General features: G+C 56.1%; 56 protein-coding genes and 2 tRNA genes (1 of these 58 cut by a window edge). 30 read left to right on the forward strand and 28 right to left on the reverse strand.

What is annotated here, in order from left to right; genetic code table 11:
• From AXE65_RS13700 to AXE65_RS01120, 6 genes are all read left to right on the forward strand, one after another.
• A partial coding sequence (locus AXE65_RS13700) for a type 1 periplasmic-binding domain-containing protein (RefSeq protein ID WP_160330575.1) occupies positions 1-324 on the forward strand: 324 nt, incomplete at its 5' end.
• Between the two features lie 60 nt (positions 325-384).
• Positions 385-1,248, forward strand: coding sequence for a branched-chain amino acid ABC transporter permease (locus tag AXE65_RS01100; protein ID WP_068386817.1), 864 nt, complete (start codon positions 385-387; stop codon positions 1,246-1,248).
• Between the two features lie 5 nt (positions 1,249-1,253).
• Positions 1,254-2,237: a branched-chain amino acid ABC transporter permease gene (locus tag AXE65_RS01105; protein WP_068386821.1), complete on the forward strand. Its 984-nt coding sequence runs from the start codon at positions 1,254-1,256 to the stop codon at positions 2,235-2,237.
• Complete coding sequence (locus AXE65_RS01110) at positions 2,234-3,022, forward strand: ABC transporter ATP-binding protein (RefSeq protein ID WP_068386824.1); 789 nt, start codon at positions 2,234-2,236, stop codon at positions 3,020-3,022. Before AXE65_RS01105 ends, AXE65_RS01110 begins: the two co-directional genes overlap by 4 nt.
• Entirely contained in the window at positions 3,012-3,719 is a 708-nt protein-coding gene (locus AXE65_RS01115; protein WP_204376491.1) for an ABC transporter ATP-binding protein, read from the forward strand. The genes AXE65_RS01110 and AXE65_RS01115 overlap by 11 nt, the downstream gene beginning before the upstream one ends.
• 78 nt (positions 3,720-3,797) lie before the next feature.
• Positions 3,798-5,111, forward strand: coding sequence for a glutamine synthetase family protein (locus tag AXE65_RS01120; protein WP_068386827.1), 1,314 nt, complete (start codon positions 3,798-3,800; stop codon positions 5,109-5,111).
• Between the two features lie 23 nt (positions 5,112-5,134).
• Here the strand turns inward: AXE65_RS01120 and AXE65_RS01125 are convergent, their stop codons facing one another.
• The gene (locus AXE65_RS01125) at positions 5,135-6,100 is read right to left on the reverse strand and encodes a helix-turn-helix domain-containing protein (protein ID WP_068386830.1); all 966 of its coding nucleotides are present in this window, start codon (positions 6,098-6,100) and stop codon (positions 5,135-5,137) included.
• A 144-nt stretch (positions 6,101-6,244) separates the two neighbouring features.
• On the opposite strand from AXE65_RS01125, the gene AXE65_RS01130 reads away from it, so the two are divergent.
• The 3 genes from AXE65_RS01130 to AXE65_RS01140 all read left to right on the forward strand — a co-directional run bounded on the left by AXE65_RS01130 (position 6,245) and on the right by AXE65_RS01140 (position 7,094).
• Entirely contained in the window at positions 6,245-6,829 is a 585-nt protein-coding gene (locus AXE65_RS01130; protein ID WP_068386833.1) for a cache domain-containing protein, read from the forward strand.
• A 108-nt stretch (positions 6,830-6,937) separates the two neighbouring features.
• Positions 6,938-7,013 (forward strand) — tRNA-Glu (locus tag AXE65_RS01135).
• Positions 7,014-7,018: 5 nt separating this feature from the next.
• Positions 7,019-7,094 (forward strand) — tRNA-Gly (locus tag AXE65_RS01140).
• A 449-nt stretch (positions 7,095-7,543) separates the two neighbouring features.
• Here AXE65_RS01140 and AXE65_RS01145 read toward each other — a convergent pair.
• The 3 genes from AXE65_RS01145 to AXE65_RS01155 all read right to left on the reverse strand — a co-directional run bounded on the left by AXE65_RS01145 (position 7,544) and on the right by AXE65_RS01155 (position 9,595).
• Complete coding sequence (locus tag AXE65_RS01145; protein WP_068386836.1) at positions 7,544-7,942, reverse strand: hypothetical protein; 399 nt, start codon at positions 7,940-7,942, stop codon at positions 7,544-7,546.
• A gap of 26 nt (positions 7,943-7,968) precedes the next feature.
• Positions 7,969-8,187: a hypothetical protein gene (locus AXE65_RS01150; RefSeq protein WP_153015353.1), complete on the reverse strand. Its 219-nt coding sequence runs from the start codon at positions 8,185-8,187 to the stop codon at positions 7,969-7,971.
• Positions 8,188-8,401: 214 nt separating this feature from the next.
• Complete coding sequence (locus AXE65_RS01155) at positions 8,402-9,595, reverse strand: MFS transporter (protein ID WP_068386842.1); 1,194 nt, start codon at positions 9,593-9,595, stop codon at positions 8,402-8,404.
• Between the two features lie 111 nt (positions 9,596-9,706).
• Between AXE65_RS01155 and AXE65_RS01160 the strand changes: the two genes are divergently transcribed.
• Positions 9,707-10,099 carry a winged helix-turn-helix transcriptional regulator gene (locus AXE65_RS01160; RefSeq protein WP_068386845.1) on the forward strand — a complete coding sequence of 131 codons (393 nt, stop codon included), beginning with the start codon at positions 9,707-9,709 and terminating at the stop codon, positions 10,097-10,099.
• Positions 10,100-10,175: 76 nt separating this feature from the next.
• On the opposite strand, the gene AXE65_RS01165 is transcribed toward AXE65_RS01160, so the two are convergent.
• The 4 genes from AXE65_RS01165 to AXE65_RS01180 all read right to left on the reverse strand — a co-directional run bounded on the left by AXE65_RS01165 (position 10,176) and on the right by AXE65_RS01180 (position 15,612).
• Positions 10,176-10,679 (reverse strand): GDYXXLXY domain-containing protein, encoded by a 504-nt coding sequence (locus AXE65_RS01165; RefSeq protein ID WP_204376492.1) that lies wholly within the window; start codon positions 10,677-10,679, stop codon positions 10,176-10,178.
• Positions 10,676-12,781: a DUF2157 domain-containing protein gene (locus AXE65_RS01170; RefSeq protein ID WP_068386848.1), complete on the reverse strand. Its 2,106-nt coding sequence runs from the start codon at positions 12,779-12,781 to the stop codon at positions 10,676-10,678. The genes AXE65_RS01165 and AXE65_RS01170 overlap by 4 nt, the downstream gene beginning before the upstream one ends.
• Before the next feature lie 83 nt (positions 12,782-12,864).
• A complete protein-coding gene (cueR, locus tag AXE65_RS01175) occupies positions 12,865-13,293 on the reverse strand; it encodes a Cu(I)-responsive transcriptional regulator (protein ID WP_068386851.1) in 429 nt (142 codons plus the stop codon).
• A gap of 18 nt (positions 13,294-13,311) precedes the next feature.
• Positions 13,312-15,612 (reverse strand): heavy metal translocating P-type ATPase, encoded by a 2,301-nt coding sequence (locus tag AXE65_RS01180; RefSeq protein WP_068386855.1) that lies wholly within the window; start codon positions 15,610-15,612, stop codon positions 13,312-13,314.
• 264 nt (positions 15,613-15,876) lie between these two features.
• On the opposite strand from AXE65_RS01180, the gene coxB reads away from it, so the two are divergent.
• The 4 genes from coxB to AXE65_RS01200 are packed head-to-tail and all read left to right on the forward strand — an operon-like array spanning position 15,877 to position 20,084.
• The gene (gene coxB, locus AXE65_RS01185; protein WP_239685014.1) at positions 15,877-17,004 is read left to right on the forward strand and encodes a cytochrome c oxidase subunit II; all 1,128 of its coding nucleotides are present in this window, start codon (positions 15,877-15,879) and stop codon (positions 17,002-17,004) included.
• A 23-nt stretch (positions 17,005-17,027) separates the two neighbouring features.
• A complete protein-coding gene (ctaD, locus tag AXE65_RS01190; RefSeq protein ID WP_068386862.1) occupies positions 17,028-18,611 on the forward strand; it encodes a cytochrome c oxidase subunit I in 1,584 nt (527 codons plus the stop codon).
• 7 nt (positions 18,612-18,618) lie between these two features.
• Complete coding sequence (locus tag AXE65_RS01195; protein WP_068386866.1) at positions 18,619-19,161, forward strand: cytochrome c oxidase assembly protein; 543 nt, start codon at positions 18,619-18,621, stop codon at positions 19,159-19,161.
• Positions 19,162-19,184: 23 nt separating this feature from the next.
• Positions 19,185-20,084, forward strand: coding sequence for a cytochrome c oxidase subunit 3 (locus AXE65_RS01200; RefSeq protein ID WP_068386869.1), 900 nt, complete (start codon positions 19,185-19,187; stop codon positions 20,082-20,084).
• 30 nt (positions 20,085-20,114) lie between these two features.
• Here AXE65_RS01200 and AXE65_RS01205 read toward each other — a convergent pair whose 3' ends face one another.
• Complete coding sequence (locus AXE65_RS01205; RefSeq protein WP_068387028.1) at positions 20,115-20,318, reverse strand: twin transmembrane helix small protein; 204 nt, start codon at positions 20,316-20,318, stop codon at positions 20,115-20,117.
• A gap of 17 nt (positions 20,319-20,335) precedes the next feature.
• Here AXE65_RS01205 and AXE65_RS01210 point away from each other — a divergent pair, with 17 nt between their 5' ends.
• The 3 genes from AXE65_RS01210 (at position 20,336) to AXE65_RS01220 (ending at position 23,131) form a co-directional block, all read left to right on the forward strand.
• On the forward strand, positions 20,336-21,067 hold the full coding sequence (locus tag AXE65_RS01210) for an SURF1 family protein (RefSeq protein WP_068386872.1): 732 nt from the start codon (positions 20,336-20,338) through the stop codon (positions 21,065-21,067).
• Positions 21,042-21,623, forward strand: a complete 582-nt coding sequence (locus AXE65_RS01215; protein WP_068386876.1) for a PA_0111/PP_0108 family redox-active disulfide protein — start codon at positions 21,042-21,044, stop codon at positions 21,621-21,623. Before AXE65_RS01210 ends, AXE65_RS01215 begins: the two co-directional genes overlap by 26 nt.
• A gap of 377 nt (positions 21,624-22,000) precedes the next feature.
• On the forward strand, positions 22,001-23,131 hold the full coding sequence (locus AXE65_RS01220; RefSeq protein ID WP_068386879.1) for an extracellular solute-binding protein: 1,131 nt from the start codon (positions 22,001-22,003) through the stop codon (positions 23,129-23,131).
• A gap of 373 nt (positions 23,132-23,504) precedes the next feature.
• Here AXE65_RS01220 and AXE65_RS01225 read toward each other — a convergent pair whose 3' ends face one another.
• Positions 23,505-24,905, reverse strand: a complete 1,401-nt coding sequence (locus AXE65_RS01225; protein ID WP_068386882.1) for a sodium:proton antiporter — start codon at positions 24,903-24,905, stop codon at positions 23,505-23,507.
• Positions 24,906-25,229: 324 nt separating this feature from the next.
• Here AXE65_RS01225 and AXE65_RS01230 point away from each other — a divergent pair, with 324 nt between their 5' ends.
• A complete protein-coding gene (locus tag AXE65_RS01230) occupies positions 25,230-27,548 on the forward strand; it encodes a TonB-dependent receptor (RefSeq protein ID WP_068386883.1) in 2,319 nt (772 codons plus the stop codon).
• Positions 27,549-27,600: 52 nt separating this feature from the next.
• Positions 27,601-28,350, forward strand: coding sequence for a tetratricopeptide repeat protein (locus AXE65_RS01235; RefSeq protein ID WP_079213985.1), 750 nt, complete (start codon positions 27,601-27,603; stop codon positions 28,348-28,350).
• A 39-nt stretch (positions 28,351-28,389) separates the two neighbouring features.
• On the opposite strand, the gene tenA is transcribed toward AXE65_RS01235, so the two are convergent.
• The 6 genes from tenA to AXE65_RS01265 form a co-directional block, all read right to left on the reverse strand.
• A complete protein-coding gene (gene tenA, locus AXE65_RS01240) occupies positions 28,390-29,052 on the reverse strand; it encodes a thiaminase II (protein ID WP_068386886.1) in 663 nt (220 codons plus the stop codon).
• Positions 29,053-29,210: 158 nt separating this feature from the next.
• Positions 29,211-29,660, reverse strand: coding sequence for an azurin (gene azu / locus AXE65_RS01245; RefSeq protein WP_068386889.1), 450 nt, complete (start codon positions 29,658-29,660; stop codon positions 29,211-29,213).
• A gap of 124 nt (positions 29,661-29,784) precedes the next feature.
• On the reverse strand, positions 29,785-30,720 hold the full coding sequence (locus AXE65_RS01250) for an aq_1923 C-terminal domain (protein WP_068386892.1): 936 nt from the start codon (positions 30,718-30,720) through the stop codon (positions 29,785-29,787).
• The gene (locus AXE65_RS01255) at positions 30,717-31,901 is read right to left on the reverse strand and encodes a patatin-like phospholipase family protein (RefSeq protein ID WP_068386895.1); all 1,185 of its coding nucleotides are present in this window, start codon (positions 31,899-31,901) and stop codon (positions 30,717-30,719) included. The genes AXE65_RS01250 and AXE65_RS01255 overlap by 4 nt, the downstream gene beginning before the upstream one ends.
• 33 nt (positions 31,902-31,934) lie before the next feature.
• Positions 31,935-32,639 (reverse strand): 4'-phosphopantetheinyl transferase family protein, encoded by a 705-nt coding sequence (locus AXE65_RS01260; RefSeq protein WP_079213986.1) that lies wholly within the window; start codon positions 32,637-32,639, stop codon positions 31,935-31,937.
• Between the two features lie 5 nt (positions 32,640-32,644).
• Positions 32,645-33,124, reverse strand: coding sequence for an STAS domain-containing protein (locus AXE65_RS01265; protein ID WP_068386901.1), 480 nt, complete (start codon positions 33,122-33,124; stop codon positions 32,645-32,647).
• A 439-nt stretch (positions 33,125-33,563) separates the two neighbouring features.
• Between AXE65_RS01265 and AXE65_RS01270 the strand changes: the two genes are divergently transcribed.
• Positions 33,564-34,505 (forward strand): hypothetical protein, encoded by a 942-nt coding sequence (locus AXE65_RS01270; protein ID WP_068386904.1) that lies wholly within the window; start codon positions 33,564-33,566, stop codon positions 34,503-34,505.
• Positions 34,506-35,026: 521 nt separating this feature from the next.
• On the opposite strand, the gene AXE65_RS01275 is transcribed toward AXE65_RS01270, so the two are convergent.
• From AXE65_RS01275 to AXE65_RS01300, 6 genes are all read right to left on the reverse strand, one after another.
• Positions 35,027-36,478, reverse strand: a complete 1,452-nt coding sequence (locus AXE65_RS01275) for an NAD(P)(+) transhydrogenase (Re/Si-specific) subunit beta (RefSeq protein WP_068386907.1) — start codon at positions 36,476-36,478, stop codon at positions 35,027-35,029.
• Positions 36,475-36,801, reverse strand: a complete 327-nt coding sequence (locus tag AXE65_RS01280; RefSeq protein ID WP_068386910.1) for an NAD(P) transhydrogenase subunit alpha part 2 — start codon at positions 36,799-36,801, stop codon at positions 36,475-36,477. The genes AXE65_RS01275 and AXE65_RS01280 overlap by 4 nt, the downstream gene beginning before the upstream one ends.
• Before the next feature lie 20 nt (positions 36,802-36,821).
• Positions 36,822-37,937 (reverse strand): Re/Si-specific NAD(P)(+) transhydrogenase subunit alpha, encoded by a 1,116-nt coding sequence (locus tag AXE65_RS01285; RefSeq protein ID WP_068386912.1) that lies wholly within the window; start codon positions 37,935-37,937, stop codon positions 36,822-36,824.
• Between the two features lie 143 nt (positions 37,938-38,080).
• The gene (rsmD, locus tag AXE65_RS01290; protein ID WP_068386915.1) at positions 38,081-38,659 is read right to left on the reverse strand and encodes a 16S rRNA (guanine(966)-N(2))-methyltransferase RsmD; all 579 of its coding nucleotides are present in this window, start codon (positions 38,657-38,659) and stop codon (positions 38,081-38,083) included.
• Between the two features lie 50 nt (positions 38,660-38,709).
• A complete protein-coding gene (locus tag AXE65_RS01295; protein WP_079213987.1) occupies positions 38,710-40,179 on the reverse strand; it encodes a M16 family metallopeptidase in 1,470 nt (489 codons plus the stop codon).
• Positions 40,172-41,548, reverse strand: coding sequence for a M16 family metallopeptidase (locus AXE65_RS01300; protein ID WP_068386918.1), 1,377 nt, complete (start codon positions 41,546-41,548; stop codon positions 40,172-40,174). The genes AXE65_RS01295 and AXE65_RS01300 overlap by 8 nt, the downstream gene beginning before the upstream one ends.
• A gap of 110 nt (positions 41,549-41,658) precedes the next feature.
• Between AXE65_RS01300 and ftsY the strand changes: the two genes are divergently transcribed.
• The 4 genes from ftsY to rpoH all read left to right on the forward strand — a co-directional run bounded on the left by ftsY (position 41,659) and on the right by rpoH (position 45,297).
• Positions 41,659-42,714, forward strand: coding sequence for a signal recognition particle-docking protein FtsY (ftsY, locus tag AXE65_RS01305; RefSeq protein WP_079213988.1), 1,056 nt, complete (start codon positions 41,659-41,661; stop codon positions 42,712-42,714).
• On the forward strand, positions 42,701-43,372 hold the full coding sequence (gene ftsE, locus AXE65_RS01310) for a cell division ATP-binding protein FtsE (protein ID WP_068386921.1): 672 nt from the start codon (positions 42,701-42,703) through the stop codon (positions 43,370-43,372). The genes ftsY and ftsE overlap by 14 nt, the downstream gene beginning before the upstream one ends.
• Complete coding sequence (ftsX, locus tag AXE65_RS01315; RefSeq protein WP_068386924.1) at positions 43,369-44,361, forward strand: permease-like cell division protein FtsX; 993 nt, start codon at positions 43,369-43,371, stop codon at positions 44,359-44,361. The genes ftsE and ftsX overlap by 4 nt, the downstream gene beginning before the upstream one ends.
• Positions 44,362-44,442: 81 nt before the next feature.
• Complete coding sequence (gene rpoH, locus AXE65_RS01320) at positions 44,443-45,297, forward strand: RNA polymerase sigma factor RpoH (RefSeq protein WP_068386927.1); 855 nt, start codon at positions 44,443-44,445, stop codon at positions 45,295-45,297.
• 199 nt (positions 45,298-45,496) lie between these two features.
• Here rpoH and AXE65_RS01325 read toward each other — a convergent pair whose 3' ends face one another.
• From AXE65_RS01325 to AXE65_RS01340, 4 genes are all read right to left on the reverse strand, one after another.
• Positions 45,497-46,072, reverse strand: coding sequence for a TerD family protein (locus AXE65_RS01325; protein WP_068386930.1), 576 nt, complete (start codon positions 46,070-46,072; stop codon positions 45,497-45,499).
• Positions 46,073-46,109: 37 nt separating this feature from the next.
• Positions 46,110-47,150, reverse strand: a complete 1,041-nt coding sequence (locus AXE65_RS01330; RefSeq protein WP_068386933.1) for a TerC/Alx family metal homeostasis membrane protein — start codon at positions 47,148-47,150, stop codon at positions 46,110-46,112.
• Between the two features lie 42 nt (positions 47,151-47,192).
• A complete protein-coding gene (locus AXE65_RS01335) occupies positions 47,193-48,374 on the reverse strand; it encodes a TerD family protein (RefSeq protein ID WP_068386935.1) in 1,182 nt (393 codons plus the stop codon).
• Positions 48,375-48,474: 100 nt separating this feature from the next.
• Complete coding sequence (locus tag AXE65_RS01340) at positions 48,475-49,089, reverse strand: HAD-IB family hydrolase (RefSeq protein WP_068386938.1); 615 nt, start codon at positions 49,087-49,089, stop codon at positions 48,475-48,477.
• Between the two features lie 334 nt (positions 49,090-49,423).
• Between AXE65_RS01340 and AXE65_RS01345 the strand changes: the two genes are divergently transcribed.
• The 6 genes from AXE65_RS01345 to AXE65_RS01370 all read left to right on the forward strand — a co-directional run bounded on the left by AXE65_RS01345 (position 49,424) and on the right by AXE65_RS01370 (position 54,618).
• Positions 49,424-50,437, forward strand: coding sequence for a M23 family metallopeptidase (locus AXE65_RS01345; protein WP_068386941.1), 1,014 nt, complete (start codon positions 49,424-49,426; stop codon positions 50,435-50,437).
• A gap of 22 nt (positions 50,438-50,459) precedes the next feature.
• Entirely contained in the window at positions 50,460-50,888 is a 429-nt protein-coding gene (locus AXE65_RS01350; protein ID WP_068386944.1) for a hypothetical protein, read from the forward strand.
• An 85-nt stretch (positions 50,889-50,973) separates the two neighbouring features.
• Complete coding sequence (locus tag AXE65_RS01355; protein ID WP_079213989.1) at positions 50,974-51,453, forward strand: bactofilin family protein; 480 nt, start codon at positions 50,974-50,976, stop codon at positions 51,451-51,453.
• Positions 51,454-51,613: 160 nt separating this feature from the next.
• Positions 51,614-52,738, forward strand: a complete 1,125-nt coding sequence (locus AXE65_RS01360) for a trypsin-like peptidase domain-containing protein (RefSeq protein ID WP_068386947.1) — start codon at positions 51,614-51,616, stop codon at positions 52,736-52,738.
• A gap of 2 nt (positions 52,739-52,740) precedes the next feature.
• The gene (locus tag AXE65_RS01365) at positions 52,741-54,147 is read left to right on the forward strand and encodes an adenosylmethionine--8-amino-7-oxononanoate transaminase (RefSeq protein ID WP_068386950.1); all 1,407 of its coding nucleotides are present in this window, start codon (positions 52,741-52,743) and stop codon (positions 54,145-54,147) included.
• 60 nt (positions 54,148-54,207) lie between these two features.
• Positions 54,208-54,618 carry an acyl-CoA thioesterase gene (locus AXE65_RS01370; protein ID WP_068386953.1) on the forward strand — a complete coding sequence of 137 codons (411 nt, stop codon included), beginning with the start codon at positions 54,208-54,210 and terminating at the stop codon, positions 54,616-54,618.
• On the opposite strand, the gene tadA is transcribed toward AXE65_RS01370, so the two are convergent.
• Together tadA and AXE65_RS01380 are read right to left on the reverse strand one after the other, a co-directional pair.
• Entirely contained in the window at positions 54,615-55,121 is a 507-nt protein-coding gene (tadA, locus tag AXE65_RS01375; RefSeq protein ID WP_275574849.1) for a tRNA adenosine(34) deaminase TadA, read from the reverse strand. The genes AXE65_RS01370 and tadA overlap by 4 nt on opposite strands.
• Before the next feature lie 3 nt (positions 55,122-55,124).
• Positions 55,125-55,606: the 3' end of a multicopper oxidase family protein gene (locus AXE65_RS01380; RefSeq protein WP_068386959.1), read on the reverse strand. It continues 886 nt past the right edge of the window; 482 of the gene's 1,368 nt are visible here — the last part of the coding sequence; the start codon falls outside the window, past its right edge; its stop codon occupies positions 55,125-55,127.

The raw sequence follows: 55,606 nt of genomic DNA on the forward strand, positions 1-55,606 counted from the left end.
ACGCCCATGCAAAAGGTTATAGAGCAGCGCTTTACCACGCGCTTTGGCAGCTTTAATGCGCTGGCGGGCAATTATTCTTGGTGGTTCTGGGCGCTCAAAGCCGCTTGGGAGATGGCCGGTACCGCCACCGATACGCGCGCGGTCGCCGAAGCCTTGGGGCAGGTGGAACTTGCCGACAGCTACGTAGGCCGCGCCCGTTTTGCCGGAGAAAAATCCTTCGGCGTAGCGCGGCAAGGCGTGTACGACTGCTTTACCACCACCATCGACAAGGGTGTTGCCAAAGTCGAAGACGTGCGCTTTCCGGCGTTGCCGGATAACTACTAAAGCTTCCCTTGCCGGCAAGCGGGCGAGGGCTGGGAGAGAGTAGGCGGGGGAGTAAAACGCATGAGTGAATGGCTGCAAATGGGCGTTACCGGCTTAAGTCTTGGCTTGATGTACGCCTTGATTGCCATTGGCCTTACGCTGATTTTTGGCGTGATGCGCATTGTCCAGTACGCCCACGGCGAGATGTATATGCTCGGTGCGTTTGGCTTGTATTACTGGCATGGCGCATTGGGTTTGCCGTATTGGCCGGGCGTTATGGTCAGTGCCGTGGCCATTTTTATCCTTGGCATGCTGCTGCAAGCCACGTTGTTTCGCCCACTGGCCGGTAAAAACCTGCTCTATTCGCTCGCCGTCTCTTTAGGTTTGGTGCTGATTTTTGCCAGCGGCGGACAACTGATATTCGGCACAACCACCAAAGGCATTCCATCGGCGGTGACTGGCGGCACGCTGATTGGCGGCGCTTATATCTCTTACGAGCGCCTGCTGATTTGCGCCGTTTCCTTGCTATTGATTGGCGCACTCTGGCTGTTTCTGCGCTTTTCGCGCCAAGGGCTGGCGCTGCGAGCCGTGGCAGAAGATGCACAAACCGCCGCACTTTACGGCGTAAAAACACAACGCATGCACCGGCTGGCTTTTGGGCTGGGTTCGATGCTTGCCGCGATTGCCGGTGGCCTGATGGGCAGCATGCTGTCGATTGTGCCAAATATGGGTTTTTTGGCGACCATCAAGGCGTTCATGATTGTGATTATGGGCGGCCTGGGGTCGATACCCGGTGCGCTGATTGGCGCGTTGCTGCTGGGAATGATTGATAGCGTAGTGACCACCAAAATCAGCGGCGATGTCGCGCTGATTGCCTGTTTTGTGGTGATTTTCCTGGTGCTGGTGCTGCGCCCGTCCGGCCTGTTTGGCCAGCATTGGGATTAACGCCGATGAACACATCCCCCCTTAGCGCACAAACCCGAAGCAGCAAACTCGCTTGGCTGGCCTTGCTGCTGGCCGCGCTGATTGCGCCGCTGGTCGTAGGCTTTGACCGCTACCTGCTGCATGTGGGCATCACTATCTGCTTTAACGTCGCGCTGGTAGCGAGCCTCTGGCTGATTTGGACGCTGGGTGTGATTTCCTTCGCCCATGCCGGTTTTATGGGTATTGGCGCTTATTGCTCGGCGCTGCTTTTAACCAAAACGGGGCTTTCGCTCTGGTACGGCATCTGGCTTTCGGTACTGATTTGCGGCCTGTTTGCGGTGCTGATAGGCGTGCCTTTAATGCGCACCCGCGCCGTGTACTTTTTTATGGCGAGCTGGGCGGTTGGTGAAGTGATTAAACGCACCTTTGCTTACTTTCAGGACTTTTTCGGCGGCTGGAACGGCCTGTTTGACATCAAAGCACCGGTTTTGGATTTGGGCTTTTGGCAGATCGACTTTGCCAGCCGTACCGCTTACTACTATCTGGCGCTGCTCGCCGTGACGCTCTGCCTGTGGATTATTTACCGCCTTAACCACTCGCGTACCGGCTTGATTTATTGGGCGATTCACGAGAACGAACTACTCGCCGCCCATGTAGGCATTAACGTAGCGCGGCATAAAGTCATCTGCTTTGCCATTGCCTGCGCCTTGGTCGGCATGATTGGCGCACTCTACGCGCACTACGAAACCTATATCAGCCCGAAAAACTTCGACATCTGGAAATCCGAATTTGCCTTGGTGCATTTGATTGTCGGCGGATTGTCCACCTTGGGCGGGCCGGTCGCTGGCGCGATAGTGCTGACCATTGCCGATGAACTGTTACGCGCAACCGGCTATCTGCGCACGCTGATTTTTGGCGTTGTGCTGATTGCCTCTGTGTTGCTGCTGCCGGGCGGTCTGGAAAGCCTGCCCGGCAGGCTGCGCAAACTGTTTAAGGGAAAAGGCGTATGAGTGATTGCCTGCTTCAAGCCAAAGGGCTTTGCATGCGCTTTGGCGGCGTTATTGCCATTGACGGCCTCAATTTATCGGTGAAATCCGGTGAAATCCACGGGTTGATAGGCCCTAACGGCGCGGGCAAAACCAGCTTTTTTAACGCTTGTTCCGGTCGTTATCCGCTTTGTGGCGGGGAAATTTTACTGCAAGGGCAGCCAATCAGCGGGCTAAAACCGCACCAAATCGCAGCCAAGGGGCTGGTTCGTACCTTTCAGCACGTCACCTTGTTTAAGGGGTTTTCGGTACTGGGCAACCTGATGGTGGGGCTTCACCTATCCGCCGGACACCGCTATTTGGCGAGCCTCTGGCGTGGCAAAAAACAAAGCGAGCGCGAAGCGGCCAATCGGGATAAAGCGCTGGAGATTCTGGAGTTTATCGGTCTTTCCCAAATCGCCGAACAAAGCGCACAAACCCTGCCACACGGCCATCAGAAAATGCTTGGCATTGGTATCGCGCTTGCAGCAGCCCCGCGCCTTTTATTGCTCGATGAGCCTTGTGCCGGAATGAACAGCGCTGAAGCGCGGCAAATGATTGATTTAGTTCGTCGTATTCGCCAAAGCGGGATTACGCTGATGCTGATTGAACACAATATGCAAGTGGTGATGGACTTGTGCGAGCGCATTACCGTTTTAAGTTTCGGCCAGTGTATCGCCCAAGGCACGCCGCAAGACGTCCGCGCCAATGCCCAGGTGCGCCGCGCCTATCTGGGTTCTGCCGGACAGGAGGCCAGCGATGCTGCTTGAACTGCAAAACCTGTCCGTGCACTACGACAAGGTCGAGGCAGTGCGCGGGGTTTCCCTGCACGTTGGGCAAGGGCAAACGGTCTGCCTGATTGGTGCCAACGGCGCGGGCAAAAGCAGCATTTTGCGCAGCATCTGCGGGCTGCAAAAACCCAGCGGCGGGCAAATCCATTATCAAGGGCTGCGTATCGACGGCAAAACGCCGCAGCACATCGTAAAGCTCGGCATTGTCCAGGTGCCGGAGGGTCGCCGTTTATTCAAACTAATGACCGTGCGCGAAAACCTTGGCCTGGGCGCTTACCTACAGCCGCGTGCGCAAATCCAGCAAGACATGGAAGCGGTGTTTGAGCGCTTTCCCATCCTGCGCGAAAAACAACATCAGGCAGCGGGCAAGCTCTCCGGCGGACAGCAGCAAATGGTCGCCATTGGCCGCGCACTGATGGCGCGACCCAAACTCTTGCTGCTCGATGAACCGTCCTTAGGTCTATCGCCCAAGTTAATGGATGAAATCGCCGAATTGATAGGCCAGCTTAAAGCGAGCGGCCTTGCCATCTTGCTGATTGAGCAAAACGCCCATATGGCGTTGGCGCTCGCCGATTACGGCTACGTGCTGGCAGTCGGCCAATGTGTTTTACAGGATACCGGCAGCGAACTGAAACAAAACCCCGAAGTCGCCCGAGCGTATTTAGGCGGCGCATAAATTAACCGAAGGCCCCCTTTCACTCCCCTCGCCGCTTGCGCGAGAGGGCTGCGCGAGAAGAAAAACAGGAGAACATTGATGGCGCAAGAAAACGACGACTTTATCCTGCTCGGCTACGTCGATTTGGACGGCCTGCTGCGCGGCAAATATGTAAGCCGCGAAAAATTCCAAAGCTGGCAAAAAAGCACTGGCACGTTCTGCTCTGCCGTGCTGGGCTGGGATATGCGCGATGAACTCTACGACAACGCCCACAGCGGCTGGTTTAACGGCTTCCCCGATGACCCGCTGCGCATTGCTGAGGGGGATGGCACCCGCCTGGCCAACGGGCGGCGCTTTTATCTGATGGAATACGCAGACGGTAAAGGCGCAGCACTTTGCCCAAGACGACTGGCCGCACGGGTGCTCGCTCGTGGTGAAGCAATGGGCTTTCAGCTAAAAGCCGGTTTTGAGTACGAGTTCTATGTCTTTCGAGAAACCCCCGAAAGTGCCAAAGCCAAAGGCTTTCGCAATCTCACGCCGTTTTCGCCGTCCGGCAGTTGCTACTCGATTTTGCGCACCGCCACCCATGAGAATTTTTTCAGCGGTATGCTTTTGCTGGCCGAACAATTGGGCACACCGCTGGAAGCACTGCACCCGGAAGCCTTCCCCGGCGCAATGGAATTTGCGCTAACCCCGGCAGCAGGCTTGCAGGCCGCCGACCGCGCGGTTATCTACAAAACCTTCGCCAAGGCTTGGGGACAGCAGCAGGGCTTAAGCCTTTGTTTTATGGCCAAACCCATTAGCGGCATGTCCGGCTGCGGCGGGCATACCCATATTTCGCTGTGGCAGGGCGAGCACTGCGCCTTTTTTGATAAAAGTGCACAAGACGGCCTAACGCAAACCGCCCGCCACTATATCGGCGGATTGCTGCGCTATATGCCGGAACTGATGGCGCTCTATGCGCCGACTATCAATTCATTTACTCGCCTTGCCCCGGGTTTTTGGGCACCGACCGGCGCCAATTGGGGTATCGACAACCGCACCTGCGCACTGCGTGTGCTGGGCGATAGCGGCAAATCCAAACGGGTGGAAGTGCGCCCGCCCGCCGCCGATGCCAACCCTTATCTGGTGCTGGCCGCCGCGCATGCCGCCGGTCTTGCCGGTATCGAAGAGCAGATCGAACCGCCCGAACCACTCGCGGGTAACGGCTATGCCGATACTTTGCAGGCAGAGCGGTTATTCCCGCGCTCGCTGGAAGAGGCGGCAGCACGACTACGCGGCTCAGAGATGGCGCGACGCTGGCTGGGCGATGCCTTTGTCGAACACTTTGCCAAAAGCCGCGAGGCGGAAGTCGCCGCGCACCGCGCCGCCGTGTCGGATTGGGAGCTGGAGCGCTACTTCGAGATCATTTAGGACTCTTTATGTCGCGCCGCACATTACTGGGGGAAGGTCGATCTGTTTGCCTTAACCCGCGCCAAAGTGGCTGACGGCAACTCGCCAAACAACGCACAGTAATCGCGGGCAAACCAGGACAAATGCCAAAAGCCCAAACGGGTCGCCGCCTCCGTCACCGGACAGGCGGCCGAAAGCAGCAGGCGGCGAACTTGACCCAAGCGCAGACAGCGCAGGTATTGCAGCGGCGAAAGTCCGGTTATCTCCTTACAGGCCGTTTGCAGCGTACGCCTCGATACGCCAAGGCGTAGCGAAAGTTCAGCGACCGACAGTGGGCAGTCAAACGCTTCATCACCACTCGCAGCATGACAAATCCACCGGCGAATAGCCGAAACCGCCTGCCAATAAGCACGCTTGGCCGATTTATCTTCCGTCTGCTCGGTATTGCCCAGCATATCCAGCAACTGCCCCAGCATCACGCGGCTGTTGGCGGCGCTTTTTTCAACCGCCGACACTGCCAAAGCCAAACGCAGCCACTGGCTTAACCGGCTAAAAGCCGCAGGCGATAAGCCGATTACCCGCTTGCCACGGGCGTGATGGTGCAACGACTGCTGCAAAGTATCCGCGAGCCGCGCGGCGCGGCTATCGCTAAGTGCCGTACAGTCAATCTCCACCCCATAAAACTCAAAGTCATCCGGCGAGAGAAACTCAAAGCCCATCGAGCCGGAAAACAGCAGCAAATCATGCCCGGCCGTCTCGCCACAAAGCAGGCTGCGCCCGCGCCCTTTGAGCGGCACGCCAAACGCGAGCTTAGATGAAGGCAGCGCACCGGCCTGAAACACGGCGCGGCTCATGCTTTCACGAAACAGTTTCAACCCCGGCAGCGTCAAACTGCTGACCGAACCGGCAAAGCATCCGCCGGAAAGCTGGCTATATTGCTGCTGCCAAGCACGCAGCAGTTTTTCCTGCTGCTGCACATCACAACTGATTTCAGTCACCGGAAAAGGCATGGCGGTCTCGGCGCAGATGGGCTTGTCGGCTGTTGATGGATTTGTGGCAATACGAGCGGTTTGCAGTATAAGCCCATTGCTTTCTTCGGGCTGGTGGCTAGAGTGTGTGTTTGTCTTTCAACCCAAACAAAAAAGGTACCTCCCATGAACCCGCTCAAGCAAATCCTGCTGGGACTGACACTGCTCGCCGCCAGCCTGTTCTCCGCCGCCAGCGAACCCCCGCCCGCCGTACAGGCGGTCAAGCAAAAAGTCACCGATATGGCCGCACACTACGCAAAGCAACTGGACGGCTTTTTTGGCGACCGCCACACCGAGCTGATGGCCTCCGGCGAAGGCAGCGATTCGCCGCTCTACCAACAACTAAAACTCGTGCTGGACGGTTTTCGTGAAGAATCCGGCGCTTACTACGTCTATTGCCTGATTGACCAAGATCCGGGCGACGACCACTTTGAAATCACCGTAGACGGCTCAGTCGAACCCGATGACTGGCTTAATCCCTACGAAACCGAAAGCCAATTTATCGCCGCACTGGCCGGCACACCCACGCCCGCGCCTTCCGCCTGGAATGACGATGAAGCAGGGCTTAAGCCGGTCTGGTCTGCCTTTGCCCCCATCCATAACAGTGAAGGCAAGATAGTCGCCATTTTGGGCCTGGACTACCCCGCGCCACAAATTCTGGAGTTTCCGCAGTGGAACAGAGACAGCGATGAATTTAGCAAACAGCCATAAATATTAGGCGACAAGGCTTGACGCAGTTATTCGGCTTCCCTAGAATACGCACCACTTCGCAGCCAGCCAACAGGTTGAGCCGCAAAGGCTGTTAAGTTCCAAGGCTGCGTCCCCTTCGTCTAGTGGCCTAGGACACCGCCCTTTCACGGCGGTAACAGGGGTTCGAGTCCCCTAGGGGACGCCATATAAGCGGAAATAGCTCAGTTGGTAGAGCGCAACCTTGCCAAGGTTGAGGTCGCGAGTTCGAGCCTCGTTTTCCGCTCCAATTGATGATCTAAAGACTTATATTGACGATATAAGTCGTTGAAAAGAGCCGAAAGGCTCTTTTTTCATTTCAGCGACATCCACTAAAAATCCACCTGTATCCGCGACTTTTTAGCCCATAAATACGGCTGTGCGTGGTTCCACATGAACGGTGTTGAACCGAAAGCCAGCATCCCGAAGCGCCAGAGAGATTCCCGGCGTGACGGTGCGCTACGCGCAACGATGCGTTGGGTGATCCGGTGAATTTCGGGATGCAAGCTCATTGGCAATAAGGCTATGAGTGAAAAGATAGGAAACAAGCGGCTCAAACTATCTGCACAAGGCAAGCCAGTGCAATGCGATATGTTCAAGCGCAGGCATTATGGGCTGCTAAGTACAGCCTTGTCACACCGCTTTAGTGATGATGAATACAGGCCTTTCTATTGGCACTAAAAAACCCAGATGACCCCATCAGGATAAATCCCAGACATCAATGGTTAGCATTTGTTCACTATTACAGGCAGCGATACGATCTGGGTATTGCGTTATCTCATCGAACCAATGCACGCGCTTGGGTCGTACATATTCTTCACCCTCATCCATACTCGATATTGGCGGTTCCGGGTTACTGTATTCTACATAAAGCTTCCCTTTTTCAAGCAAAGGCAAAATGACTTCAGCGCGCGCCTGCCAACGACTGGGATAGCCGTCTTTTCTTAATTGCTGCGCTTTGCCTTGACGGGTTAACTGGTCCAGCCAATCAATGCCGCCTATACTCACTTCCCAGTGGGCCAAAGTCGCTGTGTTATCCCTCGGGATATCCATTTCTTCTGGACTTAAGGTTGAAATCACAATCCACCAACCAAGCATTATTTTCTCCTTAACGTTAAGTCACGCTAGGCAGCGCAACGGTATTCAATCATTAATTGAACGGCCTGATTGCCGCGCCATTCATCCGGCATCAAGCGATAGGCAATGCGTTCATAATCACAGGTGAGTTGATCTGCGCCGTCAAATAACGGCTCGGCAAAGCCTTGCCCCCACGGTTCAGCATCACGTAATAAACAGGCATTGTGGTAATTAAACTCGTTAACTTGCAATGGGCCATCGCTCAAAATGTGTGCTTGTAACATTTCAGGCGTAATACGCTGAGCTACGGCTTTCCTTAGAACTTGCAAAGGAAGGTCTGCAAAAGAAGGTCTGCAAAATCTCTCTGGTTGCGGTATTTCGCTGAGATCATTGCCGTCACGCTTTGACTTGGCTCAGGCCTACGGCTGATGACCCAACTATCGCTTGGGAAGGTGGCGCAGTTCCATCGCCAAGCCTTGCTCAAGCTGCGCGGCAAATATCCGCCCCGGCGCGTCGGCTTGCCTGCGCCGCCGAGGCCCAGCCAGACAACAGCGCCAATCCCAACGCCAGCGCAGACAATATGCCACCCGCCCAATTCGGTGCGGCGTAGCCAAAGCCTTGTGCAATCACAAAGCCGCCCAGCCAAGCGCCAATCGCATTTCCCAGGTTGAACAGGCCAATATTGAACGAGGCAATCAGGTTGCTGGATGCTCCGGCAGCGCGTGCTTTATCCAGCACCAGCCGCTGAATCGGCGCGACGGTGGCAAAGCCGAAACCGGCCATGAACAGCACGCACAAGGCCGATGCCAGACGGCTTTCCACGACGAAGAAAAATACAAACAATACCAACGCCTGTCCGGCCAAGGTGATGTACAGCAGCGGCATCAAGGCGCGGTCAGCCAGTTTGCCGCCGAGCAAATTGCCGATAAACAGCCCCAGTCCGAATAGCAACAGGATGCCGCTCACGCCGTGATCGGAGTAACCCGCTAGCTCCGTCATCATCGGTGCGATATAGGTAATGGCGGTGAAAAACGCCGCCGGGCCGAAGATGGTAATGCCCATCGCCAACAACACCTGTGCATCGGCAAAGGCCGCCAGTTCCCGGCGCAAATTGGGGACTTCATGCGATTTTCCCTTGGGAACCCACAAGGCCACTGCCGCCAGTGCCAACACGCCGATCACGGTAATGGCAAAAAACGTCGCCCGCCACGACAGCGCCTGCCCCAGCCAGGTGCCGCCGGGAACGCCGAGCAGATTGGCCAGTGTCAGGCCGCTGAACATCAAGGCAATGGCGGTGGTGCGGCGGTTCGGGGCGACCATGTCGGCGGCCAGAATCGAGCCGATGCCGAAAAATGCGCCGTGCGTGAGTGAGGTCAGCACACGCCCAGCCAGCACCCAGGCAAAGCCCGGTGCCAGCGCGGTGAGCAGGTTGCCCGCGATAAAAAAGCCCAGTAGCCCCATCAGCATGGCTTTTTGCGGCAGGCGCAGCCCCAGCACCACCAACAGCGGCGCGCCGACGAACACGCCCAGCGCGTAACTGGTGGCGGTATATCCGGCAGTGGGGATGGAAATGGCGAACTCGGCGGCGATACCAGGCAGTAGGCCGGAAATCACGAACTCGGTCGTCCCGATTCCAAACGCGGCGATGGCAAGTGCCCAAATGGCAGCAGGCATGACAGACCCCTTCATAGGTATAAATATGGATAAAGGGGAATATAGTGGCCTTGATATTATTTGGAAAGTAGTTACCATAAGGTAACATAGGAACCTATAGGGAACCATAAAATGTCGAACAAGCTTGATGAGCGCTTGGTGTTTGAAGCCGACTGCGCCCCGCGTCGGGTGATGGAACTGTTTGCCGTCAAATGGGTCAGCATGGTGCTGCACGCGCTCGACCGCTGGCCGGGTGGACGCTGCCGTACCGGCCAGTTGCAGCGGGCGCTGCCGGGCATTTCCAAAAAAATGCTGGTGCAAACGCTGCGCGATATGGAAATGCGCGGCCTGCTGGCGCGGCACGTCTATACCGTGGTTCCGCCCAAAGTCGAGTACGAACTGACCGCACTGGGGAGAACCTTTGCCGGAGCGGTGGAAATGCTCTACCGCTGGGGGCAGGAACACGCAGAAGCGCTGGATAAACTGGAAGCGAACGGCAAACAGGCTGAATCACTTGGGGTTTAGCGGCGAAGGCTGAGGTTGAGACGCTTATCGCCCCGGATAAACCGCCGTCATCTGCATGTGCTTTGATAGAGACCGCTCACCGGCGCTGCTCGCCCAATAGCTGCAAATTCTCGTCACGCAGTGCCGCCAGCAGCGCCCGGCCGCTATCGTCCACGCGCAACTCGCCCCACCGGGCGCGTGCGTAGACCGCGCCTTGGCCTTCCTGGAAAAAAAATGCGTTGGGGCCGATGCTGATGCGCCTGTCGCGTAGCCGTGTTTTCAGCGCGATTTGCCCGGCGGGCGCGGGCAGCGTGTTGCCCACGGATGCAAAGCTGGCGCGGTTTTCTTCGTCCAGATTTACGTAGGCATAGCTCGGCAGCCGCCCGGCGGCGCCGAGCGGCAAGCGGTCGTCGATGGCAAAACTGAGCGCCATGTAGTCACCCTGCATGAGCGAGCGGGGATCGACCGGGGCCAGTTCCACCAGCACCGGGCGGCCGTCGCGCAAGGTGCGCTCCATGCCTGCAACCGACCACCAGGCCACGCCGATGACCAGCAATAAGGCCAGCAATAACACTGCATTCAAATGACGACGCGTCATCATGCCTGTTCTCCTGATGGTTCCCCTGATGGTTCTCCCAAGCGATACCGAATCAACCAGGCCAGCGCCAGCAGCGCCACACCCGCCGCCGCCAGCGTGGCGGATTTGATCAGCAGCGTCTGCGTCAGGCTGTAATAAAAAAGGCCCAAAAACACCCACGCGCCTGCCACCGACCTCACCAGCCAGTCGCGCTGGCAAGCGTAAAACGTCGCCAGCGTCAGGGTCAGGCACGAGAGCATCGCGGGTGCGCCGTAACCCAACGCGCCCACCACCACGGCAGCCGCCGCCAGCACGATTTGTTCGCGTCTCGGCAGAGCGCGCAGCAACCAGCCTGCGCTCGCCAGCCAGACGAGCGGTGCGGCCCATTGATAAAAGCCGTAATGTGTCAGCTTGCCGTCATAAAAAAGGTCGCCGACGTAATGCTGAGCTAGCAAGAAAATCGCCAAGCCGATGAAGCTTGCACTATGCGCCAGCGCCGCCACATAACCGGCCTGCGGGCATACCACCCAATGCCGACGCGCCAGCCATAGCGCCGTTGCCAGCGCCACAAACACCACGCCCAGCCAGCCCGCCCAATCAAGAAAATAACGATCCGGTACGCTGTACAAGCCGCAACCCACCGCCATCGCCATGCACAGCGACCGGTGCAGCAGGCTCGTGCGCGGTATCGTCAAGGCCAGCGCCAGCACTGCGCTGGCAAAAAGGTGGGCATCGCGCGATTCGTCCGCCCACACGAACGCCAGCAATAGCTGCCCGGCCATCGACAGGCCCAGCGCCAGTTGGTTCATAAAGGCGGAATCCCGCTGCCGCCAAAAAAGCGCCATCCCGACGGCGATAAGGACGACGGCAAAAAAGAGCAACGGCCCATCCAGCACAAAAAACGCGCCTGTCAACAAGAGTGCCGCCAGCCAGGCGGCCAACGCCTGCAAGGCAGTCAGCCAGGCCGCGCCCGGGGCCAGATTGGCCAGCCGCTGGCACTGGGCCTCATCGGCGATATCGTGCGCTCTGAAGGTAGCCAGCAAATGGGGCACGACATTGATGCGGGTAGTGATGCGTGGCACCAGCTTGGCGTCGATGACCTCATCAGCATTGCGCGGGTCAGTCGCTGCCATGTCCCGCTGGTGTTGCTGGCGGATCAGATTTTTGAGCCATACCGCCAGATATCCGGTCGCCCCCAGCACGAACGCCGCCGTCACAAACAGGATAAACGACAAAGCCCTCCAGTCGTCGCCTAGAATGCGCAGCAACACGCTGGTCGCCACGACCACGCTGGCGACGCACAAACTTCCCAGCATCACGATGTCCAGACGCTGGTGGCGGTAATACCAAAACCCCGCGCCCGCCACCGCGATAAAGAGCGGCACGTACACGACAAAATGGGTTTCCCACACGCCGAGCACCGCACCCACTGTCAACGCCGTCAACGCCAGCGCTGCACTGATACGCTCCAGATGGCGACCCGGTGTGCTCGCATTGAGCATCCAGCGCCCGCCGCGCCAGGCCGCCAGCCACCACAGGGTATTGAGCGCGAGCCACAGCGCCAGTTTCACCGCCTCGTCCTGCACGCCGAACTGCCACAGCCCGCCGTCCGGCACCATCATGCGCGTGACACACAGATTGCTCGCGAGCAGACACAAGAGCCAGGTCGGCCAGCTGCGCGCCAGCAGCACAAACGGCAGCATCAGCACCGCCCAGGCGGCAAACAGCTCCCAGATGTCTGCGCCGGTCTGATAGATCTGCCCGATCAGCGCCAGCAACGCTCCCGTGCACAGCGCCGCGCCAAAGAGCGCCGCCTGCCACGCGAGCCCCGCCGGTCGGCTCGCCAGCGCCATCAGCCCGCACGCCGCCAACGCCCCCGTCGCCAGCGCGAGCTTGGCAAAGCGGTGCATGCCGTCCCAGTTGTAGGCAAAAAAGAACACCACGGCGGCGGCCAGCAACAGTGCCCCGGCCAGCGTACAAAACCGCGTGCCCGCCGCCAGCCAAGCCGCCCGCGACGGCTGCAACGGCTCCAGCGCTTCCAGCCGCGCCACCTGCTGCACATTCAATTGGCCGTGCTCGGCCCAATGCAAGATTTGATCGACCTGCGCCAGTCGCCATGTGCTCATTGCCGTATTCCTTGGTGATTTATCGGTGACGGCGGCATTTTAGGTCTTGCGAAGGAAGGTCCGCAAAATCTCTCGGTTCAACGTCATGCCCCTGGCCGTATGTGCGCCATCACCGTGGTGCTTTCAGGGTCTTCCAGGCCAGCCAGAATCGGGCAATCTGGCCGGTCGTCGCCCGCGCAGCAGGTCACCAGCGTTTGCAAGGTGTCGCTCATCTGTTGCAATGCGTCGATACGGCGCTGTAAATCCAGCATGTGCTGCTGCGCTACGCGCTTGACGTCGGCGCTCTTGCGCGAGCGGTCGCGCCACAAGTCGAGCAAGTCGTGGATTTGTGCGAGCGCAAACCCCAGTTCGCGGGCGCGCCGGATGAAGCGCAGTATGTGGATGTCAGGCGCGTCGTAATCCCGGTAACCGGATGGCGTGCGTGTCACCTTGGGCAGCAAGCCAACCGATTCGTAATAGCGAATCATCTTGACTGAAACGCCGGAGGCCTTGGCGGCTTGACCGATATTCATCGTTTGTTTCCTCCCGCGTTACGTGGCCTGTGCCTCAGTTGCCAAGGGCGGCTGAAACCCTCGCAGTCGCAAGGCATTGCCAATGACAAACACGTCGGACAAGGCCATCGCACCTGCCGCCAAGATGGGCGAGAGCAAAATACCCCAGACAGGATAAAGCACACCCGCCGCCACCGGAATCAGCGCCACGTTGTAAGCAAACGCCCAGAACAGGTTTTGGCGAATATTGCCGAGGGTGGCTTTGGATAAGGCGATGGCGCTCGGCACGCCTTGCAAATTACCCGACATCAGCACCACGTCAGCGGCTTCCATCGCCACATCCGTGCCGGTGCCTATTGCCATCCCCACATCGGCTTCGGCCAGTGCCGGGGCATCGTTAATCCCGTCGCCCACAAAGGCCAGGCAGCCGTGTTCGGCCTTGAGCCGCCGGATCGTTTGCATTTTGCCTTCGGGCAGGACTTCGGCCACGACTTCGTCGATGCCCAGCCGCGTGGCGATGGCGCGCGCCGTGCGTGCATTGTCGCCGGTAATCATGGCCACTTTGAGCCCCAGTCCGTGCAGCGCGGCAATGGCAGCGGGTGTCGTGGGCTTGATGGGGTCGGCTACGGCAACAATGGCCGCCAGACGCCCCTCAATGGCGGCGTAAAGCGGTGACTTGCCTTCGCTGCCCAGGCGCTCGGCCGTCTGTGCAAAGATGCCCACGTCCAGACCGAGCGAGCGCATGTAACGGTCTGCGCCGACGTCCACACGCTGCCCGTCCACGACGGCGCGCACGCCCATGCCGGTGATGGATTCAAACCTGGCCGGTTCAGGCAGAACGATGCCTTCCTGCCCGGCGGCGTCAACGATGGCGCGGGCAATCGGATGCTCGGAGCGCGCTTCCACCGCGGCAATCTGCGCCAGTACGTGCGTGCGCTCGAACCCGTCTGCCACGTCCATATCGGTCAATGCCGGGCGTCCCTCGGTCAAGGTGCCGGTCTTGTCCACCGCCACGATCTTGGCATCTTTGAGCAACTGCAAGGCTTCGCCCTTGCGAAACAGGATGCCCAGTTCTGCGCCGCGTCCGGTACCCACCATAATCGCCACAGGCGTTGCCAAGCCCATCGCACACGGGCAGGCAATGATCAGCACCGCCACCGCGTTGACCAAGGCGAAGGTAAGCGCGGGCGCGGGGCCAAACAGCAGCCAGACCAGAACGGTCAGCAGCGCCGCAGCGATGACGGCGGGCACAAACCACCGCGTCACTTTGTCCACCAGGGCCTGGATGGGCAGCTTGGCACCTTGTGCCTGTTCGACCAAGCGGACGATTTGTGCCAGCACGGTCTGGCTGCCGACGGCGGTCGCACGCACGCTCAACGCGCCCGTTTGGTTGACCGTCCCCCCCACCACGGTACTGCCTGCGGATTTTTCCACGGGGACAGGCTCGCCCGTAATCATGGATTCATCGACGTAGCTTTGCCCGTCAAGCACTGCACCGTCCACCGGCAGGCGCTCGCCGGGACGCACCTCGACCACATCGCCCGTCATGACTTCGGCAATTGGAATATCCAGGATGCGTCCCTCGCGCCGCACGTGTGCCACCTTGGCTTGCAGTCCCACCAGACGACCGATGGCCTGCGACGTGCGCCCCTTGGCGCGCGCTTCCAGAAAGTTTCCCAGCAGAATCAGCGCGACAATCATCGCCGCCGTTTCGAAATAGACATTGACCGTGCCAGCGGGCAGCAGGCCGGGCAGGAAGGTTGCGACAACCGAATACGCATAGGCCGACAAGGTCCCGACGGCGACCAGCGAGTTCATGTCCGGAGCCAAACGCAACAAGGCCGGAAACCCTTTGACGTAGAAGCGCCGACCGGGACCGAGCAAGACCAGCGTGGTCAGCGCGAACTGTATCTGCCAACTCGTCTGCGTCCCCAGCGTTTGCACGACCCAGTGGTGCATGGCGGGAATCAGGTGTGCACTCATTTCGAGCACAAACACGGGCAAGGCCAGCACGGCGACCATCATCAGCGCCCGCCGCAGTTCTGCACGCTCCGCCTCTTTTTTCGCCAAGGCGACGTCATCGCCAAGCGCTACAGCGGTTTCAGGGGCGCGCGCCTCGTATCCGGCTTTCTCCACCGCCGCAATCAATGCCTGCACGCCTGCCGTGCCGCGCACGCTCGCACGCTCGGTGGCCAGATTCACCACCGCCTCGGCTACGCCAGGGATGGCTTTCAGGGCACGCTCGACCCGGCCCGCGCAGGAAGCGCAGCTCATGCCCTCAATCGGCAAATCGATCGTCGCCGTGTTTGGCGGGATTTGAACGTTCGTGGCGGTGTGCATGAGAGGCTCCTGGTGCCGCGTGGATGTGTGATTCCCCACAGGTTAAAGCCTCCCATCATGGGAAGGTCAAGCCGGTGCAATCTGCCGCCATAACACCGCCATGACAGCACGCCCGCGAGTTATGGCGCGATTGCCCTGGCTGTTATCTCAGAAACAGTTGCCAGATACCAAGCGCTGTCTATACTGCCATCCTAATTAGCTGATGATGCCTACCGGCTCCGTATGGGCGGTTTGGTGGGGAAGACAACGATAAGAGGAATTGGCATGCGGCATCCAACGCTCTGGATGGGGATGGTTGCGGGATTGATGTTCACGGAAGCGGCGCGAGCTGAGTGGACGGTCAATATGTCACCTGGTGTGACTACGGTCAGCCATACCGTATTCAATCTGCATATGACCATTTTCTGGATTTGCGCGCTGATTGGTCTGTTGGTCTTCGGTGCAATGTTCTGGTCGATGTTGATGCACCGCAAATCCAGTGGGCAAAAAGCGGCGCAGTTTCACGAAAGCACGGCGGTTGAAATTCTGTGGACGCTGATTCCCTTTGTTATTTTGATAGTGATTGCCGTCCCCGCGACCAAGGCGCTGATTGATATTTACGATACCAGTGATTCGGATGTGGATATTCAAATCACCGGCTATCAGTGGAAGTGGCATTACAAATACTTGGGGCAAGATGTTGAATTTTTCAGCAATCTCGCTACGCCTTCGGCACAAATCAAAAATCTTGCGCCAAAAGATGAGCACTATCTGCTGGAGGTGGACAACCCTGTCGTAGTGCCCGCTGGTGCCAAGGTGCGCTTTTTAATTACGGCGGCGGATGTTATTCATTCGTGGTGGGTTCCGGCACTGGCGGTGAAAAAAGACGCCATCCCGGGCTTTGTCAATGAGGCTTGGACACGCATTGAGCAGCCCGGCCTGTATCGCGGCCAGTGCGCGGAACTGTGTGGTAAGGATCACGGCTTTATGCCGGTAGTGGTTGAGGTGAAATCCGCTGAAGACTACGCCGCTTGGCTCGCAGAGCGTAAGGAAGAAACGGCCAAACTTAAAGAATTGACCAGCAAAGACTGGACGCTGGAAGAATTGGTTGAGCGTGGCGACAAGGTCTATCACACCTATTGCACCGCCTGTCACCAGAGTGAAGGCCAGGGGATGCCACCGCTGTTTCCGGCGCTTAAAGGCTCGCCCATTATTAGCGGTTCGCTTGATGCGCACTTTGACGTGGTTTTTCATGGCAAGCCGGGCACGGCAATGGCCGCTTTTGGCAAGCAGCTTTCTGAGGTCGATATTGCCGCCGTGATCACTTACGAGCGCAACGCTTGGGGCAACAAAAGTGGCGATATGTTGACCCCTAAAGAGGTGCTGGAGCGCAAACAGGCTGCTGGGCAGTGACCAGACAACAAGAGGAACAGACCATGAGTGCAGTTCTGCACGGGCATGATGAGCATGCCCACCACGGCCCCGCCAAAGGTTTGATGCGCTGGGTGCTGACGACCAACCACAAGGACATTGGCAGCATGTACCTGTGGTTCAGCTTTGCCATGTTCCTGCTGGGCGGCTCAATGGCGATGGTTATCCGCGCGGAGTTGTTTCAGCCGGGGCTGCAAATCGTTGAGCCGGAATTTTTCAACCAGATGACCACCATGCACGGCTTAATCATGGTGTTCGGCGCGGTGATGCCTGCTTTTGTCGGTCTTGCCAACTGGATGCTGCCGCTGATGATTGGTGCGCCGGACATGGCGCTGCCGCGCATGAACAACTTCAGCTTCTGGCTGCTGCCGTTTGCTTTTACCATGCTGGTCAGCACCTTGTTTACCGAGGCGGGCGGGCCTAATTTTGGCTGGACGTTTTACGCGCCGCTTTCGACGACCTACGCGCCGGAAAGCGTGACCTTTTTTATCTTCGGCGTACACATGATGGGCATCAGCTCCATTATGGGTGCCATCAATGTGATTGCGACCGTGCTTAACCTGCGTGCGCCTGGCATGACCTTGATGAAAATGCCGCTGTTCGCCTGGACTTGGCTGATTACCGCCTTCTTGTTGATTGCGGTGATGCCGGTACTCGCCGGATGCGTCACCATGATGCTGATGGACATCCACTTTGGCACCAGCTTCTTTAATGCCGCCGGTGGCGGCGACCCGGTATTGTTCCAGCACGTGTTCTGGTTCTTCGGTCATCCCGAAGTCTACATTATGATTTTGCCCGCCTTTGGTGCGGTCAGTGCGATTATTCCGGCGTTCTCGCGCAAACCTTTATTTGGTTACACCTCAATGGTTTATGCCACCGGCGCGATTGCCTTTTTGTCCTTTATCGTCTGGGCGCACCATATGTTTATGGTCGGCATTCCTTTGGTTGGCGAACTGTTTTTTATGTACGCGACCATGCTGATTGCCGTGCCGACCGGCGTTAAGGTGTTTAACTGGGTAGCGACCATGTGGCAAGGCTCGCTCACCTTTGAAGCGCCGATGCTGTTTTCCGTGGCCTTTGTCATCTTGTTTACCATCGGCGGCTTTTCCGGCTTGATGCTGGCGTTGGCCGCAACCGATGTGCAGTACCACGATACCTATTTTGTGGTCGCGCATTTCCACTATGTCTTGGTACCTGGCGCGATTTTTGGCATCTTTGCGGCGGCTTATTACTGGCTGCCGAAATGGACTGGCCACATGTATGACGAAACGCTCGCCAAGCTGCATTTTTGGATGAGTTTTGTCGGCATGAACCTTGCGTTTTTCCCCATGCACTTTGTCGGGCTTGCCGGCATGCCGCGGCGTATCCCCGACTACAACCTGCAATTTGCCGACTTTAATATGGTCTCCTCCATTGGTGCTTTTACCTTTGGGGTGACCCAATTTTTGTTCCTGTTTATCGTCATCAAGTGCATTCGTGGCGGCAAACCGGCTCCGGCCAAGCCTTGGGAAGGTGCAGACGGGCTGGAGTGGACGCTGCCATCGCCCGCGCCCTATCACACCTTTAGCACTCCCCCTGCGGTTAAGTGAGACGGCCATGAACCGCACGGACGCCACCAGCCAACTGATCCGGCGATTGTTGATAGTCGTCTGCCTGATGTTTGCCTTCGGTTTTGCGCTGGTGCCGCTGTATGACGTGATGTGTAAAGCACTGGGCATCAACGGCAAAACCGGTGATGCCTATAGCGGGGCGCAGCAGGTGGACGAGTCGCGCAGCGTGCGCGTGCAGTTTTTAACCACTAACGCAGCGGGCATGGTTTGGGAATTTCATCCTGCGGTGGAGGAACTTTCCGTGCATCCGGGTGCCGTTAATGAGGCGCTGTTTATTGCCCGTAACCCGAGCGACAAGCCGATGAGCGCACAGGCCATCCCTAGCGTGGCTCCAGCGCGGGCGGCGGCGTGGTTTCACAAGACCGAATGCTTTTGCTTTACCCAACAGGTATTGATGCCCGGCGAGCGCATTGAAATGCCGCTGCGTTTTATTGTTGACCAAGCGCTGCCTGCCGATGTGGGACAACTCACGCTGGGTTACACCTTATTTGATATTACTGAACGCATGCCGCCAGTGGCAGCGCACTAAGAACACAACAAAGGGGGCTTGATATGTCAAACGCGCACAGCCACGAGAACTACTACGTTCCCGAACAGAGCAAGTGGCCGATTGTTGCCACCATCGGCCTTTCCACCACGCTGTACGGCATGGCCTCTTGGTTTAACGATTTAAAAGCCGCGCGGGACAGCTCAAACGGACCGCTGATTTTCTTTATCGGCGCATTGATTTTGGCCTGGATGTTTTATGGCTGGTTTGGCAATGTCATCAAAGAAAGTCGTAGCGGCCTATACAGTGCGCAGATGGATCGCTCGTTTCGTTGGGGCATGAGTTGGTTTATTTTTTCGGAAGTGATGTTCTTTGCCGCCTTCTTCGGCGCACTGTTTTATATCCGCACCTTTGCCGGACCCTGGTTGGGTGGTGAAGGCGCAAAAGGTGTTACTGGCGAGTTGCTGTGGCCGAACTTTGAATTTACCTGGCCGCTTTTGCAAAACCCGGATGGCAAGCTATTCCCGCCACCTACGGCGGTGATCAGTGCTTGGGGCTTGCCGCTGCTCAATACCATTTTGCTGGTGAGCTCCAGCATTACCGTGACCATTGCTCACCACGCGCTGCGCAAGAATCAACGCAAGCCGCTAAAAATCTGGCTGGCGCTAACCGTTTTATTGGGCGCGGTATTTTTGTTCTTTCAGGCCGAAGAATATATCCATGCGTACCATGAATTAGGATTGACCTTAGGTTCCGGTATTTACGGCGCAACCTTCTTTATGCTCACCGGCTTTCACGGTGCACACGTCACCATTGGCGCACTGATTTTATTCGTCATGCTGATTCGCGTGCTGCGTGGGCATTTCACGGCAGACCAACACTTTGGCTTTGAAGCGGCAAGCTGGTATTGGCACTTTGTTGATGTGGTCTGGATTGGTCTGTTTATCTTTGTTTATGTGCTGTAGCCTTCTCCCACTTGTGGGAGAAGGCAAAAGCTACCAATGGGCATTGCTGGTAAGCTCGCCGGAATAAAATCCCCAAGCAATGAGCGCAAGTGTGACGGTTGCTAAAACGACCCGAACCGTTAAGGCATTAGCCAACCTTGAGCTACGCCCTTCATCTTTAACCAGAAAAAACAGCCCGCTAAATAAACTGACCACAGTCGCTAACAGCAGCAGGACAATCATCCCTTTGAGCATGGCGGTCTCCACGAAAAATGCAGCTCCTTAGTATAGTCCGCCACTTTCGCCCGGGACTGTTGCCTACGCTAGCAGTAGCACTGCTGCTGCCGTTATTGCTCACGCTCGGCTTTTGGCAGTTATCAAGAGCCGAAGAAAAACGTCTGTTGCTTGCCGAGTATGAAGCGATAAGACAAGCGCCGCCGATAACCGCTTCGGAATTGTTTGCGCAAGCCGCGCCAAAAGAGGGGCAAGCCGTTCTATTGCGTGGACAATTTGATGATAAGCGAAGCCTGCTGCTGGATAACCGCACGCGCGCAGGTCGCGTTGGCCTGGAGTTATTGCAGCCGTTCCAAGATAAGGACAGCAGGCTCTGGCTGCTGGTTAATCGCGGCTGGCTGCCTTGGCCGGACAGGCGAAAGCCACCGGTTTTTACCACGCCTGTGGGCGAGCAGCAGCTTATCGCACGCGTTTATCTGCCCAAAAAATCTTGGTTTCAACGGGCTAATACCCGCAGTGATGAGTGGCCGCAGCTAATCATCGAGGTTGAGCCGCAAAATCTCTGGCAAGCGCTTGAACGTGACGGTCTGCCTTGGCAATTACGTTTGCAAGACGGCGCGGCGGCTTATGTCACTGACTGGCAGGTTATCAATATGCCGCCTGCTAAACATACCGGCTATGCCGTGCAATGGTTTGCTTTGGCGGCTACATTGGTAGGTCTTTACCTCTATCTTGGAAGGCACAATGCTGAAAAAAACCGCACTGCCTGAAAACCGCACACAGCAGCGCAAAGGTCGCCTGCAACTGATTGCGCTGATTTTGCTGGCTGTGGTGCCGATACTGCTGGCCTCCAGCATGTACAAATGGCGCTTTTGGGTGCCCGAATCGCGCAATTATCACGGCGAGTTGCTGGGAGATGGGCGCACCTTGGCGGATTTGGGCGTTAGCGGCGATATTCCACAGACTTGGCTGCTGCTCGTCAGTGCGCCGGATGATTGTCTTGAAGACTGCCGCAAGCTGGTTTATCTGGCGCGGCAAATTCACATCGCCCTTGGCCGCGAGGCGGCGCGCGCTCATCACGCACTGGCGACAAGCCAGGCGCTGCCTCTGGATTATGGGCAGCAGCTTGCCCGCGAATACCCACAGCTTGGCCGCTTTAATTTGCAGCCAGAGCGCTACTTAACCATTGCGACTGATAACAAAACCCCACAGCTTTGGATTATTGACCCGCTCGGCAATCTGGTGCTGCGCTATGCGCCGGGCAGCAACGGCAAGCAAATCTTAAAAGACCTGCAATTGCTGCTTAAACTCTCCAAAATCGGCTAGGATCTGTTCCCGTTTCGGGTCAACTTATTGAAAAATAAAGACAAGTCTGCATCATGGGCGTTCCCGCACAGCTTTGAAAACGGACTTGCCATGCCCCGATGGTTACTTAAGTGACGAGCTGGCCTGCGCTGAAGCGGATTTTGCTGCAAAACGCTGTTTATCAAAAACGGGATTTATGCATGGCGGTAGAGAGAATGCTGTATCGAATGCGCACTGTGCAATTTATCCATCTAGCATTTCTGCGCTGATCCTCAAAAAATCATAAACTGGCTCTAAGGCATTACTTGTAAATCAGCAAAAAACATAGGATAATCACCGTTAAATCCATGCAGCCCTATGCAGTTTATAAGGAGATAATAGGTGTATGCTATTTTTAAATGCCCATATTACAATCTTATCAAGCATCAAGCATCAAGCATCAAGCATCAAGCATCAAGCATTGTTTGATATTTTTATGCGGTTGCGTTTTTTCGGTGGCGGTATCGGCTCAAAGTATTATTAAGGTTTATAATTGGGACGATTATATCGATCAAACTGTGCTTGAGGATTTTGAAAAAGAAACGGGCATAAAAATAGACTACCATACCTTTGGCAGTGAACGCGAAATTCGTCAGTTAATTGATAGTAATACGTTGATGGATGTTGCCGTGGTGCCGCATTTTTCACTGCCTCATTTGATGGAAGAGCAACGGCTAAACAAGTTAAATCCAGCCTTGTTGTCAAATCAGGAAAATCTTGATGCTTTTATTTTAAGCAGAATGAGTCTGCTGGGTGCCAATGGTTATGCGATGCCTTACCTTTGGGGCTCTGTGGCGTTTGGTTTTAATCGCCCGTTGACACAAAAAATACTTGGAGCGGATTTTAAGGAAGATTGGAGCCTTTTATTTGACCCGTCCAAAAACGCACAACTTAACTCCTGTGGCATGGCGATGGCGGATGCGCCCTATGAGATTTATGCGGCATTGCTTGATTTTAAAGGTTCTAGCGATTCACTGGATCGAGTGCCGTTAGCTCGTTTTCGCCGTTTTTTCAATAAATCACTTTTGCCTATTCGAAGCAATCTGCGTTATATCGATAGCGCGCGTTATTTTGATGGCCTTGGTAAAGGAGATTTGTGTTTGGTAGCAGGTTGGTCCAGTGGTATTTTACATGCCATGCAGCGTAACCAGGATGTGCAGGCGGTTTTTCCAGAAGATAGCACCTTGACCATTATTATGGAGGCACTGGTTATTCCGCGCACATCACAAAATCCGGCAGCCGCCCATCAATTGATTGATTTTTTATTGCGATTTGACGTCTCTGCCCGTAATGTGGAAAAAACCTTAAGCGGCAGTCCGCTTAAAAATATCGGATCCTTCTTAAAACCGGAATTGCAAAATGCGCCATTTCTATATATTGATGAAAAAATCAAAAGCCACGTGCAACTGCTGGAGTCACCAGGGCAAGCACAGAAAGAAGAAATGGATAAATTATGGGAAGGCTTTTTAAATGCTCGTGATATGCGTTAGCCACTAAATCCACAGTTAATAAAGGTAATCACAAACCGCTCCTGCATGCGACTTCCCATATCAGGGCAATAAACCTTGAGTAACGCAGCAAGGCAGAAATTGCCTACCATTGCAGAGGAAAATCAGCGCGAAATCATTGCTACCAGTATCGGATCGCTTCGCCTTGAAGGGCTGGAAGACGAGCCGTAAGTCATCGCTGACATGGAGCGCATCGGCCGCGGCGAGCTGGCCACAGAGCAAGCCATCAAAAACGCTTTAGACCGGGTGAAAGCTGAGGGAATACAACGCCTACAGCGACCCTAAACCGGCGTCGCTGTGTTGAAAACCGGCTTAAAATTCATCTGCGCTTGTTTTCGCCTTGCATAGCCAGGCGCTAGAAAAACAGCCATGACAACAACCCAAACAGCGGCAGCAAAATCGCGCAAGACCAAGCCATATAGCCGAAAAAACTCGGCATCTTGACCCCACGCTGCTCGGCAATCGCCTTGACCATAAAGTTAGGCGCATTGCCGATATAACTCATCGCCCCCATAAACACCGCGCCGCAGGAAATCGCCAGCAATGTGGCGGGTAGTTTCTGCATCAGTGGCGCGGCTTCCCCGCCGGCCAGATTAAAAAACACCAGATAAGTCGGCGCATTATCCAAAAAGGCAGAGAGTATGCCGGTCAACCAAAAATACAGCGCGTTATGCGGCTCGCCGCCTTGTGAAACCAGCTTGACCAAAGAAGCTAAAGCGCCCGCTTCGCCCGCACGCAAAATGGCAATGGCTGGAGCAATGGCAATAAAAATCCCCAAAAACAACTTGCCGACTTCCAGCATCGGCGACCAGTTAAATTCATTGCCGGCGCGCACTTGTCTAGGCGTTATCCACAGTGACAGCGCCGCCAGCGCGAGCAATAAAAAATCGCGTAGCAGATTTTGCAGTTCAACCTTTGTACCCAGCAGGTCAACAGCTAACCCGGGTTGCCACAGACCGGACAATAAAACCGCCCCTACAACGCCCAAAAGCAGCCAGAAATTGCGCTTGCCGTAGAGTTTGAGCGGACTATCGGGCGTTGGGTCTTTTGGCAGGATTTCATCGCTCTGACGGTAAAAATAGCGATCGAGCAGATAAAACAAAGCCAGCAGCGCAAGGCTTATCAGCAGTACCGGTAAGGCCATGTGCTGTAGCGTCCAGAAAAAATCCACGCCCTGCAAAAAACCCAAAAACAGCGGCGGGTCGCCCAAAGGCGTAAGCCCACCACCGATATTGGCGACCAGAAAAATAAAAAACACCACCACATGCACGCGGTGCTTGCGGTTGTCATTGGCACGCAAAAGTGGGCGGATCAGCAGCATCGCAGCGCCAGTAGTACCCATGATGGAAGCGAGCAATGTGCCGAGTGCCAATAATCCGGTATTTAAGCGTGGCGAGCCGTGCAGATTGCCCCAAACCAAAATGCCGCCGGAAATACTGTAAAGCGCCAGCAGCAGGATAATAAACGGTAGATATTCGGCGAGCAGCGCATGGACTAATAATTCAGCGCTAGGCCGCAGACCAAATTGCAAGGTAAAGGGCAGCAAAAAGGCCAGTGTCCACAGCAAAATAATTTTGCCGAAATGCCCGTGCCACAAGCGCGGAGTTAATAGTGGCAGTAGCGCAATGGACAGCAAAATACCGACAAAAGGCATGCACCACAAAAGGCTTAATGCGGATGCCTGCAAAGAGGCGGCCTGCGCCAGATTGGGCAAGGCGAGCAAAGCGAGCAAGACGGTTTTGCGGGGGAAACGCATGGATACTCCAAAATCCGATTTCGGCGTATTTTACGGCAGCTTCCAGGCTTAAAACGGGAACAGATCCTATAGCTAATCGATATATAGGAAATGTAAAAATAAGAATAAAAACATTTCTATTTACAAATGAGATGCTCTACTATTTTCGCGCTGCGAAGTCGTTCGCTTCTGTTATTACTTGTCTTATTCTTAGGCAATGTCTGAACTGGGAATTTTTCCTTCAAGATGCAGGATTTTTCCCTTCTCGCGAACAGGCGGTGTTTCCATCATCAATACGGCCGGGCAGATAACTGCCTTTTCTAAGACCTTTCTTAGGTAATTCTGATGACTTCCCGCCAAGTTAGCGGTGCCTCGACGCTGGCTCCCATTCCTCCTTTGTCCTTTATTCAGGCCAGCATCGGCTTGAGTCTGGCCTCACTGGTGCTGCCACAGGCGGCCAGTGCGCAAGCGGTTGAGCTGGAGGACGTACAAATCCGCGACAACGCGCTTAATCCGCAAAATCTGTCCTCGCCCAAATACACCCAGCCGCTGCGTGACGTGCCGCAGAGCATCTCGGTGGTGCCGAAGGAGCTTATCCAAAGGCAAAACGCGCAGACGCTGGAAGACGTGCTGCGCAATGTGCCCGGCATTACCTTTAACTCCGGCGAAGGCAATGGCGGGATTGGCGATTCCATCAATATCCGCGGCTTTAACAGCGGTGCTTATGGCGGCTCTAACGTTTACCGCGACGGCGTGCGCGAGTCGGCGTTTTATACCCGTTCGGAAATGTTCAATACCGAACAGGTCGAAGTGGTCAAAGGCTCAAGTTCAGCCACTTGGGGTGCTGGCGTGATTGGCGGCGGGATTAACCTGGTCAGCAAGAGTGCATATCTTGGCGACCTGAATAGCGTCAGCGTTGGTGTAGGCACTGCCGAATACAAACGCTTAACGCTGGACAGCAATCATGTTTTAAATAGCGACCTTGGCATTGCCGCGCGGCTTAACTTGGTCGGCACTGAAACCGGCGTCAACGGGCGTGATTGGATTGCCCGCAACCGTTGGGGCATTGCGCCGTCCATCGCCTTTGGCCTCAATACCGCCACGCGCCTGCACTTGGGCTATGAGCATCTGGATGACCGTGGCAATTACGACTACGGCATTCCGGCTGAGCAAAGCAGCGGCAAGGCGAAAAAATACCCGGGCGTGCGTTGGGATGGCTACTGGGGCTTTCGTAATCTCGACCATGAAAACAACCGCAGCGACCGTTTTCGCTTTAAGGTCGAGCACGACTTTAATGATGCATTGACCTTAACCAACCAACTGACCTATGACCAAGTCAAGCGCGACTATGTCGTCACCACGCCGTCAGGTGCTTTTTTGCAGCCGGGAACGGCCGGTAACCCGCCCCAGCCGCGTCCTATTTCCGGCAGAAGGCTTATCGGCGTCGCGCGGCAGACCGAAAACCAAACCTTAAGCAACCAAACCCATCTGCTATGGAAGGTTCAAACCTTCGGCATTGCGCACAGTTTGGTGGCGGGCATGGAATACAGCCAAGAAAAACTAAACCTTAAAGGCGGCGGCCTGATTAACGGCAACCAAGGCAATGGCGGCATGCAACCATATCCGGGCGGTGTGGGCATGCCAGGGCCGGTTGACCCTGCGCATCCGCCGTCACGCTTTGTCGGCGACAAAAGCATTGGTTACACCTCGGATAACGATTACGAGGGGCAGACCCGCGCCATTTACCTGATTGATACGCTCAAATTTAACCAGCACTGGCAGGCGGATTTCTCCATACGCCGTGACTGGTGGAGTGCCGAAAACAAAAAGCTGCGCAGCCGTGACAATGTGTCCAGTCCTTGGGGCACTCCGGCCAACGCCTACTACGGCGAAATCAAGGAAAAACTGTTCAGCTATCGTACCGCCGTCATCTACAAGCCGGTGCAACAAGCCAGCCTATACGCCGCTTTCGGCAATGCCAAACAGCCTTCCTCCATTGGTATCGCTCGTCAATTTGGCATCACGGCGGCTGATGAAACCTTGTCACCGACCAAAGGCAAAACCTATGAAGTCGGCGGCAAGTGGGATTTGTTTGAAGAAGCACTGGGTCTTTCTGCGGCGCTGTTTCGTACGGAAATGGACGCGCCAAGTAACCAAGGTGGTACGCCGGCCATTCCTGAGATTGTTCGGATGAAACAGTGCGTCGAGGGTTTGGAGCTATCCGCGACTGGGCAGATTTTGCCGAACTGGTCGATATTTGCCGGATACAGCTATCAAAAAAGCAAAATCGTTACCGATGATAGGCAGGCTGCCGTTGCCAGTAGCGAAGGCATTGCCATGACCAACACCCCCAAGCATTCGGCTAGCCTGTGGAACAGTCTGCAACTGGGGCAATTCTCGCTGGATTACGGTGTGCGCTATGTGGGTGAGCGCTACGTAGGGCCAGGACAGGGCGGCACGCTGACCAAGGCCAACCGCGTCGAAGTGCAAGGCTACTGGGTACACGATGCGGCCGTCAGTTGGCAGGCCAATAAAGCAGTAGGCGTTCGGCTGAATATGGTCAACCTGTTTAACCAACACTACTGGCGGCAATACAACGGCCGTGGCTTTGGCGTGCCCGGCGAAGGTCGCGGCGCACAGTTGACGCTCGATTACAGCTTCTAAAACCCGGCAAGCCTCCCTGCTTTATGTAAAAAGGTAGGCTTGCAGACAATCGATGAAAAGCGAACGAAACTGGCTGCACCTTGCCGCCACGGCCCATCCACAGGACGCGGCGCGGCTGATTTTGGCCGCCGCCGCAAATGGGCAAATTCGCGCACAGTGCCAGCTCGGGCAAATTCTGCTGGACGGCTACGGCATTGAGCGCGATCCCAAACTGGCGCGGCACTGGTTCGCACGCGCGGCAAGCCAAGGCGATGCCGAGGGGCAAAACCTGTACGGACGCTGCCTGCAACTGGGCTGGGGCGGGGAAGTGGATTTACCCGCCGCTGCCTTGTACTACCACAAAGCCGCCATGCAAGGGCTGGACTGGGGGCAGTACAACTACGCGCAAATGCTCGCCAAAGGCTGGGGCGTTGCGCTTGATTTAGCCAGGGCGCTCGATTTTTACCGCAAAGCCGCCGCCCAAGGTCACGCCAAAGCCCTTAATCTGGTCGGGCGCTTTTATGAAGAAGGCTGGGTCGTCCCCGCCGACCCGCACATGGCTCTTGACTACTACCGCCGCAGCGCCGAAGGCGGCGACTTTCGCGGCCAATGCAGCTACGCCTCCATGCTGACCGCTCGCGGCCTAATCGATGAAGCCGTCTGCTGGCTGCAACGCGCCATGCAAACGGCCACGCCGGCCTTTTTGCAGAAAATGATCGAAGTGCTACAAAGCTCCATCCATGCCGAACTGCGCCTAGTCGCCGAAGAAATGCGCAAGCACCTGCAAAATACGGTTACGCCTCTCTCCAGCAACAGACACTAACCATCCGCAATCCTTTCACCCTGTAAATACCATTGGCATCTATACCGGCCAATCGCCCAACCGGTACGCGCTGTCCCAGAACATCCATTCCAGCCGCGCGGCGTGGGTATAGGCGGTGTGCATGGCCGCGCGGGTTTCATCGGCGGCTTTGGCGGCGAGCCGGTCCACCGTGGCACAGACTGCACGCACGGCGGCGTGAAATTCCTCGCCCGCATAGGTGTCCACCCAGCTTTGGTAAGGATTGCCGGCGGCGGAACTGGCATGGATCTCGCGCCCGACTTCGGCATAAATCCAAAAGCACGGCAGCAGTGCGGCGAGCGTAACCGGGTAGGGCTCGGCCCAAGCGGTGGCGAGCAGGAAGCTGGTGTAATGGTGGCACGCCGGGGTGAGCGGCGTGGCGGTAAACTGCGCAGGCGCAATCCCGAACTCGCTCATAAATCCGTCATGCAGGCTGCGCTCGACCAGCACCGCCTCCTGCGCGGCGCGGGCAAACTGCACCATGCCTTCAGCGCCATCGGCCTTGGCCGCGGTCACCGCCAGCGCGCGACCATAGGCCAGAAGATAATGCGCATCCTGGATCACATAATGACAAAACCGCTCGCGGCTGAGCGTTCCGGCGGCCAGTTCCTGATTGAACGGCAGTTGCACGGTGTCCTGATACAGCGGCGCATTGGCCTGCCACAGGTGTTGGCTGAATGACATGGGGAGTCCTTGAATCAAAAAGCCGTCATGATAGGCCAGATTTCAATCCGGCCTGTGGTTTCACCGCACTGCTCTGTGCAAATCGTTGCCGCTTGCGCTGACATAAATAGGCCGCTCGCCCACAAGTGGGAGAGCGGCCTAAGAGAGAGGGTAAGCGTTTAATCGACTAGCGTAACCGCGCCGTTCATCAGGGCGGCATGGCCGGGGAAGGTGCAAAAGAAAGAATAAGGCTCGCTCGCCGAGAGTTTGGCGACTTCAAAGGTCACTGAGTCTTGCTCGCCGCCGCCAATCATTTTGGTGTGGGCAACAATGCGCGGGTCATCGGCCTTGAGGTAATCCTTATCCACGCCTTGCGCCAGCGCCTCGGTGGTAATGGGCTGCATATCGGCGGTTTTGGCAATCACCAAATTATGCCCCATGACATTTTTGGCGAGCTGCCCGGTGTGTTTTAGATGGACAGTAAATTTTTCGCAGCTTTTGCTGATTTCAATGGCCTTGCTTTCAAAGGTCATCGCATCGGTGGAATTGATCGTCACTTCACAGGTCGCAGCAAAAGCGCCAGCACTGAGCAGCGTTAGAACTGAGGCCAAAAGGGTTTTACGCAACATAACACACTCCTTCCAAGGGGAAAAATCATTGCTCTGGCATTGTCAACCCAAGTCTTGCCAAGCCTAAGAGGCAAAAGGTCGCAGACTTAGGGAGGATATACACTAAAGTTTGCCTGCTTTTTGACTACTGAATACTGATATTGAGCAATTTAAAGACGGGTTCGGTCCCGCCATTCATTACGCCATTTAACTGTTCCAGCGAAACCGGCTGTGCGGGTTTGGCGGTTAGGTGCAGGCTGTTTTTCTTGCCAAGCGCAAAATCGGCAAGGTTTTGACAGGGTTGCTTAAGGTTATCTACACCACTATGGCAGGCGGATTGTGTTTCTTGTATAACCCGCACAAAAGCCTGCTCGCCCATGCCGCCCGTTTCTTTATTCATATCTTCTTTTACTGCATCGGTTAGGTATTTAATCAATCCACGATTTTTAATTTTTCCATCAAAGGTATTAAGGCTAATCGAATAAGCGGCAGCCAAGCGGTTTAAGCCAATAAAGTTGGGGTCAAGGTCGGCAGAGGCCGCTGCCGATTGCGGGAAGATTACGCCCAACACGCCACGCAGTGCGCCGATTTGGCTTAAGTGAAGTTGCAGTTCAATATCGGCAGTGTCTTTTTGCTGGCTGTCGTAAAGTATTTTTGCTTGATCGTCTGCAAAGTTTAAATCCAGTTGCAGATTGATATCTATTGGATTTAATAACGCTTCTGGAACTTCTTTTAAGGCCATTGGGGAAAATTCCTGCTTTGCCTGTTTTAGCTGCACGTGGATGCGCTGATGGTCTGTTTGGTCAATGACATCACTGATACGCGCTTGCCCCACTTTTAAAGTTTCGTCTGGCGACAGCTCAATACGCAAATTATTAAAGGTTAAAGCGCCCAAAGGTGAAACGCTGAGCTTTTCCCATTGTGCTTTATCTTGCAAACCCCATTGTTGCAGGGTTTGCTGAGCTTTAACTTCCGCCTGCCCGGCCATATGGCGGCTGATAAGCTGCCAAGCCAAAGTGCCCAGCAAGAGCAGCGCCATGATTACGGCGGGGATTATCCATTTGCGTTTTAGGGTATTCACAAGTTTTTTTCTCCATGATTAAAGGCGGTGCATTGTTGTAAAAAGGGCAGTAGTTTTTCGCGTTGACGCAGCGCATCTTGCCAGCCTAATGCCATCAACTCACGGCAATAGCCTGGTTCAAACAATAAATAACTTAACACCGCCGCGCCGCTGCTGTGCATGGCACCGGGGCCGAAGAAAAACGGGCGCAGTGCACGCGGCAGTTCATGGCGGTAGCGGGCGGCAATGGTATCGAGCGGTTTGCTCGGCGAGATGGTTAACACCTCCACCTCGCGCAAGCCCTGCTGTATGCGTGTCTCTTCTGGCAGCAGGCGGGCGAGCAGGTTAAGCCGCTCGACCACTTCAAGGTCCGTTTCGAGGCTGTCGATAAAGCTGCTGCCCAGCATATGTCCGCCAATTTGCGCCAAAGTCGGCGGGAACTCGCCGGTTATTAGCGGATTTTCAACTTGTTCTTCCGATAAATTGCCGCTGACCCCAATCACCAGAATGCGCGTTGCGCCCAAATGCAGCGCCGGACTGATGGGCGCGGACTGGCGCAATGCGCCATCTCCGTAATATTGGCCGTCCACCTTGACCGGCGGAAATATCATGGGAATGGCGGCGCTGGCGAGCAGGTGCGGCAAATCAAGACGAGTGGGTACGCCAATACGCCGGTGGCGCAGCCAAGGGGCGAGGGTTGCGCGTCCCTGATAAAAGGTCACGGCTTGGCCGGATTCGTAGCCAAAGGCGGTAATCGCCACGGCTTGCAACGCGCGCTTGCGCACGGCGGCGGATATGCCGGAAAAATCCAGTTTCTCGCGCAGCAGTTGTGACAGCGGCCTATTATCGAGCAGCGCCAGCGGGGTTTTTCCGGCAAGGCCAAATAAGTGGCGCAAGGTAAATCGCCCGACTTGGCTCAGCACGCCCGGCCAATCGCTGCGGTAAATTTGCTCGGTATGAAAGTTCTGCCAGACGTGGGCCAGATTGCGCGTCGCCTCGGCAAAGCGCAGCGCACCACAGGCGAGACCCACTGCGTTAATGGCCCCGGCGGAAGTGCCGACGATAACCGCAAACGGATTGTGCTGCGGCTCGCCTTCAAGCAGGTGGGCAATGGCTTTGAGCACGCCGACTTGATAAGCCGCGCGCGCACCGCCACCGGAGAGAATTAAGCCGGTCACTGTCGCGCAAGGTTGTTGCGTCATAAAAAGTTCTGCTTAAGGGCGAAGCGGCACAGCCTAAGCAGGTTCGGCGGCAATGGCTACTAATGTCAGCACAAATTGATCTTGCCGCAGAAACTGCCCGCTGAGCAGGCTTTGTGCCGCAAAGCCCGGTAAATCGCACAGCAAACGCACTGTAGCCTTGCCTTGGCGGTAATCAACGATTTGCGCATGCTGAAAATAAAAGCGTGTTAGGCACAGCGGGTAGAGCGCTTTAAACAGGCTTTCTTTAAGGGAAAAACTCAAAGTGACAAAAAAGGCCTGTTCTTTAGCAGAGGTTAAAGCGGCTAAATGCGCTCGCTCGCTCGGGGTCAAAATACTGGGGGCAAGACGCAAAGCACGAGCGACGGGCAAACAAGGCTCCAAATCCAGGCCCAAGGCGCGCCAGCGGGAGGCCGGTCCCACCACCGCTGCCGCGCGTCCGTGGCTGTGGCTGATGGAGCCGCGCGCGCCGTGCGGCCACAATGGCATGCCGCCGCTGCTGCGTGGCGGTGCCTGATATTCGCCAATAACCTCGAATAATCCCTGGCGGGCGCACAACCTGCCGGCCAGATACTCGCTTTGCCGCTTGGCGTTGCCTGTTACTGGCGCAATGTCGCAGCGCGTAAAATCCGTTTGCTCAAATAATGCTGGATTAAAACGCAGTCCATAGCAGGCGCAGGCTTGCAGCAGTGGCGGATAGCGCTCAAAAGGCTGGCAAAACGCCGGATGAAATTCAGCCAAGCCGATTAGCCTTCGAGCGTTTCCACTAAATCGGCAAAGGCGACGCGGTTGGATTCGTTTAATTGCATCAGGATGCGGTGCGCTTCCAGTACGCGGATACGCGCTTCGTCTTCGCTTTGCGTCAGCGGTGGCAGATCATGCAATTGCACCGGCGGCGCGAGCGGTTTTTCAATCAGGTTAAACACTTGTTCAAAGCCCATCGATTGCAGCACGCGGTTAATGTCCGCTTGGGTGCTGACCAAGGTCGGCAATAGGTGCGTTTTTTCCTTGGCGAGGATGGACAATTTGGCGAGCAAGCCCAGCGTGGTGCTGTCGATACTGCAAGCCTCGGTTAAATCAATGGCAATGCTGGCAATATCTTCGCGGCTTTCGAGCTGTTTAATGGCTTTATCGAGCGCCGCCGAGAGCGTTAAGCGCACTTCTCCACTGAACTTAAACACGCAAACGCCATTTTGTTCGGCAAACTGAATTCTGCCACTGCTCATGAGCGCCTCTTATCGGCCTTGCTTAACTTAAAGTGCGCAATGTACGGCGCGGCACGGGTAAATACAACCAAGGCTTTTTTGCCCTGTTCCCGTTTCACATGGGGAGCCACATAAAGGCGTATGCCTGGCGATGACGTCTTGATCATTTCGCTTGAGCTGTCGCCAATTTAAGCTTGCAAAGATTATATGCGCCATGTTATGCGAGAGCGATGCTGCGAGAGAACGAATATTGTTCAAACTATGCTTGACGATTAGGCATTTCTCACGCGCATCCGCTTGCAAGTTTGCAAGGGCTTTAACTGCCGCATAAGAGAGGAGAAGGTCTCAGAGCTGACAGTTTGTGCGATGTTATTCCTTTCCTGCGCCCCTCGCCCTTCACGTACTTGCGACCTGAAGGTGCCGAGATTTTGATTGAGAGATTTCAACAAGAGAATAATCAATGAAAGTCTTAATGATTCATGGAACTGGGCAGGAAGACACGACATCGGACAAGCTTCTGAAAAAGTGGACCGAATCCCTTCATAAGGCTTCTCCCGGCTTGCTCAGCTCATCAGACACACAGATGGCCTACTACGGTAAGCCCCTTGCCGACTGGATCAAGAGCAAGAAAGGCAAAAAGGCCGTCGGCATATGGGGGCTCAAAAGTGTCGGAATCGATATCGATTATGAGGATGAAGAGGAATTCTTGACGGAGGTGTTTCAGGAGGCGGCCTATGATCAGGGTGTGACCGAGGCCGAAATTATCCAAGCCGCAGTCAAGGCGAACCACTTGGTTGGTGGCGGCCATACGGAGGCGCTAGTCAAGGCGAACCACCTGATTGGTGGCGGCCATGTTGTGCCGGTGGACAATTTCATCGCCAGGAGACTCGTCGGTCTTGTGAAGATAGTGGGAAAGCTGTCGCCGGCGAAGGGTGAAACCCTGTTTTACCTTTCAAGGCAGGCGCGCGCCTACCTCTCCTCACCAGAGACGGCCAAGGTGGTCGACGATATCGTCAGGCCGCTTCTTCAAGCAAGCCCGCAAGTGTTAATCACCCATTCCTTGGGATCAGTCGTTGCTTTCAAGCTGCTGCGGGAGATGCACATGCAGGGGACGAGTATCGAAATCCCCCTTCTGATCACTATGGGTTCACCACTCGGCCTGAATGCGTTCAAGAAGAGGCTCGGTCCGCCGCCACCGCTATTGAAGCCGTCCTTCGTCAAAGAATGGAGGAATTTTTATGACCCCTCGGACTTTGTCGCGCTGGGCAAACCTCTTGGCAAGGTGTTCGCAGACGGTATCATCGACGATGGTAAGGTCAACAATACTACGCTGAACGCTCACGGCATTATCGGCTACCTTCCCCACAAGGGCGTTATCGACGCGCTAAAAAAAGTTCTGTAAATGGCGGGAGCGGTGTGCTGATGCTGTCCCACTTAAGCCGGTCTGCGCCCCGGCGACTGCCGCGGCGCGGTACACTGCTTTTCGCTTTAGAAAAGCTCAGTCATCGCGATAGGTGATCGTTGCAAGTTGGCGGCTCCCATTAACTTTCATTTATTGGCATCGCTTGTCCGGGGAGCGTGTGTCCTCACAAAGCGCATACCAGTTGCAATTCAGCCAGAGCAATCTAACGGCATCGAGCAAGCTCTGTTTCGGCGCAAACAGACCCTACAGGCAACGAGCCATCGACCACACTGGAACCCGTAATCGTGTCCGCGCAGGCCGAAGACGGCACGGCCGAGCAGGGCTACCGCGTGGAAACGATCCGTGGCGTGGGGCTATGAGGCGAGCGCAGCTTGCAGGACACGCCTTATTCCATTGTGACCTATATCGAAAGTCTGGAAAATGGCACGACCGTGGGGACGGGGTTTCTTAATGAAGGCGAAGTGCTCCCCTCGCCCACAAGCGGGCGAGGGGTAGGGGCGTTAATCCAGCGCCTTTAGCATGTCTTCGATGACTTTTTTGGCATCGCCGAAGACCATCATGGTTTTGTCCATATAGAACAATTCGTTGTCCAGACCCGCATAACCGCTGGCCATGCTGCGTTTGTTGACGATGATATTTTTGGCCTTGAACGCTTCCAAAATCGGCATGCCTGCAATGGGCGAGCCGGGGTTGTTTTTTGCCGCTGGATTGACTACGTCGTTGGCACCTAGCACCAGCGCTACATCGGCGGTGCCAAATTCGGCGTTGATGTCTTCCATCTCAAACACCTGGTCGTAGGAGACCTCGGCCTCGGCGAGCAGTACGTTCATATGGCCGGGCATGCGTCCGGCGACCGGGTGGATGGCGTATTTCACATTAACGCCCATCTGCGAAAGGCGTTCGGAAAGCTCGACCAAGGCATGTTGAGCGCGCGCCACGGCGAGGCCGTAGCCGGGGATGATAATTAAGGTTTCGGCGTTGCTGAGCAAAAAGCTCGCGTCTTCGGCTGAGCCGGATTTGACCGGTCTTTGTTCGCTGCTGCCGCCTTGCTCGGCGCTTACGGATGCGCCGCCAAAGCCGCCCAAAATCACGTTAAAGAACGAGCGGTTCATGGCGCGGCACATGATGTAGGACAAAATCGCGCCGCTTGCGCCAACCAAGGAGCCGGCCACTATCAGCATGGAATTGTTCAGCGAGAAGCCAATGCCCGCCGCCGCCCAACCGGAATAGCTGTTGAGCATGGAAACCACCACCGGCATATCCGCCCCGCCAATCGGGATGATAATCAGCACGCCGAGCACAAAAGAAAGCGCCAGCAGCGCAAAAAACGCGCGCATATCGCCGCTCGCGGCAAAGTACAGCCCCAGGCCCATCAGCGTTAATCCCAGCAGCAAATTCAGCAGATGTTGCCCGCCAAACTGTACCGGCTTGCCTTGGAACAGGCGCAGTTTGTATTTACCGGATAGCTTGCCAAAGGCAATCACTGAGCCGGAAAAAGTAATCGCACCGATGCCCGCGCCCAAAAACAGCTCCAGCCGATTGCCGAACGGGATAGGCTCGCCTGCGCTTGCGACCAATCCGAGCGACTGCGGCTCCAGCACGGCGGCGACTGCGATAAACACTGCGGCGAGGCCGATCATGCTGTGCATAAAGGCGACCAGTTCCGGCATTTTGGTCATCTCGACACGCTTTGCCATCAGCGTGCCCAGGCTGCCGCCGAGCAAAAGGCCAGCCAGTACCCAGCCAAGACCGCTGACCAGCGAATCGATTTCGTCCAATTGCGCGGCCAGTTTTTGCAGTAAAAAGACCGTGGTGAGCACGGCAATCAGCATGCCGCTCATGCCAAAGACATTGCCACGGCGCGCCGATTTGGGGTTGGATAAGCCCTTAAGCGCCTGAATAAAGCAGACCGAGGCGAGCAGGTAGAGCAGGGTGATTAGATTCATACTCATGCCTGCTCTTCTCCTTTAGCGGATTTGGCCTGCTTTTTCTTGAACATTTCCAGCATTCGGCGGGTGACTAAAAAGCCGCCAAAGACATTCACTGACGCCAGTGCGACGGCCAGCGTGCCCATTGCTTTACCGGCTGGGGTGACGGTTAAGGCGGCCGCGAGCATCGCGCCGACGATAACGATGGCAGAAATGGCGTTAGTCACCGCCATTAACGGCGTGTGCAGCGCTGGGGTGACGTTCCATACCACTTGGTAGCCGACATAAATGGCCAGTACAAAAATAATCAGGTTATAAACGACTGGGCTAATCAGCATCTCTTGCATGCGCGCGTTCCTCTTTAAAATCAGCGGCTTTTGACTTGCCCATCCAGGCACATCAGGCAGGCGGCGACGATGTCGTCTTCAAGATTGATCGCGAGCTGGCCGTCTTTATCCACAATCAATTTCAAAAAATCCAATAGATTGCGGGCATAAAGCGCCGAAGCATCGGCGGGCATCAGCGCCGGCAGATTGGTCAGGCCAATCAGGGTAACGCCGTGTTTTTGCACGATTTGGCCGCTCTCGGTCAGTGGGCAGTTGCCGCCTCGGGCCGCTGCCAAATCGACCACGACTGAACCTGCTTTCATCGCCTGCACGGTGTGTTCTTGCAGTAAAACCGGCGCTTTGCGCCCGGGAATCAGCGCGGTGCAGATAATGATGTCGGCTTGCAAGGCGCGCTGGTGCACGGCTTCGGCTTGGCGGGCGAGCCAGCTGGCGGGCATTGGGCGGGCATAGCCGCCCACGCCTTCGGCGCATTCGCGTTCTTCATCGGTTTCATAAGGCACGTCGATAAATTTTGCGCCCAAGGATTCGATTTGCTCTTTGACCGCCGGGCGCACGTCGGAGGCTTCGACCACTGCGCCTAAACGTTTGGCCGTGGCAATGGCTTGCAGCCCGGCCACGCCCGCGCCCAATACCAACACGCGGGCGGCTTTAACCGTACCGGCTGCGGTCATCAAAAGCGGCATAAAACGTGGGTAATGGTGCGCGGCGAGCAGCACGGCTTTATATCCGGCGACACCGGCTTGCGAGGAGAGCACGTCCAAACTCTGCGCGCGCGAGGTGCGCGGCGCGGCTTCCAGCGCAAAGGCGGCAAGTCCTGCTGCGGCGAGATGCTTAATGCCTTCGCTGTCGAACGGGTCGAGCATGCCGACCAGCACTGCGCCGGATTTAAAGCGCTTTAGCTCATCGGCATTCGGTGAAGTCACTTTAAGCAGCAAGTCCGCAGCAAAAGCTTCATCCGCGCTAACCAGCATTGCACCGGCAGCCTCATAGTGGCTATCGGTTACACAGGCTCGCTGCCCCGCGCCGCGCTCAACGCTGACGCTGTGTCCCTGACTCACCAGCTTTTTGACGGTTTCTGCTGTTGCCGCGACGCGGGTTTCGCCCGCAGTCGTTTCAAGGGGAACGCCAATATGCACGCAAAACCTCCTGTAGCCGTGGCGTGGTCATCACGCGAAGCCTTGCATTGTGCATAGCAAAAAAAAGCACTGCAATAGATGGGCTTTATTCCGTCGTATTTGGTTTTATTGATCGATAAGCGACATATACAGAAGTGATGGCGTCATTCGCCGCGTTGCCAAAGCGAGTAATGCACAAGCCCGGCTTGTTTTTCACGCAGCGCTTGCCAGTTGGCGGGCACGCCAAGACGCGCGGCGGGGGCCTCGCTTTCGCAGTAAATCAGCGCGTTTTCGGCCAGCCAGTCGCCTTCTTCCAGCCGCTTGGCACAGCGCGGCAGTAAGCCTTGGTTAAAAGGCGGATCGAGCAGGACGATGTCAAAGGGATTGTGCGTTTTGTCACGCAAAAAGTGCAGGGCATCCGCCTGGTGCAGTTCAATCTGGCCGCTGCAATTAAGGCGCTTGATATGCTCGCGGATCACCGCGCAAGCGATCCTGTTGTTGTCCAGCGCCAATACGCGCTTTGCACCGCGCGATAAGGCCTCCACGGTAAGGGCTCCGCTGCCGGCAAAAACATCCAGCACAAGTGCCCCGACTATCGGTACAGCCAGCCAGTTAAACAGCGTTTCACGTACGCGCGAGGGCGTCGGCCTTAGCCCGTCTTGGTCCGGCACGCTCAGTTTTCGGCCGCGATATTGGCCGCCGATAATGCGGATTTGCCGCTGAGCGGGCGGTGCTTTTTTCATTGAATTTCAGCCATCCAAGCCGTTTTCAATCGATACATTCAAGCGGGCGATCAATGTTCCGGCACCGGCATGACGCGCTCGATGCGCTCGCCAGGCGGCGGCAGGGGTTGTTGCCCGGTCGTGGGACCTGCGCTGACGATCACCAGTTGTTCGGCATCGAGATGACGGGCAAAGGCCGCTTTGATGTCCTCTATGCTCACTTGCTTAACTTGCTGCATAAACCGTTCAAGCTGATCAAGCGGCAAATCGTAAAAGCCGATAGCGCCGAGTTGTCCGGCAATATCGGCGTTGCTCATCAAGGTTAACGGAAAGCTGCCGAACAGTTCGCGTTTGGCCGCCGCCAATTCCTGCTCGGTCGGGCCGTTTGCGATAAAGTCCGCCAAAATCTGCTGTACCAATTCCAGCGTGCCTTCACTTTGCTGCGCTTTGGTCTGTACGCTGATGATAAAAGGCCCAGGAGCCGCCATCGGGGTAAAAGCGGAGTAAATCCCGTAGGTTAATCCGCGTTTTTCGCGCACTTCTTCGGTTAATCGCGAGCCAAAGCCGCCGCCTAAAATCTGGTTGCCCAGATACAGCGCCGCATAGTCCGGGTCGCTGCGCTTAATACCTAAGCTCGCCAGCAGCAAGTGGGTTTGCTGCGAGGGGTATTCGATATGGCTTTTGCCCGCCGTGGGTGTGGCGGGGGCAGGTAGCTCAGGCAGTTTTTGCCCTTGCGGCAGGGCGGATGCGATCTGTTCGGCGATGTATTTGGCGGTTGCATCATCGGCATTGCCGACCAGCACAATCACCGCGTTGCTCGCGTTATAGGCCTGTTGATAAAAATCTTGCACATCGGCTTGGGTAATCGCGGCAATCGATTGCTCCGTGCCTTCGCTCGGATGGCCGTAAGGATGCTCGCCGTACAGGCGCTTAAACAGCAGGGTGCGCGCCTGTTTGCCGGGGTTTTGCTTGTCGTGCTCAAAACCGGCGCGCAGTTGGTTTTTAATGCGCGCGAGAGCGTCTTCGGGAAAAGTCGGCTGTCCCAATACCTCGGTCAACAACAAAAGCGAGCGCGCAAGGTGGGTCGGCTGACACTGTTCGCGCTCATTGCGCTCGATCGACCGCCGGTATGGATCGTTGCTGATGCTACGCAGGCTGACAATCGCCATATCGCGGTGCGAGCTGGTGGAAAACTCCGCGCCCAGTTGGTCAAAGCCCTGGGCGATGGCGTTGGCATCCTTAAGCTCTGTGCCTTCACCCAGCAACGCATTGGTGAGCAGGGCAAGACCGGCTTTATCTTGCGGGTCGCGCGAACTGCCAGCGGCAAAAATCAGCCGCACATCGAGCATCTCCAACCAGCGGTTGGAAACAAACAGTACGCGGGTACCGCCGCTGGTGCGCCACTGCTGAATATCCATGCGCGCTGTGACTGGCGGTTGCTCGCTCAGTTTGGCAAGCGATTGCAATTTTGCGCCGTTGTGGCTGGGGCAGCCCACCAGCAGCGCGGTCAGCGCAAGGACAAGCGCCAGTGGCTTAATCATGGGCAAGCTCCTTCGATACAGCGGGCAGGATGCGTACAGTAGTCGAGCGCTCGCGGGTGAAAAAACGCTGCGCCGTTTTTTGGATGAGTTCGGCCTTATCTTTGTGGTAACAACAGGAGAGACTGAACGGGTCGTCACTCCAGAGGATTTTCTCCCAGGGTAAGCCTGCGGCCGTCAAGCGGCCAATCAGGCTGGCCTGGCGGCTGATGGACTCTTGCGCGTAGGTTCTTTCGGCACGGAATTTAACCCTGGCACGGTCAAGTTCTTGCACAGTGACCGGCTCGGTTTTAAAACGCTCAAGCTGTTGCCATAGGGCGTTTTCGACCTCTTTCAGTGTTTTGCCTTTGGCGAGATTGGGTGTGGCGGAGATCACAAACAGGCTATCGCCACGCTTAAAAGCGTCGTACCAAGCGTCCGCGCCGGCCACCAGTTCGCTGCCGCGCACCAGCTCAGTGGAGAGGCGCGCACTGTCGCTGCCATCGAGCAAGGCGGCAATCACACGCAGGGCGTCAATCTCTTTTTCGGCCTCATAGCTGCCCGCAGTCGCAAGGCTTGGCACGTTAAAGCCGAGCAGCAGGCTGGGCAGTTCCGTGCGCAAATGCAAGGTGGCCGAACGCTCACCGGGTTCGGCGAGTTCCTTGGGCGTTTTGATCGGCGGCAGTTCGCGTCGCGGGATATGCCCAAAGTGGCGTTTGACCAAGGGCAGCAAATCCTCAAGCCCGATCGCACCTGCGACCACCAAGGTGGCGTTATTGGGCGCGTACCAGTTTTGATACCAGCGACGTAAATCCTGCACATCAAGACGCTCGATATCGTCCATCCAGCCAATCACCGGCGTGTGGTAGCCGCTCGCCGGAAACGCCAGTGCTTTAAAGCGCTCGTAAGCTAGGGAGGAGGGATTGTCGTCGGTGCGCAGACGGCGTTCTTCCTTAATCACTTCAATTTCTTTGGCGAACTCGGCAGGAGGCAGGGCAAGCGTTGCCATGCGGTCGGCTTCCATTTCCAGCGCGACTTCCAGGCGGTCTCTCGTCAGCACTTGGTAATAGGCGGTGTAGTCCTCACCGGTAAAGGCGTTTTCCTCCGCGCCCAGCTCGCGTAAAATCCGTGACGCCTCGCCCGGCGCGAGTTTGCGGCTGCCTTTAAACATCATGTGTTCGAGCGCGTGGGAAATGCCGGTCTGGCCGGGCGCTTCATAGCTTGAACCCACGCGATACCACATCTGCGAAACCACCACCGGGCCGCTGGCGTATGAGTAAACGATCACCCTAAGGCCGTTATCCAGTGTCGCTTCACGCGGCGGCGCTTTCGCGGCCTCCCCAAAAAGCGGCAGCGCCAAAAGCAGTACGCACAGATAGCGAAAGCAGCCCATAATCAGTATTCTCTGCTGTTTTGTAAAAGGCAGGTATCTTAGCCGCATCCGGCGGCCATCGGCCACAATAAGCGCCCCGCCTGCCTGCTTTTTGTGTAATGAGCTGATTTATGTCCGATACCGCAAATCCTCCCGAAAAAAAGCGCCTGTTTGGCTGGCTGCGCAAAGCGCCTGCTGAACAAGAGGCGGAAGCTGCAAGCGCCCCGCCCGTCGCGCCTGAAAAAACCAGCCTGCTTGCCAGGCTGTGGCAGGGGCTTGCGAAAACCCGCGCAGGTCTTGGCGAAGGCATGGCCGATTTGCTGCTGGGCAAAAAGGTGATCGACGATGAACTGCTGGAAGAAATTGAAAACCGCCTGCTGGCGGCGGATGTCGGCGTTGAGGCGACCAGACAAATCCTGCAAAACCTCACCGATCGCGTGGCGCGCAAGGAACTGGCCGACAGCGGCGCACTGCATGTCGCACTGCAACAGGAATTAACCGCGCAGCTTGCACCCATCGAGCAGCCGCTGATCGTCGATAGCAGCAAAAAGCCTTGGGTGATTTTGGTCGCCGGTATCAACGGCGCAGGCAAAACCACCAGTATCGGCAAGCTCGCTAAATTTCTGCAAAAGCAAGGGCATAAAGTGATGCTGGCGGCCGGGGATACCTTCCGCGCCGCCGCCGTCGAGCAACTTAAAGTCTGGGGTGAACGTAACCAGATTGCGGTCATTGCGCAAAATACCGGCGCGGATTCGGCCTCGGTCATCTTCGACGCCGTGCAAGCGGCCAAGGCACGCGGCATCGATGTGCTGATTGCTGATACCGCCGGTCGCCTGCACACGCAAAGCCATCTGATGGAAGAGTTAAAAAAGGTGCGTCGGGTGATAGGCAAGCTCGATGACAGCGCCCCGCATGAAGTGCTGCTGGTGCTCGATGCCGGTACCGGGCAAAACGCCATCAAACAAACCCGCGAGTTTCACCAGTGTTTATCGCTCTCTGGATTGATTTTGACCAAGCTCGACGGCACCGCCAAAGGCGGCGTGATTTTCGCCTTGGCACAGCAGTTTGGCCTGCCGGTACGCTTTATCGGTGTGGGCGAAGGGATTGAGGATTTACGACCATTTGAGGCAAAAACCTTTGTCGAGGCGTTGTTCGCGCAGGAAGCTCGGTTAAATGATTCGATTTGAGCAGGTCGCCAAGCACTACCCGAACGGACAGGTCGCGCTGCACGAGATCTCCTTTCGCATACAAAAAGGCGAGTTTTTGTTTGTCACCGGTCATTCCGGCGCGGGCAAAAGCACCTTGCTGCGGCTGCTGCTGGCGATGGAGCGCCCCAGTTCCGGCAGGCTGCTGCTGGTTGGGCAGGATTTGGCGCGTATCAGCAATGCCGCCATTCCCTATTTGCGCCGTCAGATGGGCGTGGTGTTCCAAAATCATCAACTTTTGTTTGACCGCAGCGTATTTGCCAACGTTGCGCTGTCTTTGCACATTCTCGGGCTTTCCCAAGGCGAAATCAGCCGCAGGGTAGGCGCAGCCTTGGAGCGCGTGGCGCTGCTCGACAAAGCTAATCAGTTCCCGGCTGACCTTTCTACCGGCCAACAACAGCGTGTCGGCATTGCCCGCGCGGTGGTGCACAACCCGCGCCTGCTGCTCGCTGATGAGCCTACCGGCAACCTCGACCCACGTCTGGCGGCGGAAATCATGCGCCTGTTTGAAGACATCAACCGGCGCGGCACCACGGTATTGGTCGCCAGCCACGATTTGAAACTGATCGCCAGCATGCACCAACGCATGCTGACCTTGCAGCGCGGGCGACTGATTGAAGACGGCGGGAAAAATCCATGAACCCACAACCTTCCAAAGCGGCCGAACGTCTGGGCAGTGCAGGGGAGCAAGCGAGCGAGCACGCAGCAGCGCTCAGCCCCCTGCGCGCTTGGCTGTTAAGCCATCAAGCCAGCCTTATTGATGCGCTGCGCCGTCTGCTGCGCCAGCCCTTTGCCAGCCTGTTTACGGCTCTGGTGATTGCCGTTGCCCTGTCTTTGCCGAGTGGTCTTGCGCTGCTGCTTGGCAATTTGCAGCGCTTAGGGGGCGATTGGCAGCAGGCGACGCAAATCTCTGTCTACTTAAAAACGACCAGTAGCGAAGCTGAAGGCTTGGCGCTGCGCGATAGCATCGCGAAACTTACCGATGTTGACAGTGTTAAGTGGATTAGCGCCGATACCGCCCTTGCCCAGTTTGCCGAGCAATCCGGCCTTGCCGATGTGCTGGCCGATTTGCCAGAAAACCCGCTGCCGGGCAGCTTGCAGATCACGCCCAAAGAGATCGACCCGGACAAGCTCAAGGCCTTGGCGCAGCAGCTTGGCGCTTATCCCGCCGTTGACTTGGTGCAGCTCGACTGGCGCTGGGCCGAGCGCTTCGCCGCCATCCTCGCCTTGGGCGAGCATCTGGTGCTGGGTCTTGCGCTGCTGCTGGCCGCCGCCTTGCTGCTGGTGATCGGCAATACCATTCGGCTGCATATCGAAAACCGCCGCAGCGAGATAGAAGTCATCAAGCTGGTCGGCGGCACCGATGCCTATGTGCAGCGGCCATTTCTCTACATGGGCGCACTCTACGGTACGAGCGGCGGGCTGCTGGCTTGGGCAGTGCTCGAATACAGCCTTGATTGGCTCAATCAATCGGTTATGCGCTTGGCCTCGCTGTACGGCAGTGGTTTCTCGCTAAACCCGGTGGGCGCAGCGGATGGCTTGCTGCTGGTACTGTTTGCTCTCACTTTGGGCTGCATCGGTGCTTGGCTTGCAGTCTTTCGCCACTTGAGAGCACTTGCGCCGAAGTAGTAGTATTACTGCTATTTTTAGGGAACTTTGCACCAGCGGACAACTCTTAGGCAACGATTTGACCCGCGGAGGATTTTCACCATGAGCACATCCCTGCAACCGATACCGGCGCTGATACCTGGTGCCAATCTGGATGCCTATATTCAGGCGGTCGCCAGCATCCCGATGCTGACCCAAGAGCAAGAGCGAGAGCTCGCCGAAAACCTGTTTTACCAGCAAGATGTAGAAGCCGCGCGGCAACTAGTGCTTTCGCATTTGCGCTTTGTCGTGCATATCGCACGCAGTTATTCCGGCTACGGCCTGTCACAGGCGGACTTGATCCAAGAAGGCAATGTCGGTCTGATGAAGGCGGTCAAACGCTTTGACCCGCAGCGAGGCGTGCGTCTGGCCTCCTTTGCCGTGCACTGGATCAAGGCAGAAATCCACGAATTTATCCTGCGTAACTGGCGCATCGTCAAAGTCGCCACCACCAAAGCGCAGCGGCGCTTGTTCTTTAATCTGCGCAGCCAGAAAAAACGCTTAGGGTGGCTTAGTCACGACGAAACCTTGGCGGTCGCTGAAAACCTGGGCGTTCAGGTGCACGAAGTACGCGAGATGGAAAGCCGCCTAAGCGGCCAAGACATGGCCTTTGACCCGGCTCAAAGCGACGACGATGACAGCGCCGCCTACGCTCCCGCCGCTTATCTGGAAGACAACCGCTACGACCCGGCGCAAAGGTTGGAAGACAGTGACTGGGCAGACAGCTCCAGCAGCCACCTGTTTGAAGCGCTGGAAAAACTCGACCCGCGCAGCCGCGACATCTTGGAAAAACGCTGGCTGGCCGAAGAAAAAGCCACCCTGCACGAACTCGCCGCCGAATACGGCGTATCGGCCGAACGCATCCGTCAACTGGAAAAAAACGCCCTCGGCAAGCTCAAAGGCAGCATTGCGGCGTAGCGGGTGTTTAGAGAGCGAAAAATAGTCCCCAGCCCGTTCCCGTTCCCGCACACGGAAAAGAGAGCAGGTTTCGCTCCAGCGGCGGCGCACTGCGACTGTTCGTTCGAACAGCTTTGCGCGATTTAAGCCTTAAGCGGTACTCTTTGTTTTAACCGGCAAAACAACCCCGCTGCTGGGTGGCAGCGGGGCAGGGGCTTGCTTAGAAGTTCAGTCCGTAGCTGTTGGCGAGTGCTTTTAAGCCGCCGGCAAAGCCTTGGCCGATGGCGCGGAACTTCCATTCGCCGTTGTTACGGTAGAGTTCGGCGAAAATCATTGCGGTTTCGGTGGAGGCATCTTCGGCCAAGTCGTAACGCACGACTTCCGCATTGCTTTGTTCGTTGACGATACGGATAAAGGAGTTGCTCACTTGTCCGAAGTTTTGCTTGCGCGCATCGGCATCGTGAATGGTCACGGTAAAGACGATTTTGTCGATGTCGGCGGGGACGCGGTCAAGGTCAACTTTGAGCAGTTCGTCGTCGCCTTCGCCTTCGCCGGTGCGGTTGTCGCCGGTGTGCTCAATCGAGCCGTCGGCGCTTTTCAGTTGGTTGTAGAAGATAAAGTCCGCGTCGCTGCGTACTTTGCCGTTTGCGCCTAACAGAAAAGCGCTGGCATCCAGGTCAAATTCAGCGCCGTCGGTGGCGCGCGGATCCCAGCCGAGACCCACCAGAATTTTGGAAAGCCCGGGGGCTTCTTTGCTCAGCGACAGATTTCCGCCTTTTTGTAGGGATAATGCCATAAATAAAGCTCCTTTTTGGTTGCTTGAGAGTGCCTGATTAAACAGGCTGTTGGTTATTTTCTTCTTCCTTTTCGGGGAAGATAAAGCTGGCAATCACGCCACAGACCAGAACCGCCAGCACAATCACCAAGCTGGTATTGGGGCTGATACTGATGCCGTGACCGAACAGATGGTCGCTGGCATTGAGTGCGAGTTTGCCGGCGATATAAAACAAAAGCACGATGACTGATTTTTCCAGATGCACCAGATAGCGCTTTAACGCTTCAAGCAGGAAATACAGCGTGCGCAAGCCCAAAATGGCAAACAGCATGGCCGAATAGACAATCAGCGGCTCGCGGCTAACGGCAATCACGGCGGGCACTGAGTCAAAGGCGAACATGATGTCCGAGACTTCAATAACCACCAAGCATAAAAACAGCGGGGTGGCAAACAGTGCGCCTTTTTGCGCGAGGGTTAAGCCTTGGTTTTCCGGCTTGGTTAATTCGACTTGCAGTTTTTCGCGGCGGACAAAAAAGTTGTGCCCGTACAGCTTCGGCCAAGCGGGGAAGAGTTTTTGCGCAAAGCGATAGGCTAAGTGCTGCGAGTAGTCTTCCTCTTCCTTGTCGTCATCGCCGCCGGCTTTGAGCATCATCACCGCCGTCCAGGCGACCACACCAGCAAACAGCATCTCGACCCAGGGGCCTAAGGTGAGTAGCGTGGTGCCGAGCGCGACAAAAATACCGCGGAACACAATCGCGCCGATAATTCCCCAATAGAGAATGCGGTGACGATAGCCGCCGGGCACTTTGAACCAGGCAAAAATCGCAATAAAGACAAACAGGTTATCGACCGACAGGGCTTTTTCCAGTACATAGCCGGTCAAGAACAGGCTGGCGACCGATGCGCCTTGATGCCAGTACAAAAATCCGGCAAAGGCGAGCGATACCATGACCCAAAACAGCGACCAGAGTATCGCATCGGTCATGCCAATGGGCTTGTCGTGGCGATGGCTAAACATATCCAGCAATAACGCCGCTACGGCGAGTACAATAAATACGGCAATGGTCAGTGGCTCAAAGCCAAGGGCAGTAGAAGGCAAAGCGTTTCTCTCTCTAACTTAAAATACGGGCAATCCATTGATTTATTTGGAGCCTGCCGTCCAGCGCAGTCCCCAGTCATTGGCACGGTCCATATCCTCATGGCCGTTGTAGAATTTGACAAGGCGCGAGACCTTAACAGTTCCCCGCTCGTTTTCAAACAGGGCAATCGCACACATGCCGTATTGGCCGCCTTCTTCGTTCATGCGCACTTCAATCGGCGGCTGGCCGGGCGCGTAGACGGTGACGACACCGTCGGTCGCTTTCCAGTTCGGTGCGCCTTCATAAATAAAGGCGTAGACCAGCACGCGCTTGATTTTATTCCAATGCTCGCCGTTGATATGCAGCCATTCGCCGTTCGATACCGAACCCGTGCGGTCGTCGCCCATCAATTGAATGTAGGGCGCGTCATTTAATCGGCCAAAGGCATCGCCGAGCGCTTGCACCACGCCTTTGCTGCCGTCTTGCATCTCGATCAGGCAGCCCAAATCGAGGTCGATACCTTTGTTACGGCCAAGCAGCGTGTCAAAAAAGCCGCTTTTGGCGTTGCCGCCTTGCGTCCAGTTCAGGTTGATTTTGATTTCGCCAAAGCCGCCGCTTGCGCCTTTTTCCAGGCTGATGCTGGCGCGCGATTTATCCAGGCTGATTTTGCTTAAGTTAAGGTTTGAGGTTTTTTCCGCCGCAGGACTTTGTGCTGGCGTGGGGGCGGCGGGTGGTTTGGCCGCGGCGATGCTCACGCCAAAGTGCTTGGCGAGTGGCTCAAGGCCGCCAGCAAAACCTTGCGCCACGCAGCGAAACTTCCACTGCCCTTGGCGGCGGTAGAATTCGCCCAAAATCAGTGCGCTTTCTGGCATGTCTTGGGTGGGAATTTGCGCCTCAATACCGCCGGAAACGGTTAGCGCCAATTGGGCGACCTGGGCAAAAGTGGCTTTGTTTTCGTGGATGGTCGCACAAAGGGCGATTTTTTCCACGGTTTCGTCGATTTTCGCCAAATCCAAATCAAAACCCGCATTACCGGACGATGTGGAAGATAGCTGCAATGCTCCGCCAAACAGGCTTTTTTGCCCGTAGAAACACATATCGCCGTCACCGCGCACTTTGCCGCTGGTGGTCAAGGCAAAGGCGGAAAAATCTATCTCGGCCGCAGCGAGTGGGCTGTAGCTAATGCGTACCTGCAAAGCGCTGGTGGCAACCGGCGCATTGCCGCCGGGAATCAGGGAAGTCATAACGCGCAAAGCTCCTTTATTTTTAATCCAAACTTAGGGTTAGGCACAAAGTGGGCAAGAGCGGGCAAGCCTATCATCTAAAGAGGCGCTTTTTACAGGCTTAACGAAAAGGCTTCCAATAGGCTTCTTGCGCGGCTTTGAGCAGTTCAAAATCGCCCTGCGAGTCGCCAAAGGCGCACAGATGATAGCGTTCAAGCGAGCCGTAGACGGCTTCAAGGCGGGCGATTTTAGCGGCGCGGCGGCAGTTGCTGCCTAAAATCCGCCCCGTTAGCAGGCCGTTTTCTTCTTCTAATTGAGTGCCAATCAGAGCTAGACCCAAGCGCTGTGCAAAAGGCATCAATAATAGCTCTGGCGAGGCGGAGCAGAGCGTGACGGTAGCGCCGCTTTTAAGTTGCTCGGCAATGCCTTCTAACGCTTTAGGGCGCATCAGCTTGTTCCAGCGCAAAGCGCAATAATCCTCGGCGGCGTCTTTGAACCAAGTCACCGAAACGCCGCTTAAAAAGACCCGTATCAATTCGGCTTTGAGCGCATCACGACTGCGCCTTTGCGCCAGAAAGCTCAGTGTTGGTAATACAAGGCGTAACAGTCTCCGGCAAAAAAACCTATCGCCAAAGGCAAAACGTAAAAAAGGCACAAAGCTGTCACGATGGGTCAAAGTGCCGTCAAAATCAAAGACCACAAGGGTTTGGCGCTGAGTTTGGGATGGAGCCGACATAGGAAATCCTTAAAGAAATTACCAGCAAAGCTATCGCAGCAAAATGCAAAGCGGTGCTATTATCCGTAACCATGTGGAACGCAAGGGGGAAAATCTTTGCGTTTTCCACCGGCTGCACAGTGCCAAACCTTCGGGTTTTCTGAGCCATTTTTGTAGTATCCCTTGCTGTGCGTGCGATGCACTTCACTAAAAAGCAGTCAAGCACCAAGGCGTCAGACAAAACGATTCAGTAGTACGTTTAAGTATTTAAAACAGTTTGCAGATAGTGGCTTAAGTCGCTTTCTGGCTGATTATGAACAGGGTTCTTTGAAGAAGAGCGCCAAGAGGATAAGGCATGACCTTTGTCATATTTTTCAGCCGTAACTTGGCTGGAGTAGGACGCAGTATCAGCCGCGGATTTTTTTTCACCAGTGCCATTTTCTTATTATTCGGCATGTTGGTTGCTGGCATATGGATTGGCGTTAAGCTCAGTCCCCCATCGGTCAAGGTAGCGCCGCTTGCGGCTGATCCCCCGCTGGTCAGCGAACCGAGTGCCAAGGAGATTGCGTTGCTGCAGCAGATTGGTACGCTTTCGGCACGTCTGATGCGTCTTGAGATGGATGCCAAGAGCCTCGCGCAGCGGATGGATGCGGTCAATGAATTTGAAGCGCGGATGAGTCTTGATGCGGTGCCACTCGGGCCGCGTGCAAAAACCCAACCCGCTTCAGCCGGAGGTCCGCTGCTTAAACCGGAGAAAACTGTGCCCAGTGCGTCAGCGCCAGAAGGTGCGCGCGATAAACAGGGCAAGGGCGGTTCCGCTGCTGCACCGATACAGTCCCGCCGTCCGCTGGCAAGCGAACCCTTGCCTACGGACGGCCTGTCGCTGGCGAACCTTGAGCAAAGTCTTGGGCGGCTGACGGTGGCGCTGCATGGTTTGGAGCAACGCGCGGTAAAAATCAGTGCAGAGCATATGGCCTTCCCGGGTCGCCTGCCGGTCGCCAGCAGTCGGCGTGGTTCGGGCTATGGCAACCGGCGCGACCCGTTTACCTTCCGCATGGCGTTTCACAGCGGTATTGATTTTCCCGCCGCCAAGGGCACGCCGATTTATGCCAGCGCGGGCGGTGTGGTGGTCTATTCCGGCCCTCGCAAGGACTATGGGCAGACGGTGGAAATCGACCACGGCGCGGGTCTTGTCACGCGCTACGCACACGCCTCCAAACTGATTGCCAAAAAGGGGCAAATCGTTATGCCCGGGCAACAGATTGCCGAAGTGGGCAGCACCGGACGCTCAACCGGTGCGCATTTGCATTTTGAAATTCTTAAAGATGGCCGTTTCGTTAATCCAAAAACCTATTTAAACCGGTTTTAGGCGCTTTTTTAGGTTACCCATTATGACTACCCGCACCCGCCAGCTAACCCGTGAACTCGCCAGTGAACGCGTGATGATACTGCTGGAAAAGAAAAAAATCAGCCTCACTCACAAGCTGCTGGTCACTTTGGCATTAGGTGCTTTGACTGCGCTGACGGTATTTGTTCTGTTGGATAAAAAACCGGCTTTGGCGGCTTGGCTACCGCAGCAACCTGTGTTGCAAAGCACCCTGCCTGCTGGTGCCCACGAGCAGCAGTGGCGTGCTGAGCTGGAAAACCTGAACATTAAATATCAGGTTGAACTGGCTTCGCGCCAAGCACTGGAACAGCAAGTCCTGGCATTGGATACGCAAATTAAAGAGATGCAGACTGAGCTGGATTTTTTCAGGAGCAATAATGGTGGGAATGGTGGGGCGACTAACGGCCAAGCTGGGACAGGAGCCAAGCGATAAGACAATACGGCCGTAAAGGGCGGCGGTTTTAATCAAAGAGCAGCATCGGCTGCAAACAGACCTCAAGGCAGTGGAGATAAGCAGTATGTTTTCCAAAAAGAAAAGGTCAAAGCAGGGCGTGGAAATTACCCGGCTGGACAGCTTTATCGGCAGCAATATGAGCCTTGTCGGCGATTTAACCTTCCGTGACGGTTTGCGTCTGGATGGCCGCATTGAAGGCAATGTGAGCGGCGCGAAGGATGAAAAAAACCTGATTGTGCTTTCTGAGAGCAGCGAGATTGCCGGTCGCGTAGAAGCCTATGACGCGGTGATTAACGGCACCATCAAGGGCGACTTGGTGGTCACGCATTTTCTTGAACTGCAAAGCAAAGCGCGGATTCTCGGTAATATCCGCTATCGGCATTTGCGTATGGAGTGCGGCGCGGTGCTCGAAGGCAAGCTCGAATGTTTGGATGAAAGCGAAAGCCTGCACGAAATCCCCAAGGCGACCATCCGCAAAGAGTCCAAATCACCGCTCGCAGTGGTCGCAGGTGGGCGGGCGCAGGAAGAAGCCCGCAGCTTGTAACGCCTTGATGCTTTAGCTCCCTCTCCCGCTTGTTGGGAGAGGGAAAAAAGGAAATGGCTATCCAAAAACCTTTGCGTTCACTACACGAGCGCCCTCTCCTGCCAGCGGGAGAGGGTAAAAACAGCGTGCTGCCCTGCCATTTGATGCCGAGTTTGTTGCCGTGACCCTATTAACAGCGGGTGCCAATATTGCCTTGGAAGGCAGCGACTGCGTGCTGCATCTTTGTTGTGACAGTCGTGTCCAGTTTGGCGAGCATGCCGCGATGGCGTTACTTGCCGTCGATGACAAACGAAAGCCGATTGGTGAAGCGGCGCTGTTTCACGCGGCGCAGCCGTGGATGCAGTGGGACGGCAATAGCGAGCGTATCGAGTGCAGGCTTCGTCTTGCCGGTCTGCCCGAAGGCAGTCGCCGCGTGCTCGTGGTGCTGTACCGCTTTTCGGCCAAAGGCCCGGTGCGCGACTTGGGTTTTGCCCATCTGCAATTAAACGAATCGATCGAATATCGCCTTAATCTGGCCGACCACGGAGAAGCTGCGATTATTGTTGGCGAATTTTATTGCCGTGGCAGTGACTGGAAGTTTCGCGCACTGGCCGAAAGTTCGGCCTATGGTCTTGCGGCATTGGGTCGCCGTTTGGGTATCGCTATTGATGATGCACATCCCGATGAACAACGCGCAGACAGCGCGCCGAGCGCCAGCAGCGGTACCGGTTTTGCGGTGACGCAAAATCATATCTTAACCTGTGCGCATGTGATTGAAGGCATGCGCGAATTTCAGATTGCCTCGTTTGCCGGACGGCACAGCGCCGAGCCGCTGCTGGTCGATGAGCGTAATGATTTGGCGCTGCTGCGGGTAAGCGGCGATCCCGGGTTGCGCCCGCTGGCATTTCGCACGGGCGCGGGCTGCACCTTGGGTGAACCGGTGGTGGCGCTGGGTTTCCCGATGGCAGGTTTTGCCGGAGGTGGTTTGCATGTCACGCAAGGCGGCGTTTCCGCGCTGCTGGGTTTGCATAACGATGCCAGCCGTTTGCAATTTACCGCGCCCATTCAGCCGGGCTCCAGCGGCAGTCCATTGTTTGACAGCAGCGCTGCCGTCGTCGGCATGGTCACATCCAGCCTGCCCGATGCGCAGAATATGAACTTTGCGCTGAAACCTGCGCTGATTTTGGCTTTTCTGCAAGCCTGCTCAGTGTCGGTTCAGTCTGCCGAAAGCAGCCAGGCACTCAGCGCTGCACAAATCAGCCAGCAAGTGCAGTCGTCCTTATGGCGTATTGAAGCGAGAGCCTAAGCATGTCGCAAAATCATCAGTGGATGCAGCGCGACCTGCGCGTGCTCTGGCATCCCTGCACGCAGATGAAAGACCACGAGCGCCTGCCGCTGATCCCCATCCGCAAAGCCTCTGGCGTATGGCTTGAGGATTTTGACGGCAAGCGCTATCTGGATGCGGTCAGTTCCTGGTGGGTCAATGTTTTTGGCCACGCCAATGTGCGTATTGGCGAGCGCGTCAAGGCGCAGCTTGATACCATCGAACACGTGATGCTGGCCGGTTTTAGCCACGCGCCGGTGGTGGAGCTGTCGGAGCGCCTGGTGGCCATCACGCCGGACGGACTATCGCGCGTGTTTTATGCCGATAACGGCTCATCCGGCATTGAAGTGGCGCTGAAGATGAGCCACCACTTTTGGGTCAATAGTGGGCAAGCGCAGAAAAAGCGTTTTATTACGCTAACCAACAGTTATCACGGCGAAACGGTCGCCGCCATGTCGGTCGGTGACGTGGCGCTGTTTACCGATACCTACAAAGCCTTATTGCTCGATTGCATCAAGGTACCAAGCCCGGACTGCTATCTACGCGGCGAAGGCGTGAGTTGGGAGCAGCATTCGCGCGAAATGTTCGCCGAGATGGAAAAGACTCTGGCCGAGCATGCCGGTGAAGTGGCAGCGGTGATTGTCGAGCCGCTGATTCAGGGCGCGGGCGGTATGCGCATGTACCATCCGATCTATCTGCGGCTGCTGCGCGAGGCTTGCGACCGTTACCAAGTCCATTTAATTCACGATGAAATCGCCGTGGGCTTTGGCCGTACCGGCACCCTGTTTGCTTGCGAACAGGCGCAGATCACGCCGGATTTTCTCATTTTGTCCAAGGCGCTCACCGGTGGCTATCTACCGATGGCGGCGTGCCTGACCACGGACAATATCTACCAAGCCTTTTACGACGACTACGCCAGTTTGCGTGGCTTTTTGCATTCGCACACTTACACCGGCAACCCGCTCGCCTGTGCGGCGGCGCTGGCGACGCTGGATATTTTTGAACAGGACGATGTGATTCGCGCCAATCGCGCGCTCGCCCTGCACATGCAAAAAGCTTTTGCGCCACTCGCCGCGCACTCGCATGTCGCCGAAGTGCGGCAAACCGGCATGGTGCTGGCGGTGGAAATGGTGGCGGACAAAGCCAGCAAGCGCCCCTACCCGTGGCAGCAACGGCGCGGGCTTGCGGTGTATCAGCACGCATTGAGCCGTGGCGCACTGCTGCGTCCGCTGGGCAGCGTGGTCTACCTGCTGCCGCCCTATGTGATTACCCCCGAGCAGATAGACTTTCTGGCCGAAGTGGCTTTTGAAGGCATCGAGCTTGCCACGCGCGAGACAGAAGCCTTCAGCTATGCCGATAAACGCTACCCCGACTTTCGAGACACGGGTTAGGGGTCTGAGCTTAAATCGTTATACTGCGCTTTGTAGTCAACAACTTAAGCGAGACAGTGGATGTTTGAGCAGGAAAAAGAAAACCTGACCCCACAAGGTCAACTGGCGCTGCAAATTACGGCATTGCCGCGCGAGACCAATGGCTTTGGCGATATTTACGGCGGCTGGTTGGTCGCGCAGATGGATTTGGCCGGTACCGCTGCGGCAAGTAGGCGGGCTGGCGGGCGCGTGGCAACGGTATCGATTGACCGTATGGCGTTTTTGGTGCCGGTTGCCGTTGGCGCGCAGCTTTCTTTTTATACGCAGAGCTTGCAGGTGGGGCGCAGTTCGATACAGATGCTGGTTGAGGCTTGGAGTGACGACTCATTATCCGGCCAGTGGCGCAAAGTCACTGAAGCGGTTTTTGTCTTTGTAGCGATTGACGGCGCGGGTCGCACTCGCCCACTGCCGCCGTTACGGCAGGATGATTAACGTCGTGTCTTAAAAAAATCGCGCAATAATGTTTGGCTTTCTGTGGCGAGCACACCGCCTTGTACGATCACGCGATGATTAAGAAAGCGCTGCTCAAAGAAATGCTGCTGACTTACCGCGACCCCAGCTCTCGGTTCGCTGGTGCCGTAAACCAGCCGCTCAACCCGTGCATGTACCAAAAGACCTGCACACATGCTGCACGGCTCCAGCGTCACATACAGCGTGCTGGCGGGCAGGCGGTAATTGCCAAGCTGCCTGGCCGCGCTGCGGATGGCGACCATTTCCGCGTGGGCGCTGGGGTCATGGCTTGAAATCGGGCAATTAAAGCCGCGCCCGATAATTTGCCCATCCAGCACCAATACCGCGCCAACCGGCACTTCACCCAGGCTTGCGGCAAAGGCGGCAAGCCTTAGCGCCTCGCGCATAAAGTGCAGGTCATCGTTCCCCTCTTTCGCAAGCGGGCGAGGGGAAGTAAAAAGGGGTAGGTTAGGTGGCGCGGTCATGGTTCAGACGACGGCAATGGCGGCCATCAGGCCGGTTTCCATATGGTCGATGACATGGCAGTGGAACATCCATACCCCAGGATTGTCGGCGACCAGTGCAATACGCGCGGTTTCCTGCTTGCCCAATAGATAAGTATCAGTGAAATAAGGGGTTATTGATTTTTGATTGGAATCTAGCACTTTAAATACCATGCCGTGCAGATGAATGGGATGCTGATACTGCGCCAGATTGCGCAGTTCAAAAATATAGTGACCGCCTTGTTTTAAGGTGGCGATGGGGCGTTCGGCGCAGGAGGTATCGTTAATGTCCCAAGCCTTGCCGTTGATTTGCCAATATTGCGGCGTACTGCCCGCGCCATCATCCAGCGTTGCCGCCCATTCAAAGCGAAATTTCAACGTCTGCGCACGCGCCAAATCCGGCTCGGCCACTGGATTGCCTGGCAGTCTTGGTGGAAAGTCGCCGGGCGTTTCGTCGCTTTGCACAC

The organism is Ventosimonas gracilis (assembly GCF_001580025.1).
Lineage (GTDB): Bacteria > Pseudomonadota > Gammaproteobacteria > Pseudomonadales > Pseudomonadaceae > Ventosimonas > Ventosimonas gracilis.

Coding starts and splice junctions, on each gene's coding strand:
- AXE65_RS01100 (WP_068386817.1), top strand. CDS start 385: ATGAGTGAATGGCTGCAAATGGGCGTTACCGGCTTAAGTCTTGGCTTG.
- AXE65_RS01105 (WP_068386821.1), top strand. CDS start 1,254: ATGAACACATCCCCCCTTAGCGCACAAACCCGAAGCAGCAAACTCGCT.
- AXE65_RS01110 (WP_068386824.1), top strand. CDS start 2,234: ATGAGTGATTGCCTGCTTCAAGCCAAAGGGCTTTGCATGCGCTTTGGC.
- AXE65_RS01115 (WP_204376491.1), top strand. CDS start 3,012: ATGCTGCTTGAACTGCAAAACCTGTCCGTGCACTACGACAAGGTCGAG.
- AXE65_RS01120 (WP_068386827.1), top strand. CDS start 3,798: ATGGCGCAAGAAAACGACGACTTTATCCTGCTCGGCTACGTCGATTTG.
- AXE65_RS01125 (WP_068386830.1), bottom strand. CDS start 6,100: ATGCCTTTTCCGGTGACTGAAATCAGTTGTGATGTGCAGCAGCAGGAA.
- AXE65_RS01130 (WP_068386833.1), top strand. CDS start 6,245: ATGAACCCGCTCAAGCAAATCCTGCTGGGACTGACACTGCTCGCCGCC.
- AXE65_RS01145 (WP_068386836.1), bottom strand. CDS start 7,942: ATGCTTGGTTGGTGGATTGTGATTTCAACCTTAAGTCCAGAAGAAATG.
- AXE65_RS01155 (WP_068386842.1), bottom strand. CDS start 9,595: ATGCCTGCTGCCATTTGGGCACTTGCCATCGCCGCGTTTGGAATCGGG.
- AXE65_RS01160 (WP_068386845.1), top strand. CDS start 9,707: ATGTCGAACAAGCTTGATGAGCGCTTGGTGTTTGAAGCCGACTGCGCC.
- AXE65_RS01165 (WP_204376492.1), bottom strand. CDS start 10,679: ATGATGACGCGTCGTCATTTGAATGCAGTGTTATTGCTGGCCTTATTG.
- AXE65_RS01170 (WP_068386848.1), bottom strand. CDS start 12,781: ATGAGCACATGGCGACTGGCGCAGGTCGATCAAATCTTGCATTGGGCC.
- cueR (WP_068386851.1), bottom strand. CDS start 13,293: ATGAATATCGGTCAAGCCGCCAAGGCCTCCGGCGTTTCAGTCAAGATG.
- AXE65_RS01180 (WP_068386855.1), bottom strand. CDS start 15,612: ATGCACACCGCCACGAACGTTCAAATCCCGCCAAACACGGCGACGATC.
- coxB (WP_239685014.1), top strand. CDS start 15,877: ATGCGGCATCCAACGCTCTGGATGGGGATGGTTGCGGGATTGATGTTC.
- ctaD (WP_068386862.1), top strand. CDS start 17,028: ATGAGTGCAGTTCTGCACGGGCATGATGAGCATGCCCACCACGGCCCC.
- AXE65_RS01195 (WP_068386866.1), top strand. CDS start 18,619: ATGAACCGCACGGACGCCACCAGCCAACTGATCCGGCGATTGTTGATA.
- AXE65_RS01200 (WP_068386869.1), top strand. CDS start 19,185: ATGTCAAACGCGCACAGCCACGAGAACTACTACGTTCCCGAACAGAGC.
- AXE65_RS01205 (WP_068387028.1), bottom strand. CDS start 20,318: ATGCTCAAAGGGATGATTGTCCTGCTGCTGTTAGCGACTGTGGTCAGT.
- AXE65_RS01210 (WP_068386872.1), top strand. CDS start 20,336: ATGCAGCTCCTTAGTATAGTCCGCCACTTTCGCCCGGGACTGTTGCCT.
- AXE65_RS01215 (WP_068386876.1), top strand. CDS start 21,042: ATGCTGAAAAAAACCGCACTGCCTGAAAACCGCACACAGCAGCGCAAA.
- AXE65_RS01220 (WP_068386879.1), top strand. CDS start 22,001: ATGCCCATATTACAATCTTATCAAGCATCAAGCATCAAGCATCAAGCA.
- AXE65_RS01225 (WP_068386882.1), bottom strand. CDS start 24,905: ATGCGTTTCCCCCGCAAAACCGTCTTGCTCGCTTTGCTCGCCTTGCCC.
- AXE65_RS01230 (WP_068386883.1), top strand. CDS start 25,230: ATGACTTCCCGCCAAGTTAGCGGTGCCTCGACGCTGGCTCCCATTCCT.
- AXE65_RS01235 (WP_079213985.1), top strand. CDS start 27,601: ATGAAAAGCGAACGAAACTGGCTGCACCTTGCCGCCACGGCCCATCCA.
- tenA (WP_068386886.1), bottom strand. CDS start 29,052: ATGTCATTCAGCCAACACCTGTGGCAGGCCAATGCGCCGCTGTATCAG.
- azu (WP_068386889.1), bottom strand. CDS start 29,660: ATGTTGCGTAAAACCCTTTTGGCCTCAGTTCTAACGCTGCTCAGTGCT.
- AXE65_RS01255 (WP_068386895.1), bottom strand. CDS start 31,901: ATGACGCAACAACCTTGCGCGACAGTGACCGGCTTAATTCTCTCCGGT.
- AXE65_RS01265 (WP_068386901.1), bottom strand. CDS start 33,124: ATGAGCAGTGGCAGAATTCAGTTTGCCGAACAAAATGGCGTTTGCGTG.
- AXE65_RS01270 (WP_068386904.1), top strand. CDS start 33,564: ATGAAAGTCTTAATGATTCATGGAACTGGGCAGGAAGACACGACATCG.
- AXE65_RS01275 (WP_068386907.1), bottom strand. CDS start 36,478: ATGAGTATGAATCTAATCACCCTGCTCTACCTGCTCGCCTCGGTCTGC.
- AXE65_RS01280 (WP_068386910.1), bottom strand. CDS start 36,801: ATGCAAGAGATGCTGATTAGCCCAGTCGTTTATAACCTGATTATTTTT.
- rsmD (WP_068386915.1), bottom strand. CDS start 38,659: ATGAAAAAAGCACCGCCCGCTCAGCGGCAAATCCGCATTATCGGCGGC.
- AXE65_RS01295 (WP_079213987.1), bottom strand. CDS start 40,179: ATGATTAAGCCACTGGCGCTTGTCCTTGCGCTGACCGCGCTGCTGGTG.
- AXE65_RS01300 (WP_068386918.1), bottom strand. CDS start 41,548: ATGGGCTGCTTTCGCTATCTGTGCGTACTGCTTTTGGCGCTGCCGCTT.
- ftsY (WP_079213988.1), top strand. CDS start 41,659: ATGTCCGATACCGCAAATCCTCCCGAAAAAAAGCGCCTGTTTGGCTGG.
- ftsE (WP_068386921.1), top strand. CDS start 42,701: ATGATTCGATTTGAGCAGGTCGCCAAGCACTACCCGAACGGACAGGTC.
- ftsX (WP_068386924.1), top strand. CDS start 43,369: ATGAACCCACAACCTTCCAAAGCGGCCGAACGTCTGGGCAGTGCAGGG.
- rpoH (WP_068386927.1), top strand. CDS start 44,443: ATGAGCACATCCCTGCAACCGATACCGGCGCTGATACCTGGTGCCAAT.
- AXE65_RS01325 (WP_068386930.1), bottom strand. CDS start 46,072: ATGGCATTATCCCTACAAAAAGGCGGAAATCTGTCGCTGAGCAAAGAA.
- AXE65_RS01335 (WP_068386935.1), bottom strand. CDS start 48,374: ATGACTTCCCTGATTCCCGGCGGCAATGCGCCGGTTGCCACCAGCGCT.
- AXE65_RS01340 (WP_068386938.1), bottom strand. CDS start 49,089: ATGTCGGCTCCATCCCAAACTCAGCGCCAAACCCTTGTGGTCTTTGAT.
- AXE65_RS01345 (WP_068386941.1), top strand. CDS start 49,424: ATGACCTTTGTCATATTTTTCAGCCGTAACTTGGCTGGAGTAGGACGC.
- AXE65_RS01350 (WP_068386944.1), top strand. CDS start 50,460: ATGACTACCCGCACCCGCCAGCTAACCCGTGAACTCGCCAGTGAACGC.
- AXE65_RS01355 (WP_079213989.1), top strand. CDS start 50,974: ATGTTTTCCAAAAAGAAAAGGTCAAAGCAGGGCGTGGAAATTACCCGG.
- AXE65_RS01365 (WP_068386950.1), top strand. CDS start 52,741: ATGTCGCAAAATCATCAGTGGATGCAGCGCGACCTGCGCGTGCTCTGG.
- AXE65_RS01370 (WP_068386953.1), top strand. CDS start 54,208: ATGTTTGAGCAGGAAAAAGAAAACCTGACCCCACAAGGTCAACTGGCG.
- tadA (WP_275574849.1), bottom strand. CDS start 55,121: ATGACCGCGCCACCTAACCTACCCCTTTTTACTTCCCCTCGCCCGCTT.